This is a genomic window from Citricoccus sp. (genome assembly GCF_035445025.1).
GTDB lineage: Bacteria > Actinomycetota > Actinomycetes > Actinomycetales > Micrococcaceae > Citricoccus.
Genome location: NZ_DAOMPX010000012.1, coordinates 1 through 57,391, shown reverse-complemented (window position 1 = coordinate 57,391; position 57,391 = coordinate 1). Strand labels below are relative to the sequence as shown.

The 57,391-nt window shown below is 71.2% G+C and carries 52 protein-coding genes (1 of these 52 cut by a window edge); 3 read left to right on the top strand and 49 right to left on the bottom strand.

All coding sequences use genetic code 11. The annotated features are described in order from the left end of the window. Both PLJ28_RS06110 and hflX read right to left on the bottom strand, forming a co-directional pair. Positions 1-264 carry the 5' portion of an ATP-dependent DNA helicase gene (locus PLJ28_RS06110; protein WP_183524371.1) on the bottom strand. It extends 1,827 nt beyond the left edge of the window, so 264 of the gene's 2,091 nt are visible here — the first part of the coding sequence; its start codon is at positions 262-264; the stop codon falls past the left edge of the window. Further along, positions 261-1,823, bottom strand: a complete 1,563-nt coding sequence (gene hflX / locus PLJ28_RS06105) for a GTPase HflX (RefSeq protein ID WP_183524368.1) — start codon at positions 1,821-1,823, stop codon at positions 261-263. The genes PLJ28_RS06110 and hflX overlap by 4 nt, the downstream gene beginning before the upstream one ends. A 355-nt stretch (positions 1,824-2,178) precedes the next feature. Between hflX and PLJ28_RS06100 the strand changes: the two genes are divergently transcribed. Next, the gene (locus PLJ28_RS06100; protein ID WP_183524365.1) at positions 2,179-2,799 is read left to right on the top strand and encodes a class I SAM-dependent methyltransferase; all 621 of its coding nucleotides are present in this window, start codon (positions 2,179-2,181) and stop codon (positions 2,797-2,799) included. A gap of 114 nt (positions 2,800-2,913) precedes the next feature. Here the strand turns inward: PLJ28_RS06100 and PLJ28_RS06095 are convergent, their stop codons facing one another. The 14 genes from PLJ28_RS06095 to dapA form a co-directional block, all read right to left on the bottom strand. Continuing rightward, on the bottom strand, positions 2,914-3,438 hold the full coding sequence (locus tag PLJ28_RS06095; RefSeq protein WP_298043929.1) for a GNAT family N-acetyltransferase: 525 nt from the start codon (positions 3,436-3,438) through the stop codon (positions 2,914-2,916). After that, positions 3,435-4,388: a diaminopimelate epimerase gene (gene dapF, locus PLJ28_RS06090; protein ID WP_298043931.1), complete on the bottom strand. Its 954-nt coding sequence runs from the start codon at positions 4,386-4,388 to the stop codon at positions 3,435-3,437. Before dapF ends, PLJ28_RS06095 begins: the two co-directional genes overlap by 4 nt. Further along, complete coding sequence (gene miaA, locus PLJ28_RS06085) at positions 4,385-5,302, bottom strand: tRNA (adenosine(37)-N6)-dimethylallyltransferase MiaA (protein WP_298043934.1); 918 nt, start codon at positions 5,300-5,302, stop codon at positions 4,385-4,387. The genes dapF and miaA overlap by 4 nt, the downstream gene beginning before the upstream one ends. 8 nt (positions 5,303-5,310) lie before the next feature. Then, a complete protein-coding gene (gene miaB / locus PLJ28_RS06080) occupies positions 5,311-6,822 on the bottom strand; it encodes a tRNA (N6-isopentenyl adenosine(37)-C2)-methylthiotransferase MiaB (RefSeq protein WP_298043936.1) in 1,512 nt (503 codons plus the stop codon). A gap of 9 nt (positions 6,823-6,831) precedes the next feature. Next, complete coding sequence (locus tag PLJ28_RS06075) at positions 6,832-7,404, bottom strand: regulatory protein RecX (RefSeq protein ID WP_221243334.1); 573 nt, start codon at positions 7,402-7,404, stop codon at positions 6,832-6,834. Then, entirely contained in the window at positions 7,401-8,465 is a 1,065-nt protein-coding gene (gene recA, locus PLJ28_RS06070) for a recombinase RecA (RefSeq protein ID WP_010145162.1), read from the bottom strand. The genes PLJ28_RS06075 and recA overlap by 4 nt, the downstream gene beginning before the upstream one ends. A 221-nt stretch (positions 8,466-8,686) precedes the next feature. Then, positions 8,687-8,905: a DUF3046 domain-containing protein gene (locus PLJ28_RS06065; RefSeq protein ID WP_183524349.1), complete on the bottom strand. Its 219-nt coding sequence runs from the start codon at positions 8,903-8,905 to the stop codon at positions 8,687-8,689. A 66-nt stretch (positions 8,906-8,971) separates the two neighbouring features. Next, on the bottom strand, positions 8,972-9,424 hold the full coding sequence (locus PLJ28_RS06060) for a helix-turn-helix domain-containing protein (RefSeq protein ID WP_183524346.1): 453 nt from the start codon (positions 9,422-9,424) through the stop codon (positions 8,972-8,974). 260 nt (positions 9,425-9,684) lie between these two features. Next, a complete protein-coding gene (locus PLJ28_RS06055; RefSeq protein WP_183524343.1) occupies positions 9,685-10,827 on the bottom strand; it encodes a hypothetical protein in 1,143 nt (380 codons plus the stop codon). Beyond that, positions 10,824-11,303: a CinA family protein gene (locus tag PLJ28_RS06050; protein WP_183524340.1), complete on the bottom strand. Its 480-nt coding sequence runs from the start codon at positions 11,301-11,303 to the stop codon at positions 10,824-10,826. The genes PLJ28_RS06055 and PLJ28_RS06050 overlap by 4 nt, the downstream gene beginning before the upstream one ends. Beyond that, positions 11,300-11,890: a CDP-diacylglycerol--glycerol-3-phosphate 3-phosphatidyltransferase gene (gene pgsA, locus PLJ28_RS06045; protein ID WP_183524337.1), complete on the bottom strand. Its 591-nt coding sequence runs from the start codon at positions 11,888-11,890 to the stop codon at positions 11,300-11,302. The genes PLJ28_RS06050 and pgsA overlap by 4 nt, the downstream gene beginning before the upstream one ends. 37 nt (positions 11,891-11,927) lie before the next feature. Further along, positions 11,928-15,014: a DNA translocase FtsK gene (locus tag PLJ28_RS06040; protein ID WP_298043948.1), complete on the bottom strand. Its 3,087-nt coding sequence runs from the start codon at positions 15,012-15,014 to the stop codon at positions 11,928-11,930. A gap of 82 nt (positions 15,015-15,096) precedes the next feature. Next, positions 15,097-16,782: a ribonuclease J gene (locus PLJ28_RS06035; RefSeq protein WP_298043951.1), complete on the bottom strand. Its 1,686-nt coding sequence runs from the start codon at positions 16,780-16,782 to the stop codon at positions 15,097-15,099. Positions 16,783-16,797: 15 nt separating this feature from the next. After that, a complete protein-coding gene (dapA, locus tag PLJ28_RS06030; RefSeq protein WP_298043954.1) occupies positions 16,798-17,709 on the bottom strand; it encodes a 4-hydroxy-tetrahydrodipicolinate synthase in 912 nt (303 codons plus the stop codon). Positions 17,710-17,783: 74 nt separating this feature from the next. Here dapA and PLJ28_RS06025 point away from each other — a divergent pair, with 74 nt between their 5' ends. Then, positions 17,784-19,016: a heparan-alpha-glucosaminide N-acetyltransferase domain-containing protein gene (locus tag PLJ28_RS06025; RefSeq protein WP_298043956.1), complete on the top strand. Its 1,233-nt coding sequence runs from the start codon at positions 17,784-17,786 to the stop codon at positions 19,014-19,016. Positions 19,017-19,021: 5 nt separating this feature from the next. Here the strand turns inward: PLJ28_RS06025 and PLJ28_RS06020 are convergent, their stop codons facing one another. The 33 genes from PLJ28_RS06020 to PLJ28_RS05860 all read right to left on the bottom strand — a co-directional run bounded on the left by PLJ28_RS06020 (position 19,022) and on the right by PLJ28_RS05860 (position 56,677). Next, positions 19,022-19,456, bottom strand: coding sequence for a hypothetical protein (locus PLJ28_RS06020; protein ID WP_298043959.1), 435 nt, complete (start codon positions 19,454-19,456; stop codon positions 19,022-19,024). Between the two features lie 9 nt (positions 19,457-19,465). Further along, positions 19,466-20,224, bottom strand: coding sequence for a 4-hydroxy-tetrahydrodipicolinate reductase (gene dapB / locus PLJ28_RS06015; protein WP_298043962.1), 759 nt, complete (start codon positions 20,222-20,224; stop codon positions 19,466-19,468). Between the two features lie 18 nt (positions 20,225-20,242). Next, the gene (locus PLJ28_RS06010) at positions 20,243-21,487 is read right to left on the bottom strand and encodes an MFS transporter (RefSeq protein ID WP_298043965.1); all 1,245 of its coding nucleotides are present in this window, start codon (positions 21,485-21,487) and stop codon (positions 20,243-20,245) included. Between the two features lie 49 nt (positions 21,488-21,536). After that, positions 21,537-22,328, bottom strand: coding sequence for a respiratory nitrate reductase subunit gamma (narI, locus tag PLJ28_RS06005; protein WP_183524317.1), 792 nt, complete (start codon positions 22,326-22,328; stop codon positions 21,537-21,539). Further along, the gene (gene narJ / locus PLJ28_RS06000; protein WP_183524313.1) at positions 22,315-23,031 is read right to left on the bottom strand and encodes a nitrate reductase molybdenum cofactor assembly chaperone; all 717 of its coding nucleotides are present in this window, start codon (positions 23,029-23,031) and stop codon (positions 22,315-22,317) included. Before narJ ends, narI begins: the two co-directional genes overlap by 14 nt. After that, the gene (gene narH, locus PLJ28_RS05995; protein WP_298043970.1) at positions 23,028-24,758 is read right to left on the bottom strand and encodes a nitrate reductase subunit beta; all 1,731 of its coding nucleotides are present in this window, start codon (positions 24,756-24,758) and stop codon (positions 23,028-23,030) included. Before narH ends, narJ begins: the two co-directional genes overlap by 4 nt. Continuing rightward, positions 24,758-28,480, bottom strand: coding sequence for a nitrate reductase subunit alpha (locus PLJ28_RS05990; protein WP_298043973.1), 3,723 nt, complete (start codon positions 28,478-28,480; stop codon positions 24,758-24,760). The genes narH and PLJ28_RS05990 overlap by 1 nt, the downstream gene beginning before the upstream one ends. A gap of 142 nt (positions 28,481-28,622) precedes the next feature. Next, on the bottom strand, positions 28,623-30,176 hold the full coding sequence (locus PLJ28_RS05985; RefSeq protein ID WP_298043975.1) for an alanine/glycine:cation symporter family protein: 1,554 nt from the start codon (positions 30,174-30,176) through the stop codon (positions 28,623-28,625). Positions 30,177-30,345: 169 nt separating this feature from the next. Next, complete coding sequence (locus tag PLJ28_RS05980; RefSeq protein WP_298043977.1) at positions 30,346-31,671, bottom strand: M16 family metallopeptidase; 1,326 nt, start codon at positions 31,669-31,671, stop codon at positions 30,346-30,348. A gap of 212 nt (positions 31,672-31,883) precedes the next feature. Continuing rightward, entirely contained in the window at positions 31,884-34,151 is a 2,268-nt protein-coding gene (locus PLJ28_RS05975) for a polyribonucleotide nucleotidyltransferase (protein WP_183524297.1), read from the bottom strand. Between the two features lie 230 nt (positions 34,152-34,381). Then, positions 34,382-34,651, bottom strand: coding sequence for a 30S ribosomal protein S15 (rpsO, locus tag PLJ28_RS05970; RefSeq protein WP_010145185.1), 270 nt, complete (start codon positions 34,649-34,651; stop codon positions 34,382-34,384). 80 nt (positions 34,652-34,731) lie between these two features. Then, positions 34,732-35,514, bottom strand: a complete 783-nt coding sequence (locus tag PLJ28_RS05965) for a class I SAM-dependent methyltransferase (protein WP_298043983.1) — start codon at positions 35,512-35,514, stop codon at positions 34,732-34,734. Then, positions 35,511-36,461 (bottom strand): bifunctional riboflavin kinase/FAD synthetase, encoded by a 951-nt coding sequence (locus tag PLJ28_RS05960; RefSeq protein WP_183524291.1) that lies wholly within the window; start codon positions 36,459-36,461, stop codon positions 35,511-35,513. The genes PLJ28_RS05965 and PLJ28_RS05960 overlap by 4 nt, the downstream gene beginning before the upstream one ends. A 58-nt stretch (positions 36,462-36,519) precedes the next feature. Further along, the gene (locus tag PLJ28_RS05955) at positions 36,520-36,975 is read right to left on the bottom strand and encodes a hypothetical protein (protein ID WP_183524288.1); all 456 of its coding nucleotides are present in this window, start codon (positions 36,973-36,975) and stop codon (positions 36,520-36,522) included. After that, positions 36,968-37,330: a hypothetical protein gene (locus PLJ28_RS05950; RefSeq protein ID WP_183524285.1), complete on the bottom strand. Its 363-nt coding sequence runs from the start codon at positions 37,328-37,330 to the stop codon at positions 36,968-36,970. The genes PLJ28_RS05955 and PLJ28_RS05950 overlap by 8 nt, the downstream gene beginning before the upstream one ends. Beyond that, the gene (gene truB, locus PLJ28_RS05945; RefSeq protein WP_298043987.1) at positions 37,327-38,256 is read right to left on the bottom strand and encodes a tRNA pseudouridine(55) synthase TruB; all 930 of its coding nucleotides are present in this window, start codon (positions 38,254-38,256) and stop codon (positions 37,327-37,329) included. The genes PLJ28_RS05950 and truB overlap by 4 nt, the downstream gene beginning before the upstream one ends. Then, positions 38,253-38,690: a 30S ribosome-binding factor RbfA gene (rbfA, locus tag PLJ28_RS05940; RefSeq protein ID WP_010145191.1), complete on the bottom strand. Its 438-nt coding sequence runs from the start codon at positions 38,688-38,690 to the stop codon at positions 38,253-38,255. The genes truB and rbfA overlap by 4 nt, the downstream gene beginning before the upstream one ends. Positions 38,691-38,725: 35 nt before the next feature. Next, positions 38,726-41,617: a translation initiation factor IF-2 gene (infB, locus tag PLJ28_RS05935; RefSeq protein WP_324589972.1), complete on the bottom strand. Its 2,892-nt coding sequence runs from the start codon at positions 41,615-41,617 to the stop codon at positions 38,726-38,728. A gap of 135 nt (positions 41,618-41,752) precedes the next feature. Then, a complete protein-coding gene (locus tag PLJ28_RS05930) occupies positions 41,753-42,064 on the bottom strand; it encodes a YlxR family protein (RefSeq protein WP_324589971.1) in 312 nt (103 codons plus the stop codon). 90 nt (positions 42,065-42,154) lie between these two features. After that, positions 42,155-43,123, bottom strand: coding sequence for a transcription termination factor NusA (gene nusA, locus PLJ28_RS05925; protein WP_183524273.1), 969 nt, complete (start codon positions 43,121-43,123; stop codon positions 42,155-42,157). Then, on the bottom strand, positions 43,124-43,687 hold the full coding sequence (gene rimP / locus PLJ28_RS05920; RefSeq protein ID WP_183524270.1) for a ribosome maturation factor RimP: 564 nt from the start codon (positions 43,685-43,687) through the stop codon (positions 43,124-43,126). A gap of 10 nt (positions 43,688-43,697) precedes the next feature. Then, positions 43,698-44,444: a sulfite exporter TauE/SafE family protein gene (locus tag PLJ28_RS05915; RefSeq protein WP_221243473.1), complete on the bottom strand. Its 747-nt coding sequence runs from the start codon at positions 44,442-44,444 to the stop codon at positions 43,698-43,700. Between the two features lie 60 nt (positions 44,445-44,504). Next, entirely contained in the window at positions 44,505-46,325 is a 1,821-nt protein-coding gene (locus PLJ28_RS05910; protein ID WP_324589969.1) for a proline--tRNA ligase, read from the bottom strand. Positions 46,326-46,380: 55 nt separating this feature from the next. Further along, positions 46,381-47,178, bottom strand: coding sequence for a sensor domain-containing protein (locus tag PLJ28_RS05905; RefSeq protein ID WP_324589968.1), 798 nt, complete (start codon positions 47,176-47,178; stop codon positions 46,381-46,383). Between the two features lie 73 nt (positions 47,179-47,251). Continuing rightward, positions 47,252-48,196, bottom strand: a complete 945-nt coding sequence (locus PLJ28_RS05900) for a GNAT family N-acetyltransferase (RefSeq protein WP_183524259.1) — start codon at positions 48,194-48,196, stop codon at positions 47,252-47,254. Next, positions 48,150-49,316 carry a flavodoxin-dependent (E)-4-hydroxy-3-methylbut-2-enyl-diphosphate synthase gene (gene ispG / locus PLJ28_RS05895; RefSeq protein ID WP_040385342.1) on the bottom strand — a complete coding sequence of 389 codons (1,167 nt, stop codon included), beginning with the start codon at positions 49,314-49,316 and terminating at the stop codon, positions 48,150-48,152. Before ispG ends, PLJ28_RS05900 begins: the two co-directional genes overlap by 47 nt. A gap of 61 nt (positions 49,317-49,377) precedes the next feature. Continuing rightward, a complete protein-coding gene (locus PLJ28_RS05890) occupies positions 49,378-50,394 on the bottom strand; it encodes a hypothetical protein (RefSeq protein WP_298043778.1) in 1,017 nt (338 codons plus the stop codon). Next, positions 50,340-50,645 (bottom strand): YciI family protein, encoded by a 306-nt coding sequence (locus tag PLJ28_RS05885; protein WP_183524253.1) that lies wholly within the window; start codon positions 50,643-50,645, stop codon positions 50,340-50,342. Before PLJ28_RS05885 ends, PLJ28_RS05890 begins: the two co-directional genes overlap by 55 nt. A 25-nt stretch (positions 50,646-50,670) precedes the next feature. Further along, the gene (locus PLJ28_RS05880; protein ID WP_183524250.1) at positions 50,671-52,032 is read right to left on the bottom strand and encodes a M50 family metallopeptidase; all 1,362 of its coding nucleotides are present in this window, start codon (positions 52,030-52,032) and stop codon (positions 50,671-50,673) included. Next, a complete protein-coding gene (gene dxr / locus PLJ28_RS05875) occupies positions 52,029-53,258 on the bottom strand; it encodes a 1-deoxy-D-xylulose-5-phosphate reductoisomerase (protein WP_183524247.1) in 1,230 nt (409 codons plus the stop codon). Before dxr ends, PLJ28_RS05880 begins: the two co-directional genes overlap by 4 nt. 116 nt (positions 53,259-53,374) lie before the next feature. After that, positions 53,375-55,000, bottom strand: a complete 1,626-nt coding sequence (locus tag PLJ28_RS05870; protein WP_183524244.1) for a monocarboxylic acid transporter — start codon at positions 54,998-55,000, stop codon at positions 53,375-53,377. Beyond that, on the bottom strand, positions 54,997-55,383 hold the full coding sequence (locus PLJ28_RS05865; protein ID WP_183524243.1) for a DUF485 domain-containing protein: 387 nt from the start codon (positions 55,381-55,383) through the stop codon (positions 54,997-54,999). The genes PLJ28_RS05870 and PLJ28_RS05865 overlap by 4 nt, the downstream gene beginning before the upstream one ends. A 97-nt stretch (positions 55,384-55,480) precedes the next feature. Then, positions 55,481-56,677: an acyl-CoA dehydrogenase family protein gene (locus PLJ28_RS05860; RefSeq protein WP_183524240.1), complete on the bottom strand. Its 1,197-nt coding sequence runs from the start codon at positions 56,675-56,677 to the stop codon at positions 55,481-55,483. A gap of 205 nt (positions 56,678-56,882) precedes the next feature. On the opposite strand from PLJ28_RS05860, the gene PLJ28_RS05855 reads away from it, so the two are divergent. Beyond that, on the top strand, positions 56,883-57,347 hold the full coding sequence (locus PLJ28_RS05855) for a GNAT family N-acetyltransferase (RefSeq protein ID WP_183524236.1): 465 nt from the start codon (positions 56,883-56,885) through the stop codon (positions 57,345-57,347). Positions 57,348-57,391: the final 44 nt, after the last annotated feature.

Below are 57,391 nucleotides of genomic sequence, written 5' to 3'. Positions count from 1 at the left end.
CGGGGCCTCGGCGTCCACCGCGTGCTGCAGTGCCGGCACCAGGTAGGCCAGCGACTTCCCGGTGCCGGTGCCGGCCTGTACGAGCAGGTGGGTCCCGGACTCCAGGGAGCGGGCCACCTCCACGACCATGCGGCGCTGGCCCTCGCGGTGCTGTCCGCCCGTCGCCTCGACGGCCGCGTCCAGCCACTGCAGGGCCTGCCGCTCGGCCTCGGTCCGGGCGAGCACGTCCTGATCCGGAGCGGTGTGCTGTGCCGTGTCCGTCATGCCCCGGCCGGTTCCGGCCGGTCGACGGAGAAACGCCGCAGGTCATCGGCGAGGTCCTCGCGGACCAGCACCCGCAGCCGGGTGCCTCCCGACTCATAGGTCTCGGAGATGATGTCCGCATCCGGGGAGTGCAACCGGGAGACCACGTCCCCGTCCGTGAACGGGATGAGCAGGTCCAGGGCCACGTCCGGACGCGGGATGGCGTCCGCGATGGCCCGCTCGAGCTCGGCGATGCCCTCACCGGTACGTGCGGACACCACCACCGAGCGGGGTTCGCGCTGGCGCAGCCGGGCGATCGCCACCGGGTCCGCGGCGTCGGCCTTGTTCAGCACGATGATCTCGGGGATCCGGCGCGCGTCCACCTCGGCCAGCACGGTGCGGACCGCGGCGATCTGGCCCTCCGGGTCCGGGTGCGAGGCGTCCACGACGTGCAGGATCACGTCCGCGTCCGCGACCTCCTCGAGGGTCGAGCGGAACGCCTCGACCAACTGGGTGGGCAGGGACCGCACGAACCCGACCGTGTCCGAGAGCGTGTAGCCGATCCCGTCCGGGGTGACCGCCTTGCGCACGGTGGGGTCCAGGGTGGCGAACAGGGCGTTCTCCACCAGTACCCCGGCATGGGTCAACCGGTTCAGCAGTGAGGACTTGCCGGCGTTCGTGTATCCGGCGATCGCCACGGACGGCACCCTGTTGCGGCGGCGGTTGGCCCGCTTGGTCTCGCGGGCGGGCTTCATGGCCGCGATCTCCCGGCGCAGCTTGGCCATCCGGGTCCGGATCCGCCGGCGGTCCAGCTCGATCTTCGTCTCACCGGGACCGCGGGAGCCGATGCCCTCGCCGGCGGCCGCCCGGCCACCGGCCTGACGGGACATGGACTCACCCCAGCCGCGCAGTCGCGGCAGCAGGTACTCGAGCTGGGCCAGCTCCACCTGGGCCCGGCCCTCACGGGACTTGGCGTGCTGGGCGAAGATGTCCAGGATCAGGGCGGTGCGGTCGATGACCTTCACCCGGACCACGTCCTCGAGCGCACGCCGCTGGGAGGGCGCCAGCTCCGAGTCCACGACCACGGTGTCCGCGCCGGTCATCGCGACGATGTCCCGCAGTTCCTCGGCCTTGCCCTTACCGAGGAAGGTGGCCGGATCGGGGGTGTGGCGGCGCTGGATGAGGCCGTCGAGCACCTCGGAGCCCGCGGTCTCGGCGAGCGCCGCCAGCTCGCGCAGGGAATTCTCGGCGTCCGCGGCGGTGCCCTCGGACCAGAGCCCGGCCAGCACGACGCGCTCGAGGCGCAACTGCCGGTACTCGACCTCGGACATGTCCTCGAGCTCGGTGGAGAGCCCGGTGACCCGGCGCAGGGCCTGGCGCTCGGCGAGGTCGAACTGCTCACCGTCGGCCTCGGTGTGCCCGTCGTCGCCGTCGGACAGGGCCAGGGCACGGCCCTCGGTGGGCCTGACGCCGTGCTCGACGGAGGCACTGGCCGCATCGGCGGCCAGGATACGTTCGATCACGTCCTGGATCTGGGTCTCGTCCGGCTGGTCGTTCCCGTGCTGGGGGTTCTCGGTCATGGTCTCCTTGGAAGATGCGTGGTATCTAGGGTAGTCGCTCGGACGGACGCCCGAAGGGTCTGGCGTGCCGCTGGGGATGGGGTTGTTCGGGGCCATGGGTGGACCTCCCGGGGAATCGGCCGTCGGCCGCGGCGCTGCGCGGGGCCGAGCGGGTGCACGTCGAACGACGCCGATTCCGCGGCGGGGCGTTCGGGACGGTGCTGGATGGGTGGGTTGCCATCACGGAGCGATCCTCGACCCGTCAGCGCGGGGAGTCATCGGTCCGGAGCCGTGAGCAGTCGCTCACGCCAGCTCAGCGCAGGAAAATCCACATGCCGTCCAGTATATGGCCCCTGTCAAGTAACATCGGGCGGTGATGGACTCCGCACACTACTTCTCCGCCGACCCCGCCACGCCCGAGCGTCGACGCCGGATCACGCTCACCCTGGCCGGCCGGGAGGTCGCGGTGCAGACGGCGAACGGCATCTTCTCGCCGGAGGGCCTGGACAAGGGCACGGCGGCGATGCTCCGCACCGTCCCCGAGCCGCCGCCGTCGGGCCGGTTCCTGGACATCGGCTGCGGCTGGGGACCGCTGGCGCTCACGCTCGGGCTGTCCAGCCCGCAGGCGGAGGTCACCGCCGTGGAGGTCAACGACCGGGCGGCCCATCTGTGCCGGGACAACGCCGCCGCCCTCGGCCTGGACCGCGTCACCGTGTGCCGGCCGGAGGACGTGGCGGAGTCCGCCCGGTTCGACCTGATCTGGTCCAACCCGCCGATCCGCGTGGGCAAGGAGGCCCTGCACGGGATCCTGCTGCAGTGGCTCCCCCGGCTGGCACCCGGAGGCCGGGCCTTCCTCGTGGTCCAGAAGAACCTGGGGGCCGACTCCCTGCTCCCCTGGATCCGGTCCGCCCTGGAGGAACGGCACCCCGGTGAGTTCAGCGTCTCCCGGCACGCCACGGAGAAGGGGTTCCGGATCCTGCTGGTCGAACGCGCCTGAGCCGGCCCGTCCGGCCGGGGCGGGGTGCGGGAACGCGCCGGCCGCGCGGAGGACAGCGGGTCATCCCGGCCGTTGCCCTCGGGCGGTGACCCCCGCCGGTCCACGGATGCGTGCTCAGACCCCGAACGCGGGCGGGTAGGCGATCGGTCCGGAGGGCACCGGTTCGCCGAGCACGAGCGCCATCATCGCCTCGTCCGGCGCCTCGAACGGCGCGCTGATCCCGAGGCCCGACGCCGGCCGGAACCCGAAGCGCGGGTAGTACCCGGCGTGCCCCAGCACGAGGACGAGGCGTTCCCCGGCCTCCCGCGCGGCCGAGAGCACGGCCTCGATCACCGCGGTGCCCGCCCCGCGGCCCTGGTGGTCAGGGAGAACGGAGCAGGGGGCGAGGGCGGCCGCCGGTTCCCCGCCCACGTGGCACCGGGTGATCAGTGCATGTCCCACGGGGCCGGCGTCGGGGTCGCGGGCGTCCGCGACGACCCAGGACAGCCCGGGCAGCCAGGCGCCCGGATCCCTGCGCAGGGCGTCCACGAGGTCGGCCTCGGCCGGCGTCGGGAAGGCGGCCTCCACGACGCGGCGGACGGCCGCCCGGTCCCCTCCTCCGGAGTCCTCGGGCCGCACCGTCCAGCGGACCGGGCTCACAGCACCGTGCCCTCGAAGACCAGCTCGGCCGGACCGGAGAGGATCACGTGCTCGGTGCCGTCGGGCTGGGCGCGGAAATCCACGCCCACGAGGCCACCGGGCACCCCCACCTGCCACCGGGTGGCCGTCTCGTCCCCGGCCCAGAGGCGGACGGCGGCCGCGGCCGCGCAGGCACCGGTACCGCAGGACAGCGTCTCGCCCACGCCGCGTTCGTGCACGCGCAGGTCCACCCGGCCGACGTCGCCGTGGAACAGCGGGTCGGCCGCGACGACGAATTCGACGTTGGTGCCGTTGGGCGGCACCGGGTCCACGGACGGCTGCTGGGTGAGGTCCAGGGCCGCCAGTTCGGCGGGCTCGGCGAGCGCCACGACGGTGTGCGGATTGCCCAGCGAGATGCTCAGGGCGGGCCGCGGGTCCACCAGCCCGGCCGCGAGCACGAGCGAGTCGGAGGCGCTCTCGCGGGCCAGTTCGGGATCGATGAGACTCCACAGCCCCATGTCGATCGCGTAACCGTCCTCCAACCGGGTCACGGTGCGGACCCCGGCGCGGGTCCCGATGGTGAGTTCCTGCCCCGGTGCCAGGTCCACCAGGCCGCGTTCGGCGAGGTAGTGCACGAAGACGCGGACGCCGTTGCCGCACATCTCGGCCACGGAACCGTCCGAGTTGCGGTAGTCCATGAACCAGACGGCCTCCGGGTGGTCCTGCAGCAGGTCGCGTCCCTCGATGAGATGAGAGGACTCCACCACCCGGATCAGCCCGTCACCGCCGACGCCGAAGTGCCGGTCGCACAGGGCGGCCACGTGGTCCGGGGACAGCTCGGTCTCCCCGTCCGGATCGGGCACGAGCACGAAGTCGTTGCCGGTGCCCTGTCCCTTGGCATAGCGCAGGCCGCCCAGTTGGTCGAGGGCGGTCCGCAGGCGGTCGGGGTCCTGGGCGATCGGCAGGGTCATGGAGCCAGTCTAGGCGGGACCTGTCCGCCCAGGTGCGCCAGCACCCGGTCCAGCAGGTGCGGCTCGGTCGGGTCGAACCACGTCACGCGAGGGTCGGCCCGGAACCAGGTCAGCTGCCGGCGGGCGAAGCGGCGCGTGGCGGTCGCGGTGTCCTCGATGGCCCAGTCCAGGTCCGCCTGACCGTCGAGGACCTGCAGGACCTGGGCATAACCGATGGCCCTGGACGCGGTCTTCCCCGTCCGCAGGCCGGCGGCGTCCAGGTCCCGGACCTCGTCGACGAGCCCGGTCTCCACCATGCCCACCACGCGCCCGTACAGGCGGGCATGCAACCGGGCGCGGTCCAGGTCCAGGCCGATCTGGACGGTGGGCCGCAGATAGGTGCGCCGGGGCATGAAGGAGGAGAAGGGCCGGCCGGTGAGCTCATGGACCTCCAGGGCACGGACCACGCGGCGGACGTCGCCCAGCCGCTCCGCGCTGGCCGGGTCGACGTCGCGCAGTCGCTCGCGCATCCCGTCCAGGCCCACCCGCGCGGCCAGCTCCTCGAAGCGGGCCCGGACGACCGCGTCCGTGGGCGGGAACTCGAGCTCGTCGAGGGCGGCCCGCACGTAGAGCCCGGACCCGCCGACGAGGACCGGCCTCAGTCCCCGCCGGGTGATGTCCTCGATCACCTCGCGCGCGGCACCCTGGAACCGTGCCACGGAGGCCTCCTGGGTGACCTCCAGGACGTCCAGGAGGTGGTGCCGGATCCCCCGCCGCTGGGCCGGGGGCAGCTTGGCCGTGCCGATGTCCATGCCGCGGTAGAGCTGCAGGGCGTCCGTGTTGACGATCTCCCCGCCCAGGCGTTCGGCCAGGTCCAGCGCCAGGTCGGACTTCCCGGTCCCGGTGGGCCCGACGACGGCGATCACCTCCTGCATGGACCGGCTCAGGAACCGACGCGCAGGGAGGGCATGCCCAGGCTCACCCCGGCGGTCCCGGCGGCACCGGCCACCCCGCCCGGTGCGGGCACGCCGCAGGACTCGGCCTGGGCACGGTCCCAGGCGTCACCCGAGCGCGACCGGCGCAGGAGGTAGTCCTGGGCCGTGGGGTCGGCGATGAGATGGTAGGGGTGCGACTCGGTGATGGTCACGGTGACGAAGTCCCCGGGGCGCGGCGCCTGCTCCCCCGCCGGGACGCTGAAGTGCACGAGGCGGTTGTCCGGGGCGCGGCCGGCGAGCCGCCCGGTCTCCGCGCCCTTGCTGCCGGGCTGGTTGGTCACCAGCAGTTCCTGGCGGGTGCCGAGCAGCTTCGCCGTCTCCTCCGCGCTGATCCTGTCCTGCAGGGCGGTCAGCCGTTCGAAGCGCTCCTGCACGATGTGCTTGGGCACCTGGTCCTCCATCTCGCCCGCGGGCGTCCCGGGGCGGATGGAGTACTGGAACGTGAAGGCGGAGGAGAACCGGGAGGCCTCCACGACGGCCAGGGTGTCCTGGAAGTCCTCCTCGGTCTCCCCGGGGAAGCCGACGATGATGTCCGTGGTGACGGCGGCGTGCGGGATCCGGTCGCGGACCTTGTCCAGGATGCCGAGGAACCTCTTCGACCGGTAGGACCGGCGCATGTCCTTGAGCACCTTGTCCGAGCCGGACTGCAGGGGCATGTGCAGCTGCGGCATCACGTTCGGGGTCTCGGCCATCGCCTCGATGACGTCATCGGTGAAGGAGGCCGGGTGGGGGCTGGTGAACCGCACCCGCTCCAGGCCCTCGATCCCGCCGCAGGCCCGCAGCAGCTTCGCGAAGGCCCCCCGGTCCCCGAACTCGACGCCATAGGTGTTGACGTTCTGGCCGAGCAGGGTGACCTCCACGGCGCCGGCATCCACCAGCGCCTGCACCTCGGCGAGGATCTCCCCGGGGCGGCGGTCCTTCTCCTTGCCGCGCAGGGCGGGGACGATGCAGAAGGTGCACGTGTTGTTGCAGCCCACCGAGATGGAGACCCACCCCGAGTAGGTGGAATCCCTCTTGGTAGGCAGGGTGGACGGGAAGACCTCGAGCGACTCGAGGATCTCCAGCTCCGCCTGCTGATTGTGCCGGGACCGTTCCAGCAGCACCGGCAGGGAGCCGATGTTGTGGGTGCCGAAGACCACGTCCACCCAGGGCGCCTTCTCCAGGATGGTCTTCTGGTCCTTCTGGGCCAGGCAGCCGCCCACCGCGATCTGCATGCCCGGGTGGTTGTCCTTGACCGAGCGCAGGTTGCCCAGGTTGCCGTAGAGGCGGTTGTCCGCGTTCTCCCGGACGGCACAGGTGTTGAAGACCACGAGGTCCGGCTCCGTGGCCTCGTCTGCCGGGGAGTACCCGGCGGATTCGAGCAGACCGGAGATGCGCTCGGAGTCGTGCACGTTCATCTGGCAGCCGAAGGTGCGGACCTGGTACGTGCGGTCATCGGGGGGCAGGAGGGCAGAAGTCACCGCAGCATTCTAGTCGTCGGGCTCCAGCCCGCCCAGCACGTCCTTGACCACCCCGAGCGCCATGCCGGGTGCGTAGCCCTTGCGGGCGAGCATGCCGGCGAGCCGTCGCACGACCTTGTCCCGCTCCGCCCGGGACTCGGGGTCATCCCCGGAGGGCACCGGGCGTCCGCGGAGTTTCTTCTCCACCAGTTCGATGGCGGCGGCCCGCTCGCTGTCCTCGCTGATCGTCTCCAGGGCGTGCTCGGCGGCCTCACCGGTGACGCCCTTCTGCTGCAGCTCCCGCCGCAGCGCGCCGCGGGCCAGGCCGCGGCTGCGCTGCCGGGAGGCGACGTAGGACTCGGCGTAGGCCTCGTCGTCGACGAGCCGCACCGCCTCCATCCGGTCCAGCACCGCGGACGCCACCTCGGGCGGCACCTGACGCTCTGCCAGCTTCTCCTCGAGCTGCCGGCGGGACTTCGGCGAGGCGGTGAGCTGGCGCAACACGATGGACCGGGCCACCTCCTCGGCGGCCGGTTCCGGATCGTCCGCGAGATGCTCGGGAAGGTCCGGATCCGGCACCACGCGAAGATGGCGGCGGGTCATCGGGCCGGGGACTCCCCGGAGACGGCCCGCAGCTGAGGCTCAGCGGCCGAGTCCTCCTCGGGCGCGACGCCGATCCCGAGCTTCTCCAGGATCCTGGTCTCGATCTCGTCCGCCAGGTCCGGGTTGTCCTTCAGGAACCGACGGGCGTTCTCCTTGCCCTGGCCCAGCTGGTCGCCGTCATAGGTGAACCAGGCGCCGGACTTCTTGACGATGCCCTCCTCGACGCCCATGTCGATGAGCGAGCCCTGGCGGGAGATGCCCTCGCCGTAGATGATGTCGAACTCGGCCTGCTTGAAGGGCGGGGCCATCTTGTTCTTGACGATCTTGGCGCGCGTGCGGTTACCGACCGCGTTGCCCGCCTCCTTGAGCGTCTCGATGCGGCGCACGTCGATGCGGACCGAGGCGTAGAACTTCAGCGCCTTACCACCGGTGGTGGTCTCCGGGCTGCCGAAGAACACGCCGATCTTCTCGCGCAGCTGGTTGATGAAGATGGCCGTGGTCTTGGTCTGTGCCAGCCGGCCGGTGATCTTGCGCAGCGCCTGGGACATCAGGCGGGCCTGCAGGCCGACGTGGCTGTCACCCATCTCGCCCTCGATCTCGGCGCGGGGCACCAGGGCCGCCACGGAGTCGATGACGATGATGTCCAGCGATCCGGAGCCCACGAGCATGTCCATGATCTCCAGGGCCTGTTCTCCGGTGTCCGGCTGGGACACCAGCAGCGCGTCGGTGTCCACGCCGAGCTTCCGGGCGTACTCCGGGTCCAGCGCGTGCTCGGCGTCGATGAACGCCGCGATCCCGCCGTTGCGCTGCGCGTTGGCCACGGCGTGCAGAGCAACGGTGGTCTTACCCGAGGACTCCGGTCCGTAGATCTCCACGACGCGGCCACGCGGCAGGCCGCCGATACCGAGGGCGACGTCCAGGCCCACCGAACCGGTGGGGATCACCTCGATCGGTGCGCGCGCGTCGTCGCCCAGGCGCATCACCGACCCCTTGCCGAACTGCTTGTCGATCTGGGCCAGTGCGGCTTCCAGTGCCTTCTCGCGGTCGTTGGCTGACGCCATGATTCACCCCTGGGTCTGTGTTGGTGACGGGCGGCCGTCGGGGCCGATCCCTTGTGCTGTAGAGAAACCTATCGGCCCGCCCGGACGAGTTAACGGGACAGGACGGTCGCTGTGGATGACATACCCGGGTTCCGGCTCCGGAGAAGTCCTGTGCAGGAGACTACCGTCATTCGAACGTATTTTCGAATAGCCGTCCGGCGTGTCCACCGGTTCCCGGGAGTTCAGTCCCTGGGCGGGATGTCGCGGCCGAGCCGGCGGTCCTCGGGAACACCCTGGAGGTCGCAGACGTCGAGCCAGACGCTGCGGGGATCCCACCCGGCGTCCAAGGCCTGGTCCGCCGTGGTGTCCAGGGTGGGCAGGACCAGCGACGAGGCGATCACCCCGGCGTTGGCCGGGCCGAACTCCTCGTCCATCAGACGACGGAATTCACTCAGTCTCATGGGTTCCCTTCCGCACCGCACACGAACGTGGCCGCAGACCCCGGGGGTCTGCGGCCGCGTCGGTGGTCAGTGGCTGCCGGCCAGCTGGCCGAGATCGTCCGGGACCTCGTCCGGCAGTGCGTCGACGAGGGAGTCCCGGCGGTAGCCGGCCTCGAGGTCCGCCGGTATGTGGTCCGGGATGTGCACGCCCTCCTGAAGGGCGATGCGGTCCGACACCTCACGCAGCATGAGGGACATCGGGACGTTCAGGGCCCCGCAGATCGAGGACAGCAGCTCGGAGGAGGCCTCCTTCTGGCCGCGCTCGACCTCGGACAGGTAACCGAGGGACACGCGGGCGTGGTGCGAGACCTCACGAAGGGTGCGCCCCTGGCGCTGACGCACGTCTCGCAGCACATCTCCGATTTCCTGGCGAAGGACTGGCACGGCGTGCTCCTTGGTCTCTGGAGTGGCTGCTGGAATGTTCTCTCCGGTCGCCAGCCAACGGGTGATTCCGTTGATGGTAACCGGTTGTTTCATCATGTCTACTGGTTTCTCCTGTACGAGTTCTGGGAACGCGCACTCGCCGGTGGTGCGGCGGGCGCCGGGTCAACTGTCCTGTATAACCGGCTCGGCACCGGTTTTTGTTCCCGTGAGCACCCCGGCGACGGCGGGTTCCCAGCGGATTCACAGCCACGACCGCCGGCCCCCGGCCCCGCCGGATCCTCGTGTCCCACACTAGCGACACCCTGGCACCCCGTGACAAGGCCCCACCGGACCGGTCGTGGATCGTGACGCCATCGTCATGGTCCCGTCCCGTGGGCGCGGTGCTCGGGTCTCTCATCCTCCCGTTCCTCGAGCCTCTGGTGCAGGGCCCGTCGTTCGGCCTCCCGCAGGGAGTAGGTGGCGTTGCGGATGGCCTCGTCATCGTCGAAGCTGGACCCGATCGCGCCGGCGATGAGGCCCAGGCTGGCCGCCAGCCAGGACAGCTTGAGGTAGTGCTGGATCCCGGCCTCCACCCCCAGCGTCTCCGTGAGGTAGTGCGGCGGGACCACCACCACGGAGGCCACGAACAGCAACAGGAACAGTCCCGCGTAGATCATCAGCGCGGCGACGGCCACGGTGATGACGGTGGCCAGGTTGTCCATCGCCGCCCACCGCCGGGTGGACCAGTCGCTGCGGCGGGCCCACAGCCCGTTCGTCGCGATCAGCCAGGTCGTCATGCCGATGACGGCCAGCACCGTGACCACCGAGAGGCGGTCCACGCCCATGTCCGCGGCGAGGGTCCAGATGCTGCCGAAGAAGACGCCGTACGCACCCGCCGCGGACGCGGCGGCCGCCGAGGCGGTCATCGCGGCCGGCAGGCGCCCGGGGCGGTTGGACTGGACCATCCCGGTCAGCAGGCGCGGAACGGCCCAGGGACCGGTCGCGTACACCTGCTCGGAGGCCTCCGCGGACTCGGACGTCGTGTCGGACAGCGGCACCAGGGCGTTGAGCGCCTCCGGGTGCTCCGGATCCCGGGTCACGGTCCGGCCCTCCGGCCCGACGTCGACGGCACCCCGGTAGAGGTGCCCCACCAGGCGGGACATCGTCTCCACGACCCGCCGCTCCAGCCGGAAGACTCCGAGCACGGGCAGGAACAGGACGGCGGCGTTGTCCCGCCGTGAGATCTCGGCCACCACGGGACGCCCGTTCTCGTAGCGCGGGAGGTCCGTGATGTAGATGACCATCTCCCAGTCGTGGCGCGCGTCGACCTGCGTCGTCCAGCGGACCAGGTCCACACTGCCGTCGGCGTCGAGGGGGACGATCTCGTCCACCACGTCGATCCGCCACTCCGTGCTGTCGTCCACCCTGTGGGACAGCTCCGCCTGGAGGGCCTCGCGGATCCGGCCGGCCACGATCGCGGGCGTCCCGGGGTCGGCCATCAACCCGATCGCGGTCGTCATGCCCGTGCCTCCCGGTCCAGGCGCCGCAGCACGCTGCGCAGGGCGGCCTCGACCGTCCCGCGGCGGATACCCTCCCGGTCCCCGTCCAGGTGCAGTTCCTCGGCGGCGGGACCGGGCAGTCCGGCGATGCCCAGGTAGACGGTCCCGACGGCCCGGCCCTGGTGCGGCTCGGGCCCGGCCACCCCGGTGGTCGCCACGCCGATGTCCGCGCCCAGCCTCCGGCGGGCCCCCTCCGCCATCTGGGCGGCGACGCCGGCGTCCACGGCCCCGTGGCTGGCGAGGCGTGACGGGTCCACGCCCAGCAGTCGCTCCTTGACCTCGTTCTGGTAGGCCACGACCCCTCCCTGCAGGGTCGCGGAGGCACCGGGCACGTCCGCGATCGTCGCCGCCAGCAGTCCCGCGGTCAGGGACTCGGCGGTCGCGATCCGCAGCCCGCGCCGGATCAGCTCCGTCACGACGTCGGCCGGCAGGCTCATGGGCGTGCCCCGCCGGTCTGCGCGGACCGGCGCATCCGGACCGCCTTGAGGACGTAGTCCGCGCCGGTGACGAGCGTGACGACCAGGGCGGCACCCATCGCGGTCCAGCCGACCCAGGGGTACCAGTCCCCCAGCAGCGGGGTCAGCGGGGCGAGCATCAGCAGCAGCGCCCCGGCCTGCAGCACGGTCTTGAGCTTGCCTCCCCGCGAGGCCGGCATGACCCCGTAGCGCAGCACCACGAAGCGCATCAGGGTGATCCCCCACTCGCGCAGCAGGATCAGGATGGTGACCCACCACCACAGCTCCCCCAGCATCGAGAGCACGATGAAGGCCGCGCCCGTGAGCAGCTTGTCCGCGATGGGGTCGGCGATCTTCCCGAAGCTCGTGACCAGTCCGCGGGCCCGGGCGATGTCGCCGTCGAGCTTGTCCGTGTACATGGCCACGGCGAACACCGCGAAGGCGGCCCACCGCATGCCCGGGGAGTCCTCGCCGGCGGGGCCTCCGGCCACCAGGAACCAGACGAAGAACGGGACCAGCAGGATCCGGACCGTGGTCAGGACGTTGGGCAGGTTCCAGTTCTCGTTCATCCCTGCAGTCTACGGACCCGCCGGTTCCTTCCGCGGCTCACCGGCCGGTGAGCTGCCAGGCGTCCTCCGAGCCCTCGTCCTCCTCCTCGTCGTACCAGTCCTGGGCCGAGCGTCGCCCGGCCAGGTCCTCGGCGACGAGGTCGCGGCCGTAGCCGTCGTCCTCCGGGAGCGAGCCCCGCACCAGTTCCTGGTCGGTGGCACCGCGCACGGGCGGGCGGCCGGCCTCGTGGTCGGAGTGGACCACGTCCTCGGCATAGGCCTCGGGGGCGTCCTCGCTGGGCGCGGCCGCCGGCGGCGTGTCGCCGCGGATGGTGGCGAGCACCCCGGCCAGGTCGTCCGGCTTGACCAGCACGTCCCGGGCCTTGGACCCCTCCGAGGGGCCCACCACGCCGCGGGACTCCATGAGGTCCATGAGCCGCCCGGCCTTCGCGAACCCGACGCGCAGCTTGCGCTGGAGCATCGAGGTCGAGCCGAACTGGGTGGTGACCACGAGCTCGGTGGCCTGCAGCAGCAGGTCCAGGTCGTCACCGATGTCCTCGTCGATGACCTTCTCGACCTTCTCCGGCACCACGTCGTCCCGGTACTGGGCCTGCATCTGGCCCTTGACGTGTTCCACCACGGCGTGGATCTCGGACTCGTTGACCCAGGCGCCCTGCACGCGCATCGGCTTGGACTTGCCCATCGGCAGGAACAGGGCGTCGCCCTGACCGAGCAGCTTCTCGGCACCGGGCTGGTCCAGGACCACGCGGGAGTCGGTGACGGAGGACGTCGCGAACGCCATGCGGGAGGGCACGTTGGCCTTGATCAGGCCGGTGACCACGTCCACGGAGGGCCGCTGGGTGGCCAGCACCAGGTGGATGCCGGCGGCGCGGGCCAGCTGGGTGATGCGCACGATCGCGTCCTCGACGTCGCGGGGGGCGACCATCATCAGGTCGGCGAGCTCGTCCACGATGACCAGCAGGTACGGATACGGCTTGAGGACCCGCTTGGAGTCCGGCGGCAGGGTCACCTTGCCGGCGCGGACGGCCTTGTTGAAGTCGTCCACGTGCTTGTAGCCGAAGGCGGCGAGGTCGTCATAGCGCGTGTCCATCTCGCGCACCACCCACTGCAGCGCCTCCGCGGCCTTCTTCGGGCTCGTGATGATGGGGGTGACCAGGTGGGGCACGCCCTCATAGGCGGTGAGCTCCACGCGCTTGGGGTCCACCATGACCATGCGCACCTCGTCCGGGGTCGAGCGCATGAGGATCGAGACGATCATGGAGTTCACGAAGGAGGACTTGCCGGCACCGGTGGCGCCGGCCACCAGCATGTGCGGCATCTTCGCCAGGTTGGCCATCACGTAGCCGCCCTCGACGTCCTTGCCCACGCCCATCACCATCGGGTGGTCGGTCTTGCGTGCCGCGTTCGAGCGCAGCACGTCGCCCAGGGCGACGACCTCCTTGTCGGCGTTGGGGATCTCGATGCCGATCGCGGACTTGCCGGGGATCGGCGAGAGGATCCGCACGTCCGAGGAGGCCACCGCATAGGAGATGTTCTTGGACAGCGCCGTGACCTTCTCCACCTTGGTGCCCGGCGCGAGCTCGATCTCGTAGCGGGTCACCGTCGGCCCGCGCGAGAAGCCGGTGACCTCGGCGTCCACCTTGAACTGGGTCAGCGTCTCGGTCAGCGCGGCGACCACCTGGTCGTTGGCCTCGGTGCGCTCCTTCGGGGGCGGGCCCGCGGGCAGCATCGTGGAGTCCGGCAGCGTGTAGGTGACGTCCCCGCCCAGGTGCAGCTGCTCCGAGCGGGCGGGCATCGGCGGCAGCTCCGCGGGCCGGGAGACGGGATTCGCCGGCACGGAGGGTGCGACCACGCCGATGGGCTCGGTCGAGGGGCCGGCGTCCTCGGTCTCCTCCGGCTTCGGGATCCTGACCCCGGCCGCCTCCTTGGCGCGGGCGATGGCCAGTTCCCCGGCGGTGGGACGCCGCACGCCCGCCGGGACGGCCGGGGGCTGCTCGGCCACCTCGTCCTGCGGCCGCTCGGCCACCACATCCTGCGGCTTCTCGTCGATGACGGCGGTCTCGTAGGCCTCGGTGCTGGGGGTCCCGGCGTCGTCGAGGACCTCGGTGGGCGTCTCGTCGCGGCCGAACAGCCGGACGCCCTTGCGCTTGCCGGCCTTGCCGTCCTTGCCGGTCTTGCCGCTCTTCGCGGCCTCGCCGGCCTCGAGCTCCGTGCCGGCCGTGCGCTCCTTGCCGGCCGTACGGTCCCTGCCGGCACGGGATCCGCGGCCGGAGGGGCGGTCATGCTCGGTGAGGTAGGACTGGTCGTGTCCCCCACGCGCGCCGTCCCGGGAGCCGGGGGCACCGCCGTCGGGCTGGCCGGTGAGCCAGGCGTAGGCGTCCCGGATCCGCTGCGGGATCTGGCCCACCGGGGTGGCGGTGACGATCAGCACCCCGAACAGGGCCAGCGCCACCATCAGCGCCCACACGGGCCAGGGGGTGACGAGCGAGGCCAGCGGCGTGGTGACGAGGTAGCCGACGATGCCCCCGCCGGCCAGGAGCTCGGCGAAGGAGTCGGCGACGGTGGGCAGGCCCGCGACCAGATGCGCGATACCGGCGACGGCCACCGTCACCACCAGCAGGCCGATGGTGATCCGGCCGTTGTCCCGGTGCTCCTGGGGGGTGCGGAAGTAGCGCACGGCGACGGTCAGCAGCACCGCGGGGAAGATCAGGGCCGCCCAGCCGAGGGTGCCGGCGGCGATGTTGTGGACCACGGTCCCGTAACCGGGGGTCCCGCGCAGGCCCCACCACTCCACGGAACCGATGACCGCGGCCAGGACCACCAGGAAGAACCCGGTGCCGTCACGGCGATCCTCCGGCGCGATCCTCGCGTCGCGGCCGATCTTGCGGACCCCGGCGCCGACGGGCGTGGCCATGGCCATCCAGAATCCGCGCAGCGCACGCAACAGGACCGGCGCCTGCGGCTCTGCGTGCGCCTCGGGCACCGCGGATGCGGTGCGGTTGCGCTGGGTGGAACCGGACGAGCGCGCAGACGACTTGGCGGACTTCGGTTCCGCGCCCTTGCGGGCGGGGGACGTCGAGGACCGGCCGGACTGCGAACGCGTCGGGGAAGTACGGGTCGCCATGCAAGTACGGTACCGCCCGGCGACGGCCCCGGCCCGGACCAACACAGGCTTTCCGGGCCGGAGCGCCCGTCGCCGGGCCCGTCTAGGCCTCCAGGACCACCGGGACGATCATCGGGCGGCGTCGCAGCTTGCGGTTCACCCAGGTGCCGATGACGCGGCGCACGACCTGCTGCAACTGGTGGGTGGTGTGGTCCGCGTTGGACTGCACCGCCTCCTCGAGCGCGCGGGCGATACGCGGCTTGACGTCGTCGAACACGGCATCGTCCTCGGCCACGCCACGCGCGTGGATGTCCGGGCCCGAGACGATCGTGCCGGTCTGGCGGTTGACCACGGAGATCACCGAGATGAACCCCTCCTCGCCGAGGATGCGCCGGTCCTTGAGGTCGGCGTCGGTGATCTCGCCGATCGAGGAGCCGTCCACGTAGACGAAGCCGCACTCGACCTGGCCGCTGACGCGGGCCACCCCGTCCTTGAGGTCCACCACGGAACCGTTCTCCGTCAGCAGGACGTTCTCCCCGGGCACGCCCGTGGCCTCGGCGATCCGGCCGTTGGCGATCAGGTGCCGGGTCTCACCGTGGACCGGCATGACGTGGGTGGGCCTGACGATGTTGTAGCAGTACAGCAGCTCGCCCTGGGAGGCGTGCCCGGAGACGTGCACCTTGGCCATCCCCTTGTGGACGACCTCGGCGCCCAGTTTCATCAGGCCGTTGACCACGCGGAACACCGAGGTCTCGTTGCCGGGGATCAGCGAGGAGGCCAGCACCACCAGGTCTCCGGTGTCCAGCTGGATGCGGTGGTCACCGTTGGCCATCCGGGACAGGGCCGCCATCGGCTCGCCCTGGGAACCGGTGCACATCAGCACCACCTCGTGGTCCGGCAGCCGGTCGACCTCCTTGAGGTCCACCAGGGTCCCCTCCGGGACGTCCAGGTAGCCCAGCTTGGCGGCGATGCCCATGTTGCGCACCATGGACCGGCCGACGAAGCACACCTTGCGCCCGTGCGCGCCGGCGGCGTCCAGGACCTGCTGGATGCGGTGGACGTGGGAGGCGAAGGAGGCGACGATGATGCGCTTGTCCGCCCGCGCGAACAGTCCCTCCAGGACCGGGCCGATCTCCTTCTCCGTGGTGGTGAACCCGGGGACCTCGGCATTGGTGGAGTCGGTCAGGAACAGGTCCACGCCCTCCTCGCCGAGCCGGGCGAAGGCGCGCAGGTCGGTGATGCGCCCGTCCAGGGGCAGCTGGTCCATCTTGAAGTCACCGGTGTGCAGGATGGTGCCGGCCGGTGTCTTGAGGGCCACGGCCAGGGCGTCCGGGATGGAGTGGTTGACGGCCACGAACTCGCACTCGAAGGGACCGAGGTGCTCGGTGTCCCCCTCCCTCACGGTGAGGGTGATCGGCCGGATCCGGTGCTCCTCGAGCTTGGCCTCGATCAGGGCCAGGGTCAGCGTGGACCCGATCAGCGGGATGTCCGGCCTCATCCGCAGCAGGTACGGCACCGCGCCGATGTGGTCCTCGTGGCCGTGGGTCAGGACCACGCCGATCACGTCGTCCAGGCGGTCCCGGATGTACTCGAAGTCCGGCAGGATCACGTCCACGCCGGGCTGGGTCTCCTCCGGGAACAGCACGCCGCAGTCGACGATGAGGATCTTGCCGTCCAGCTCGAAGGTCGTCATGTTCCGGCCGACCTCCCCGATGCCGCCGAGCGGCACCACCCGGCAGGTGCCGGGCTTGAGCTGGGGCGGGGTGGACAGGCGGGGGCCTGGTGCCATGGGATTCGGTCCCTTCTAGAAGGTGAGTCCGGCCTCCGCGAGGTCGGCGCGGATGACGGTCTGCTCGTCCTCGGTGGCCGGCGTCAGCGGCAGGCGGACCGTGGCACTGGGGAGGATGCCCTGCCACTGCAGGATCGTCTTGGTGGACACGGCACCCTGGATGTGGGTCATGACCGCGCGCTGGTACGGGTCCAGTTCGAAGTGCAGGGCGCGCGCGGCCGCCAGGTCCCCGGCGGCCATCGCGTCCACGAGCCGGCGGTAGAGCCGGGGGGCCACGTGGGCGGTCACCGAGACGACACCCACGGCGCCGAGGGCCATCAGCGGCAGGGTCAGCGCGTCCTCACCCGAGTAGATGTGCAGGTCGGTGTTGGCGGCCACCAGGGTGGTGGACTGGAAGTCGCCCTTGGCGTCCTTCAGGGCCACGATGTTCGGGTGCGCGGCCAGGGCGATGATGGTGTCCGGCTCGATCGGCATGACCGAGCGGCCCGGGATGTCGTAGAGCATGACCGGCAGGTCGGTGGACGAGGCGATGGTCTCGAAGTGCGCCCGGATCCCGGCCTGGTTCGGCTTGTTGTAGTAGGGGGTGACGAGCAGCAGGCCGTCGACGCCGGCGCGCTCGGCCAGCAGGGACAGGTGCGCCGAGTGCCCCGTGTCGTTCATGCCGGTGCCGGCGATGACCTTCGCCCGGCCGCCCACGGCCTCGACGACGGCCTCGAACATCGCGATGTTCTCCTCGTCGCGCAGGGTCGAGGTCTCCCCCGTGGTGCCGGTGACGACCAGTCCGTCCGCGCCCTCGTCCACCAGGTGGGCGGCCAGCTTCTGGGCCGAGTCCAGGTCCAGGCTGCCGTCCTCCGTGAACGGCGTCACCATGGCCGGGACCAGGGTGCCGAAGGGCAGTTCGGAGCGTGCGGCAGGGGTGTCGATCATGGCGTCCAGCCTACCTGCGAGAATGTCCTGCGGTGCGTAAGTCACGCACGAGGACCTGATCACAGGAGGGGTGCATGGCGCTGCGCACGGAGGTCTCACGCCGCATCCCCGGCGTGGACGCCGCGCGGGGCATCGCCCTGCTGGGCATGATCGCGACCCACCTGATGGTGCTGGTCTCCGCCGACGGGACGGGACCGACGACGGTGGGGCTGGTGTTCGCGGGGAAGTCCTCGGCCCTGTTCGCCACCCTGGCCGGCGTCGGGCTGGCCCTGCTCACCGGTGGTGCGGGCGCCCGGCGTGCACCCCACCAGCAACCGCGCCTGGGGTGGGACCGGCGCCAGGTGGCCGTCCGCGCGGGCCTGCTGTTCGTCATCGGCCTGGCCTGCGGCTCGCTGGACACGAACGTGGCGGTCATCCTGGCCCACTACGCCCTGTTGTTCCTCGCCGCACTGCCGTTCCTGCACCTGGGGGCCCGGGCGCTGGCCGGCTGGGCCGCCGGGTGGCTCCTGCTCTCCCCCGTGGCGGCGAGCCTGCTCTCCGCGGTCATGCAGTCCGCGGTGGGCGCCACGGCGTACGTGGAGCACTGGCGCATCTGGCACACTCCCGCCCTGCCGGACCTCGTGGTCCAGCCGGGGTTGCTCGCGTGGGACCTGCTGTTCACCGGGTACTACCCCGTGCTGCAGTGGCTCGGCTACGTGCTGTTCGGGCTGTTCCTCGGACGACTGCGCCTGGAGCGCATTCGGGTGTCCGCCGCACTGGCCGCCGGCGGTGCGGCGCTGGCCGCCACGGCGTTCCTGGTCTCCCGGGGCCTGCAGTCGCTGCCGGGGGTGCTGGAGGCGATCGCCGCCGGCACCGGGGTGGGCCCGGCCCGGCTCGAGGCACAGCTGCTGACGGGCGCCGCGATCTCCACGGAGGCGATCCAGGCCCATCCGGTGTGGTTCACCCTGGCCACCCCGCACTCCGGGGCCCCGTTGGACCTGCTGCTGACCTGCGGCACCTCGGCCATGGTGCTGGGGGTCTGCCTCCTGCTGTGCACCGTGGGCCGGGGGGTGCTGGCCTACCCCCTGATGCCCCTGATCGGGGCCGGTTCGATGACCCTGACCCTGTACGTGGGTCACCTCGTGGCGCTGGACGCGTTCGGGTCCGCCACCGCCGGCTGGCCCCGGTCGGGGCTGCTCATCGCCTACTGGGTGGGCTGCCTGGTCGCCGGGACCATATGGCGCGGCTTCGGCTGGAAGGGCCCGCTGGAGTGGGGGGTCTCGACGGTCGCGTCCACCCTGGCGGGGCCCCGGCCCCAGGGGTCCTAGGGGTCCTAGGGGTAGAGCCGGATCGCGTCCCGCATGGCCCGGCGGGCCCGGGTCCGGTCGCCCGAGGCGTCATAGCCCAGGGAGAGCCGGTACCAGGAACGCCAGTCCTCCGGGGCGGCCTCGGCCTCGGCCCGGAAGACCTCGAACTGCGCGTCCGCCACGGTGCGGTCGATCCGCCCGCCGGGTGAGCGCGGCAGGTCGTCGACGGGCAGGCCGCCCTCGGCGGCGAGCGTGCGGCCCAACCGCTCCATCATGATCCCGAAGCGCAGTTCACGCCACAGCGTCCACAATCCGACGGCCACGATCCCCAGGGTGGCCACCCCGAGCACCTTGGCCACCGGCTGCGGCGCCTGCATGAAGCCGACCGCCGAGACCACGGCGAGCACGGCGAACAGCAGCATGAGGGCGACGATCGCGCCCACACCGATCTTGGTCTTCATCAGGTCCCGTCAGTCCAGGTCGAGGTAGCCGTCGAGGCCGTAGGTCAGTCCCGGCCGCGAGGCCACGGTGCGCAGCCCCAGCAGCACCCCGGGCATGTACGCACCGCGGTCGAAGGCGTCGTGGCGGACGACCAGCTGCTCGCCCGGCCCGCCCAGGAGCACCTCCTGGTGGGCCTCCAGCCCGCGCAGCCGCACGGAGTGCACCCGGACGCCGTCCACGAGGGCCCCGCGCGCTCCGTCCGGATCATGGGTGGTGGCGTCCGGGGAGGGCCCGACACCGGCCGCGGCCCGGGACTCGGCGATCAGTCCCGCCGTGCGCACGGCCGTGCCCGAGGGGGCGTCCACCTTGGCCGGGTGGTGCATCTCGATGAGCTCCACCGAGGGGAAGTACTTGGCGGCCTTGGCCGCGAAGGCGCTGGCCAGGACCGAGCCGAGGGCGAAGTTGGGGGCGATGAGGACCCCGACCCCGGGGTGTCCCGCGAGCTGCCCGGCCAGCACCGCCCGCCGTTCACCGGACCAGCCGGAGGTCCCGACGACGGTGTGCAGGCCGTTCTCCACGGCGAAGGCCACGTGATCGGGCGATGCGTCCGGGACCGAGAGGTCCAGGACGTGGGTGGCGCCGGCCTCGAGCACGGACTCCATCCGGTCCTTCGAGCCGAGCCGGGCGACGAGTTCCAGGTCTGCGGCGTCGTCGACCGCCTCGACGGCGTAGTGGCCCATCTTCCCTGAGGCGCCCAGGATGGCGACGCGGATCGAGTCTTGAGTCATGGACTCCAGTCTATGGCGCTACACCGCGGCCGCCGACGCCGCCTGCCGCTCATCGACCCTGCCGCCGTTGCGGACGGTGAAGGTCAGCGCCAGTGCCACGAGCGCGAAGGTGGCCAGCAGCATCAGCCCCACGAAGTAGCTGTTGTGCTCCTCGTTGTAGGTGGCTCCCATCACCAGCGGCGGGAAGTACCCGCCCAGCCCGCCGGCCGCGGCGATGATGCCGCCGATCGTCCCGACGTCACGCGGGTCCGCGGCGCGGCCGACCCAGCCGAACACGCCGCCGGTGCCCAGTCCCAGGAACAGGGCCATGAGCAGGAAGACGGGTCCGTAGACGCGTTCGGCGCCGGGCTGCAGGGCCACGATGACCGCCATGACCGCGGCCCCGGCGAACGAGGTCAGCGTGACGGCCCGCGGGCCGAGCCGGTCGGCGAGGGTGCCACCGACCGGCCGGGCGACCACGGCGGCCAGGGCGAAGCCGGCGGTGCGCCAGCCGGCCTCGGTGGCGGCGTAGTCGTAGATGTTGCCCAGGTAGGTGGGCAGGTAGTTGGAGAAGGCCACGAAGGCACCGAAGACCACGCCGTAGAGGAAGCAGAGCTGCCAGGTGACCAGCTGGGAGAAGGCCCGCCGGAGCTTGGGCAGCGCCGGGGTGGGCGTGGTGCCGGCCCGGGCGGGAGACTCCCGCAGCAGCAGGGCGCAGAGCACCGCGACCACCGCGACGATGACGGCCACGAGGACGTGGGTGGTCAGGTAGCCGATCCCGGCCACCAGTTGCGGGGTGGCGAAGGCGGAGACCGCGGTGCCGACCATGCCCGCCCCGAAGATGCCGGTGGCGAAGCCCTTGCGGTGCGGCGGATACCAGGCGGAGACGAAGGGGATGCCGATCGCGAAGACCGCTCCGGCGATGCCGAGGAAGAACGCCACGACCAGCAGCGGGACGTAGGCACCCAGCGACCCGACCAGGCCGGTGACCAGCACCAGTGGTGCCGTGAGGCCGAGCAGCACGGTGAACATGAGGCGCCCGCCGTAGCGGTCCGTCAGCACCCCGACCGGAACGCGGGCGACCGCGCCGACGAGGATCGGCATGGCCACCAGGACCGCGGTCTGGGTCGGGGCCAGGCCCATCTGCTCGGTGTAGCGGGCGGACAGCGGGCCGATCATCGTCCAGGCCCAGAACCCGACGGTGGAGGCCAGCGTGGCCAGCCACAGGTTCAGGGTCTGGCCCCGCAGGTCGGCGTCGCGGGCGGCGGGTGCGGTGGCGCTCATGGTCTGGCTCCTGGTTCCTGGTCCTGGTTCCTGGTCCTGGCGGCGGGTCCTAGCGGCGGGTCCGGGTACGCTCGCGGTCCGGGGTTCCCACGGGGTCCCAGCCGCGGCGGACGGGGACCGTCCCGCGGCCGGGCCGGCGGCTGTCCCGGGAGCGGTAGACGATGTAGGGACGGAACAGGTAGTGCAGCGGGGCGGTGAAGGCGTGCACCAGCCGGGTGAACGGCCAGACCGCGAACAGGGCGAACGCCCACAGCACGTGGACCTTGAAGCCCAGGGAGGCGGCGGCCATCGCGGCCACGTCCGGCTGCAGGATCCAGATGGAGCGGAACCACGGGGACACGGTGCTGCGGTAGTCCGTCACCGAGTGGTCGAACACGGAGATCGCGGTGACGGCCAGTCCCGCCAGGATCGCCCCCACCAGCAGCACGTACATGAACTTGTCGTTCTTGGTGGTGGCCATGAAGACGGGTCCCGTGGTGCGGCGGCGGTAGACGAGCAGCACGATCCCCACGAGGGTGCCGATGCCGGCGATCGAGCCGATGCCCAGGGCCATCACGTGGTACATGTCCTCCGTGACCCCCAGCGCGTCCGTCCAGGCCCGCGGGATCACCAGTCCCACGATGTGGCCGACCAGCACGGCCAGGATGCCGAAGTGGAACAGCGGGGACGCCCAGCGCAGCAGCCGCGACTCGTACAGCTGGGAGGACCGGGTGGTCCAGCCGAACTGGTCGTAGCGGTAGCGCCAGACGGTGCCCCCGATGAAGAAGGCCAGGACGATGTAGGGCAGCACGCCCCAGAGCAGTACGTCCCAGATGCCGACGGGGGCCTCAGCGCCGTCCATGTCCTGATCCTTCCGAGGTGGGGGTGAAGGGGAGCAACCGCGGGTCGGAGGCGTCCAGCCCGACCGTCTCGGCGGGCGGGCCGTACCCGGCCATGGCCTGCACGGCGCTCTTGTCCGCGGGCGAGGGGCCGGGCAGGGTGGAGCAGACCAGGGCGACGATCCCCTGCTGGGGCAGCGCGTCGTCCCGCAGGGCCAGGCGCAGCAGTTCCAGGGAGGGCCGGTAGCGCTGGAGCAGCTCGTAGCCGGCGTCCGGACTCACCCGGGCGGCGAACTCGAGCACCAGCGGGAGGTAGTCCGGCAGCTCGGCGTCGTCCGGTGCGCAGCCGTGGGAACGGTAGACCTCCTTGAACGCGGCCAGCGCCTCGCCCCGGCGGCGCGTGTCCCCGTCCGTCCAGTAGGTCAGGTGCAGGCTGTGCCGCCGGGACAGGTCGTACTCCCGGACGTAGTCGGACTGGACCTCGTGCAGGGGCCGGGCGGTGAGCCAGTCGACCAGTGGCTGGGTCAGGGCCGGTTCCACGCCGACCTCGGCGAGCGCCGCGCGCACCGGCTCGATCCGCTCCAGCAGCTCCTCGTCCGGATAGGACAGCAGCACCGCCGCCGCCTGCCGCACGACCGCGCTGCGGACCGGGTCGGGGTCCGTGAAGTCCTCCGGGTCCAGGCTGCCCCTCCCGGGCTTGCCCAGCAGCCGCTCCAGGAGCCTCATGCCGTCTCACCGCTTCGGGTGGTGGTGCCGTCGGCCGGACCGGGCGGTTCCTCCACCTGGCCCACGTCCTCGGCCGTGCGGTGCGGGAACAGGCCCTCGGGCGTGCCGTGGCCGTCCCAGTTGAGCAGGTTCACGCGGCCGGCCAGCTGGGTGTTGCCGGTCGGGTCGTCGGCGGTCTGCCGGGCCTGCAGGGCCATGAACGTCTCCTGGGCCACCGGGACCGGCCGCCCGGAGGCCTCCCCGAACCCGCCCATCTGGCCCATGCCGGGGCCACCGTCCACGTCCAGCGAGCAGCCCAGCTCCTCGAGGTTGTGGGCGTCCTCCACGTGGGCCGAGGGGATGACGTAGCGCTCGCCGTACTTGGCGATCGCCATCAGCCGGTACATCTCCTGGACCTGGGCCCCGGTCATGCCGACGGCCCGGGCGATGGACTCGTCCGCCTCCCGGCCCAGGGTGATGTCGCGCATGTAGGAGCGCATGGCGGCGAGCCTGCGCAGCACGTCCGTGACCAGCCGGGTGTCACCGGCGGTGAACAGCTCGGCCAGGTACTCCACCGGGATCCGCAGCGACTCGATGGCCCCGAACAGGTTCTCGGCGTCCTCGCCGTCGTGGCCCTGGTCCTTGAGCAGGTCGACCACCGGGGACAGCGGCGGGACGTACCAGACCATCGGCATGGTCCGGTACTCCGGATGCAGCGGCAGGGCCACCCGCATCTCCTTGGCCAGCTTGTACACCGGCGAGCGCCGGGCCGCGTCGAGCCAGTCCTCGGGGATGCCCTCGGCCCGCGCCGCCTCGATCACGACCGGGTCGTGCGGGTCCATCATGAGGTCGAGCTGGGCCTCGTACAGGTCCTGCTCGTCCGGGACCGAGGCGGCCTCGGTGACCCGGTCGGCGTCGTACAGGAAGATGCCGATGTACCGCAGCCGGCCCACGCAGGTCTCCGCGCACACCGTGGGGATGCCCACCTCCACGCGGGGGTAGCAGAACGTGCACTTCTCGGCCTTGCCGGACTTGTGGTTGTAGTAGATCTTCTTGTACGGGCAGCCGGTCACGCACTGGCGCCAACCGCGGCAGCGGTCCTGGTCCACCAGCACGATTCCGTCCTCGGCGCGCTTGTAGATGGCCCCGGAGGGACAGGAGGCCATGCAGGAGGGGTTCAGGCAGTGCTCGCAGATCCGCGGCAGGTAGAACATGAAGGTCTGCTCGAACTCGAACCTGACCTTGTCCTCCGACTCCCTCCGGACCTTCTCCACGATCGGGTCCAGGTGGCCGGACCCGGCGGTGCCACCCAGGTTGTCGTCCCAGTTCGCCGACCAGGAGATCCTGGTGTCCTTCCCCGTGATCAGTGACTTGGGTCTGGCCACCGGGAAGTCGTCCCCGGCCGGGGCGTTGATGAGGTTCTCGTAGTCGTAGGTCCACGGCTCGTAGTAGTCCTTGAGCTCGGGCTGCACCGGCGAGGCGAAGATCCCGAACATCTTGGCCAGGCGACCCCCGGACTTGAGCCTGAGGTTCCCCCGCCGGTTCAGCTCCCAGCCGCCCCGCCACTTCTCCTGGTCCTCGTACCGGCGCGGATAGCCCTGACCGGGGCGGGTCTCCACGTTGTTGAACCACACGTACTCGGTGCCGGCACGGTTGGTCCAGGCCTGCTTGCACGTCACGGAGCAGGTGTGGCAGCCGATGCATTTGTCCAGTGCCATCACCATGGCGGTCTGGGCCATGATCCTCATCAGTACTGCACCTCCTGGGAGCGCTTGCGGACCACCGAGATGATGTCCCGCTGGTTGCCGGTGGGGCCGAGGTAGTTGAACGCCCAGGACAGGTGCGCGTAGCCGCCGATCATGTGCGTGGGCTTGACCAGGATCCTGGTCACCGAGTTGTGGATGCCCCCGCGCCGTCCCGTGGCCTCGGACTTCGGCACGTCGATGGTGCGTTCCTGGGCGTGGTGGACGTACACGACTCCCTCGGGCATCCGGTGGGAGACGATCGCCCGGCCCACGAACACCCCGTTGTTGTTGACGCACTCCACCCAGTCGTTGTCCGTCACCTCGATGAGCGCGGCGTCCTGGGCGCTCATCCACACGGAGGTGCCGCCGCGGGAGAGCGAGAGCATGAACAGGTTGTCCTGGTACTCCGAGTGGATGGACCACTTGTTGTGCGGGGTCAGGTAGCGCAGCGAGATCGACAGCTCCCCGCGCTCGCCCAGCTTCGGCTCGCCGAACAGGCGGTGCATGTCCAGCGGCGGCCGGTACAGCGGCAGCATCTCCCCCATGTCCTTCATCCAGTCGTGGTCCAGGAAGAAGTGCATGCGCCCGGTCAGGGTGTGGAAGGGCTTGAGGCGCTCGATGTTGACCGTGAACGGGGCGTACCGCCGCCCACCCGTCTCCGAACCGGACCACTCCGGGGAGGTGATCACGGGCACCGGCGCGGCCTGGGTGTCCGCGAAGGTGATCCGCTTCTCCTGGCTGCCGGCGGCCAGGTCCGCCAGCGGCACCCCGGTGCGCTTCTCCAGGGTCTCGAATCCCTGCACGGCCAGTTCCCCGTTGGTGGTCCCGGAGAACATCAGGATGGCCTCGGCCATCCGCGCGTCGGTGTCCACGGCCGGGCGGCCGGCGGCGGCACCGGAGTCGAACACCCCGTGCAGCCGGCCGAGCAGCTCGACCTGCTCGGTGACGTCGTACGTGATGTGCTTGGTCGTGAAGCCCAGCGTCTCCGCCAGCGGCCCGACGGCGGTGAATTTGTCCCCGATGGCCGTGTAGTCCCGCTCCACGATCTTCAGGTTCGGCAGGTTCCTCCCGGGCACGGCCGGCAGGTCGGTGCCCTTCCACTCCGGGACGATGCCCCCGGGCTGGGCGATCTCGCCCGGGGTGTCGTGCGTCAGTGCCGTGGCGACGACGTCCCGGCGCACCCCCAGGTGGGTCCTGGACTGGCGCGAGATCTCCTCGGCGAGCAGCCGGAACAGGTCGTAGTCGGTCTTGGCCTCCCACGGCGGGGTGATCGCGGGGGTGAAGGCGTGCACGTAGGGGTGCATGTCCGTGGAGGACAGGTCGTGCTTCTCGTACCAGGTGGCGGCCGGGAACACCACGTCCGAGAGCAGCGTGGAACTGGTCATCCGGAAGTCCGCGGAGACCAGCAGGTCCAGCTTCCCCTCGGGGGCCTCCTCGTGCCAGCGGACGTCGCGCGGCCGGGACTCGCCGTGGTCCCCGCCCAGCACGTTGTGGTGGGTGCCCAGCAGGTGCTTGAGGAAGTACTCCTCCCCCTTGGCCGAGGACCCGAGGAGGTTCGAGCGCCACAGCACCAGGGTGCGCGGCCAGTTGGCCTCGGCGTCCGGGTCCTCCACCGCCATCTGCAGGGACTCGTCCTTGAGCCGGGCGGCGATCCACTCGGCCTCGGTGGCGGCCTCGCCGTTCCCGACGGCGGCCGCGGCCCGGTCCGCGACGTCCAGCGGGTTCTGGGTGAACTGCGGGTAGAACGGCATCCAGCCCAGGCGGGTGGACTGGGCTATCACGTCCGCGGTGTGCTTGCCCGTCAGGTGGCCCTCGGCCAGCGGGGACTGCAGTGAGTCCGTGGAGTAGCCGTCCGAGCGGAACTGGTCCGTGTGCATGTACCAGAAGGCGGTGCCGATCATGAACCGCGGCGGGCGGGTCCAGTCCGAGGCGGCCGCCATGGCGGCCCAGCCGGTGATGGGCCGGGCCTTCTCCTGGCCGACGTAGTGCGCCCAGCCGCCGCCGTTGCGGCCCTGGCAGCCGCACAGCATCAGCAGCGCCAGGATGGCGCGGTACGTGGCGTCCCCGTGGTACCACTGGCAGATGCCGGCGCCGAGGATGATCATGGACCGCCCGCCGGAGTCCTCGGCGTTCTTGGCGAACTCGCGGGCGGTGCGGATGGCGGCCTCGGCGGGCACCGAGGTGATGTCCTCCTGCCAGGCCGGGGTGTAGGGCGTGTGGGGGTCGTCGTAGCCGCCGGCCCACTGGCCCGGCAGGCCGGCGCGGCCGACACCGTACTGGGCGAGCATCAGGTCGAACACCGTGGTGACCTTCCTCCCGGCCACCTCGGTGACCGGGACCCCCCGGCGGATCACCGACCCGGAGCCGTCCGCGGCGGTGAAGGCGGGCAGGTCCACCACGGAGGCGCCGCCGTCGTACCCCGCGGTGTCCGCCACCGACAACGAGGGCCGCACGCCCTGCAGGTCCAGGTTCCAGCGCCCCTCGTCCCGCTCGTTGTACCGGAAGCCCACGGAGCCCTGCGGCACCACCGGGGTGCCGGCATCCCGGTCCATCAGCACCGTCTTGAAGTGCGGGTCCGCCGCGTCGGCCTCGGCCCCGCCGAGGTCGGCGGCCGTGAGGAACTTGCCGGGCACCACGGTGCCGTCCGCGCGCTCGTCGAGGGTGACGAGGAAGGGCAGGTCCGTGTACTGCAGCACGTAGTCCTCGAAGAACGGCACGCGGCGGTCCACGAAGTTCTCGCGGAGCACCACGTGCCCCATGGACATCGCCAGGGCGGCGTCCGTGCCGGCCTGGGCCGGCAGCCACTCGTCCGCGAACTTGGTGTTGTCCGCGTAGTCCGGGCTGACGGAGACGACCTTGGTGCCGCGGTAGCGCACCTCCGCCATCCAGTGGGCGTCCGGGGTGCGGGTGACGGGGACGTTGGAGCCCCACATCATCAGGTAGGTGGCGTCCCACCAGTCACCGGACTCGGGCACGTCGGTCTGGTCGCCGAACACCTGGGGGCTGGCCACCGGGAGGTCCGCGTACCAGTCGTAGAAGCTGTTCATCACCCCGCCGATGAGGTTGATGAACCGCGCGCCGGCGGCGTGGGAGACCATGGACATGGCCGGGATGGGCGAGAAGCCGGTGCAGCGGTCCGGGCCGTAGGTCCTGATGGTGTGCACGTGGGCGGCCGCGGAGAGCTCGATCGCCTCCTGCCAGCTGGCCCGCACGAGACCGCCCTTGCCGCGGGCCCGCTGGTAGGTGCGGCGCCTGTCCGGGTCCTCGACGATGGACCGCCAGGCCGTCACCGGATCGCCCCCGGTGGCCTTCTTGGCGTCACGGTACATCTGCAGCAGCGTGCCGCGGACGTAGGGGTAGCGCACGCGGGTGGGCGAGTACGTGTACCAGGAGAACGCGGCGCCGCGGGGACAGCCGCGCGGCTCGTACTCGGGGCTGTCCGGGCCGACCGAGGGGTAGTCTGTCTCCTGGGCCTCCCACGTGATGATCCCGTCCTTGACGTACACCTTCCAGGAACAGGACCCGGTGCAGTTCACCCCGTGGGTGGAGCGGACCACCTTGTCGTGACTCCACCGGTTCCGGTAGAACGCGTCACCGTCCCGGCCCCCCTCCCGGAAGACCGCTCGGCCGTCCTCCGTCTCGTCCCACCGGGTGAAGAACCGACCGATGCTGAGCAGTGCCTGAGTTGCCGGACCATCCATTCCGGGCTTGACCGGGGTCACCATGGGGCCACTGTAAGCATGACGAGGCCCCCAGCGGCAGACCCCAGTCATGGGATCGGCCTCCGGAGGCCTCGTGAGGGGCGATTGTTCACCGGTCGGTCACCTGACCGGGTCGTACAGCCCGGTCAGGCCCGTGCGCGTGCCCTCATCGCGCCCGGTCGTGGTCCGCGGGTCCGGGCCCGGCGTCGCCCTCCCGGATGCGCTCCGGGTTGAGCGAGCGGCCGGTGTGCGTGCGGGAGGAGCCGACGACGTTCCCGGACTTCCAGTCCGCCCAGCCCGGACGATCGACCATGAAGTCCTCGATCTCGGCGGCGGAGGCCACGAGCTTCGGGTCGTGCTTGAGGTAGTGACGGGTCTCCCGGGCGATCAGGCCGGACAGGATGAGCAGGCCGATGAGGTTCGGCAGGGCCATCAGGCCGTTCATGATGTCGGAGAAGTTCCAGACGACCGCCAGCGGCACGGTGCAGCCGATGAAGACCACGAGCGAGAACACGACGCGGTACGGCATCACCAGCCGCTGGCCGAAGAGGCGCTCGACGTTGCGCTCGCCGTAGTAGGACCAACCCAGGATGGTGGAGAAGGCGAACATCACCAGGCCGAGGGTGACGATCCAGTGGCCCCACTGGCCCGGCAGGCCGGTGGAGAACGCCTCGCCGGTCATCAGGGCCGCGGAGACCTGTTCGCCGGTCTCCTCGTCGACGCGGTTCCAGGCGCCGGTGGTGATGATGACCAGGCCCGTGCAGCTCACGACGATGATGGTGTCGATGAACGTCTGGGTCATCGAGACCAGGCCCTGGCGGACCGGGTGCGTGGTCTGCGCGGCAGCGGCCGCGATCGCGGCAGAGCCCATGCCGGACTCGTTCGAGAACATGCCGCGGGCCACACCGTACTGGATCGCGATGATCAGGATCGATCCGGTGAACCCGCCGACGGCGGCGGTGCCGGTGAAGGCATCGGTGAAGATCAGGGCGAGGGCGGCCGGGATGTCCACGACGTTGGCGATGAGGATGTACAGCGACGCCGCCACGTAGAAGACGATCATGACCGGCACGAACCCGGCGGTGACCCGGCCGATGGACTTGATGCCGCCCACCAGCACGAGCAGGGTCATCACGGTCAGGATGATGCCGGTGATCCAGGGCAGCAGGCCGAAGGACTCCTCGACGTTGGCCGCGATGGAGTTGGCCTGGGTCATGTTGCCGATGCCGAAGGAGGCCAGGAAGGCGAAGACGGCGAAGGACAGCGCCAGGATCTTCCCGAGCGGGCCCTTGATGGCCTTCTGCAGGTAGTACTGCGGCCCGCCGGACTTGTCCCCGGCCTCGTCGGTGGTCCGGAACCGGACGGCCAGATAGGCCTCCGAGTACTTCGAGGCCATGCCCACCAGGCCGGTCACCCACATCCAGAACAGGGCGCCCGGCCCGCCGATGCCGATGGCGGTGGCCACGCCGACGATGTTGCCGGTGCCCACGGTGGCCGCCAGGGCGGTGGTGAGGGCCTGGAACTGCGAGATGTCACCCTCCTCGGAGTCATCCCGGCGCCGGATGATCCCGAGGTTCAGAGCGGGGAAGAGCTTGTGGAATTGCAGGAACCCCAGCCGGATGGTCAGGTACAGGCCCGTGCCGAGCAGCAGCGGGATGAGGAAGAAGGGCCCCCAGACGAAGGACCCGATGTCTCCCAGGACTTTTTCCAGTTGTTCCATGACGATGGACCGGTCTTTCTCTCACAGGGTGCGATGCCCGTCCCCCACGGGCCTGAACCGGCCACCGCAGCGGCCGGAACGTCCAGAATGTGTCATGCACCACGGCCAGTCAAGCGACGTGCCGACGAATGCGGGAACCTGAACATGATGGACATGTTCAACCGTTCCGTCAGGAGTCGCGGGGCCCGTCCGGCCCGACCACGATCGTGGCCCGCGGCGACTCCGCCAGGCGCCGGGCCACCGCGCGAACCTGCTCGGACGTGACCTGGCGCCACCGGTCCAGGGCGCCGTCCAGGTCCACGAACTCACCGGTCACGAGCTCTGCGCGTCCCAGCCGGGACATCCGGGACCCGGTGTCCTCCAGGCCCAGGACCGTGCCCCCGGACAGCTGTCCGCGGGCGCGGTCGAGCTCCTCGTCGGTGATGCCGTGCTCGGCCAGGCGTTCCAGTTCCCGCACCATCAGCCCGGCCACGGAGTCCGCCCGGGCCGGGGAGCAGCCGGCGTACAGCCCGAAGTAGCCCACGTCCGAGTAGGAGGCCGAGAACGAGTACGTGTTGTAGGCCAGTCCGCGCTTCTCCCGGACCTCCTGGAACAGCCGGGAGCTCATGCCGCCGCCCAGGGCCGAGTTCATCACGGCCAGGGCGAACCGGTCCGGATCCAGGGTGTGCACGGAGCGGCCTCCGACGAGGACCGAGGCCTGCTCCACCGGGCGTGCCACCCGGTGCACGCCCTCGGTGATCCCGGCCCCGGTGTAGACGTGGCTGCGCCGCGGGGCCGGTGCGGCGCCCTCGGGCAGGTCCCAGCCGGAGCGCTGCAGGGCCTGCAGGACCAGCCGGCACACCTCCTCGTGGTCCAGCCCCCCGGCCGCGGTCACCACCAGCTCGTCCGGCCGGTACCACTGCCGGTAGTGGTCCACCACGCGGTCGCGGGAGATCACCCGGATGGCGTCCGGGGTGCCACCGATCGGGCGGCCGAGCGGGTGCCCGTCCAGCAGCCTGATGGCCAGCTCCTCGTGGGCTGTGTCGACGGGGTCGTCGGCGTCCATGGCGAGTTCCTCGAGGATGACGCCCCGCTCGGTCTCCAGTTCCACCGGGTCGATCAGCGCCGAGGTCACCATGTCGGTGATGACCTCGATGGCCATCGGCAGGTCGGTGTCCAGCACCCGTGCGTGGTAGCAGGTGGACTCCTTCGCGGTCGAGGCGTTGGACTCCCCGCCCACGCGGTCGAACGCGGTGGCGATGTCCATCGCGGACCGGTGCGGGGTGCCCTTGAAGAGCAGGTGCTCCAGGAAGTGCGTCGAGCCGAAGCCCCCCTCGGCCTCGTCGCGCGATCCCACGGCGATCCAGAAGCCGATCGTCACCGACCGCTGCTCCGGCATCGACTCCGTGAGCACCCGGACGCCCCCGGGCAGCACGGACCGGCGCACCACGGAGCCGTGCCCGGCGTCCTGGATGGTGCCGGTGAAGTCTGCGGGGATCGGGATGGTGGGAGTCATGTGCCTGAAACTACCAGCGCGCGCCCACGGTTCCGGCCACCGCGCCTGCTCCCGGGTACGCGACAGGCCGGTGGGCCGCACTCTCGTGCGGCCCACCGGCCTGTCAGGACGCGTTCACCCCTCCTCCCGCGGTCCCCGCCCCAGGCGCGGCACCGGCCGGAGCCGGGCTGCGCCGTCGTCGGGACGTCCGGGAGGACCGGCGGGAGGGAGCGTCAGCCCTCCTGGTCCGCGCCCTCGGACTCCTCGGAACCGGACCCGCCCTCGGACGAGGCGCCGTCCTCGACCACGGGGGCCAGGGAGAGCTTGCCGCGGTCGTCGATCTTGGTGATCTCCACCTGGATCTTCTGGCCGACCTCGACGACGTCCTCGACGTCCTCGACGCGCTTGCCCTCGTTGATCTTGCGCAGCTCGGAGATGTGCAGCAGCCCGTCCTTGCCCGGGGTCAGGGACACGAAGGCGCCGAAGGTGGTCAGCTTCACCACGGTGCCGAGGTAGCGCTCACCAACCTCGGGGACCTGCGGGTTGGCGATGGCGTTGACCGCCGACCGGGCGGCCTCGGCCTGCGAGCCCTCGGTGGCGCCGATCAGCACGGTGCCGTCGTCCTCGATGGAGATGTCCGCGCCGGTGTCGTCCTGGATCTGGTTGATCATGGCGCCCTTGGGGCCGATGACCGCACCGATCTTGTCCACCGGGATCTTGATGGCGATGATCCGCGGCGCGTACTGGCTCATCTCGTCCGGTGCGTCGATCGCGGCGTTCAGGACGCCCAGGATGTGCAGCCGGGCCTCACGGGCCTGGGTCAGGGCGGCCGCCAGCACGGAGGCCGGGATGCCGTCCAGCTTGGTGTCCAGCTGGATCGCGGTGACGAACTCGGAGGTGCCGGCCACCTTGAAATCCATGTCACCGAAGGCATCCTCGGCGCCGAGGATGTCGGTCAGGGCCGCGTACCGCGTCTGGCCGTCCACGGTGTCCGAGACGAGGCCCATGGCGATGCCGGCCACGGGGGCCTTCAGCGGCACGCCGGCGTTGAGCATCGACAGGGTCGAGGCGCAGACCGAGCCCATGGAGGTGGAGCCGTTGGAGCTCAGGGCCTCGGAGACCTGGCGGATGGCGTAGGGGAACTCCTCGCGGGAGGGCAGCACGGGCACGATGGCCCGCTCGGCCAGTGCGCCGTGGCCGATCTCGCGGCGCTTCGGGGAACCCACGCGGCCGGTCTCGCCGGTGGAGTACGGCGGGAAGTTGTAGTGGTGGATGTAGCGCTTGGAGGTCTCCGGGGCCAGCGAGTCGATCTGCTGTTCCATCTTGAGCATGTTCAGCGTGGTGACACCCATGATCTGGGTCTCCCCGCGCTCGAAGATGGCGGAGCCGTGCACGCGCGGCAGGACCTCGACCTCGGCGGTCAGCTTGCGGATGTCCGTCAGGCCACGGCCGTCGATGCGGACCTGGTCCTTGAGGATGCGCTGGCGCACGACCTGCTTGGTGACGGCACCGTAGGCCTTGGCGACCTCCTGGCGGCGCTCGGCGAAGGCCGCGCCCTCACCGGTCAGTGCCTCGATGACCTCGAGGTGGTAGGCGTCGGAGGCGTTCTGGCGCTCCTGCTTGTCACCGATCGAGTAGATCTCGGTCAGCCGGGCGGCGGCGAACTCCTCCACCGCGGCGTAGGCGTCGTCCTCGTAGTCCTTGAAGACGGGGACGTCCACCGGGGCCTTGGCCGCGCGGGCGGCCAGGTCGGCCTGGGCCTCGCACAGGGCCTTGATGAACGGCTTGGCGGCCTCGAGGCCCTCGGCCACGATCTCCTCGGTGGGGGCGGTGGCGCCCTGGTCCTTGACCAGGCTCCAGACGCCGGGGGTGGCCTCTGCCTCGACCATCATCACGGCGATGTCGTCACCGGCCACGCGGCCGGCCACGGCCATGTTGAACACGGCGTTCTCCAGCTGCGAGTGCTTCGGGAAGGCGACCCACTGGCGGTTGCCGGCGCCGTCGTCGATCAGGGCGACGCGCACGCCGCCGATCGGGCCGGAGAACGGCAGGCCCGAGAGCTGGGTGGACATGGACGCGGCGTTGATGGCCACGGTGTCGTAGATCTCGTCCGGGGCGATCGAGGTGACGGTCACGACGACCTGCACCTCGTTGCGGATGCCCTTGGTGAAGGCCGGGCGCAGCGGACGGTCGATCAGGCGGCAGGTGAGGATGGCGTCCGTGGTCGGACGGCCCTCACGCCGGAAGAACGAGCCGGGGATGCGGCCGGCGGCGTACATCCGCTCCTCCACGTCCACGGTGAGCGGGAAGAAGTCGAAGCCCTCGCGCGGGGACTTGCCGACGGTGGTGGCGGACAGCATCGACGTCTCCTCGTCGATGTAGACCATGGCCGCACCGGCGGCCTGCTGGGCCAGGCGGCCCGTCTCGAAGCGCACGACGCGCTGGCCGTAGGAGCCGTTGTCGATGACGGCTTCGGCGAACTGGATCTCGGGACCCTCCATGGGTGGGTGTCCTTTCGTAGCGGCCCGCCGCGTCACCACCCGGTCTTCGATCGAAGCCCCCGGACGCTTGGGTTCCGGAGGCCACTGTCGAGGACCGCGAACGGCGACTCGTGAGCGGGCATGGATAGAGATGGTGGGAGCCGTGCGCTCGGCGCGGTCCCCCGGATAAGACTAGAGGCGGCGACCCGCTGGGGGGAAACCCCCACGCGGACCGCCGCCCCTACGTCACGTCACTTACGCAGGCCCAGACGCTCGATCAGGGCGCGGTAGCGCGCGATGTCGGTCTTCTCGAGGTAGCCGAGCATGCGACGACGGCGACCGACCAGGGCCATCAGGCCGCGGCGGGTGTGGTGGTCGTGCTTGTGCGACTTCAGGTGCTCCGTCAGGTCCTTGATGCGCCGGGACAGCACGGCGATCTGGACCTCGGGGGAACCGGTGTCACCCTCGTGGGTGGCGTATTCCTTGATGATGGACGTCTTGACGGCGGGGTCGAGTGCCACGCGAACTCCTCATGAGTTGTGCCGCGATCAGAGAGGACGGTCCCGCCACCGCGGACTGCAGCGGGCGCCAGCCGTCCATCCTAGCAGAGGGGCCGGACCTCGCAACGCCACGCGCTCGTGACGTACGGCAGCTCCAGCAGCTCCCCGGGCGCGTGTCCCAGGTGCTCGAGGAGGTACCAGTCCAGGTTGGCGCGCATCCGGTCACGCACGGCGTCCGTGGCGCGCAGGTGGTAGGACCGGGTGGCCATCAGGTCGTGGAGCCCCTCCGGGGTGATCGGCTGGGTCCAGTGCCACCACCGGCCCTCGGGTGCCGTGAACCGCTCCCCCACGGCCGGAGGCTGCCGCGGCGGGTGCACGTCACCGGCGTGCATGATCCGGCTGAGCCGGTGGACCCAGGGCACCGAGGTGTCCAGCTGGTTGGAGACGATGCCCAGCACGCCGCGCCCGAGCAGCCGTGCGGCCTCCCCGGCCCCGGCCTCGGGATCGATCCAGTGCCAGGCCTGGGCGGCGGTCACCACGTCCGCGCAGCCGTCCGGCAGCCCGGTCCGCTCGCCCTCGGCCTGCACGGTGCGCACGCGGGGCAGTGCGGCCCGCAGGACCTCGAGCATCGCCGCGGAGGGATCGACGGCGCTCACCTCCAGTCCGTGGGCGTCCAGCAGGGCGGTGAACAGTCCCGTGCCGGCCCCGAGGTCCACGGCGGTCCGGGCGCCGGCGGGGACCAGGAAGTCCACCACGCCGGCCGGATAGGACGGCCGGATCGCGTCGTAGCGCCGGCCGGTGGCGAGGAACGCCTCGCCCTGGTGAAGCCGGGCGGCCTCCGTCAGCCGGGGGGCGGCCGTCGGGCGCGGGGGGACGGGACTCACGAGGGGACGGCCAGGACCTGACGGGTGCGGTCGACGTCGTCGGTCATCTGCTCGATCAGCTTCGGGATGCCCTCGAAGGCGACCATGCCGCGCAGCCGCTCGACGAACTCGACCGCGACCTGCTGGCCGTACAGGTCGAAGTCCTCCACGGCCTCGTCCGGCCGGTCGATCACGTGGGCCTCGACCACGCGGGAGACCCCGTCGAAGGTCGGGTTGGAACCCACGGAGATCGCCGCCGGCCAGCGGCGGCCGGATTCCTCGTGCAGCCAGCCCGCGTACACGCCGTCGGCCGGGATCATCCCCTGGACCTCGTCCGAGAGGTTGGCGGTGGGGAAGCCCAGTTCCCGGCCGCGGGCGAACCCGTGCACGACCTCGCCGTGGACGCGGTGGTTCCGGCCGAGCACCCCGGCGGCCTCGGAGACGTCCCCGGCGCGCAGCGCGTCCCGGATCCAGGTGGAGGAGCACCGGCGGTCCTCGCCGTAGTCGGCCACCGGCACCACGTCGAAGTGGTACTTCTGGCCCAGGGCGCACATCGTGTCGAAGTCGCCGGCGTTGCGGTACCCGAAGCGGACGTCGCGGCCGACCACCACGGTGCGGGCATGCAGGGCGTTGACGATGACGTTGCGCACGAACTCCTCGGGGCTCTGCTGGGCGAACTCGAGGGTGTAGTGGATGACGACCAGGCCGTCCAGGCCCACCTGGGACAGCAGGCGGGACTTCTCCTGCAGGTCCGTGATGGACTCCTGCGGCTCGTTGGGCCGGTGCACCACGCGCGGGTGCGGGTCGAAGGTGATCGCGATCGCGCACTGCCCGGCGGAGCGGGCCGTGGAGACCACGTGCTCGAGCACCTGCCGGTGTCCTCGGTGCACGCCGTCGAAGTTCCCGATGGTGACGACGGACGGCTCGAGTCCCGGGGGCACCTCGGCCAGCCCGTCCCAGTAGTGCACTACGGTCCTTCCGCCTCGTCGGTCCTTCAGGTCCACGGGATTCCGGGGACCCTGAACATTATCCACCCGCTCCGGTGCGGCCTGCGACCTCGTCACGGTGCGTGAGCAGCCAGGCCAGGCCGAGGAGGGGCAGGACGAGCGGGATGTAGCCGTAACCGGCGCCGAAACGGCTCCACACGGTGTCGTCCGCGAACAGCTCCGGGTCCAGCACGGTCCACAGGCCCACGCCGAGCACCCCGGCCAGTTCCACCAGGACGGCGACCAGGGAGACGTACCAGGCGGTGCGCCCCGTGCGGGCCAGGGACAGCGTGGCCACGATGTAGACGGCGGCGGCGAAGGCGGAGAGCAGGTAGGCCAGCGGGGCGGCGGAGAACTCCGTGGCGAGCTGGTACAGCGACCGGGCGAAGGAGGACAGGGCGAAGACGGCGTAGACCATCACCAGGATGCGGCCCAGCCCCTGGTTGCGCTTCGGCCGGGCGGGCGCACCCCCGGACTCGAGGACCTTCTCAGCCAAACCAGATCACCTGCATCCTGTACAACATCACGAAGACGGTGGGGCCGACGGCGGCCATCACCAGGTTGGACCAACGGGTCTTGTCCGTCACGGCCCACACGAAGGCCACCAGGGGCACCACCAGCGCGGTGAGGACGTACCCCCAGAACTCCCAGAGGGCTCCGCTGACCGCCTCACCCCCGGACATCCGGAACGCCGCCCCGGTGCCGTAGACGAGCAGGAATAGCTCGACGGCGGCGATCGAGAGGATCGAGGCGTCCGCCGGGAAGCGGCGCAGCACCGTCATGACGACGCAGATGAGCAGGGAGAGGGCACACACCACCGTCCCCGCCCAGAACCAGGCATCGAGGATCACGGGGCACCGTCCGACGCGGCCGGCGCGAACACGATCTCCGGCTTGGCCCTGCCGTCCCGGTCGCTGAGGAGCGCGACGACGGCTCCGTCCGGGGCCTGCCCCGCCACGGTGCCCTCACGACCGGTCGCGGTGATCCGCCGGCCGAAGGACAGCTCCACCGCCTCGTCCGGGGTCAGCCGGCGGACGGGGAACAATCCGGCGGCGGCCTCGGACAGGTCCGTCGCGGTGAACCGCTCCCCCAGCTGCTCGATGGTCACGGCGTCGGCCACCGAGAACGGCCCGACGGCGGTGCGGCGCAGCGCTGTCAGGTGCCCGCCGGTGTCCAGCGCCTCGCCGAGGTCCCGGGCCAGGGCCCGGATGTAGGAACCGGAGGAGCAGTCGACCTCCACGTCCAGGTCCACGATGCGCCCGCCGTCCAGGCGCCGGAACCCGGTCAGCTCGAAACGGCGGACGGTGACCGGCCGGGCCTCGAGGGTGACGTCCTCACCGGAGCGGACCCGGTCGTAGGCGCGCCGGCCGTCCACCTTGATGGCGGACACGGCCGAGGGCACCTGCTGGATCGCGCCGGTCAGCGGGAGCATCGCCGCACGCACCCGGTCCTCGGTGACGGCGTTGGCGAGCCTGGTCTGCACGACCTCGCCCTCGGCGTCGTCGGTGACCGTGCTCTGGCCGAGCCGCACGGTGGCCAGGTAGGTCTTGTCGGACCCGGTGATGGCGGTGAGCAGCCGGGTGGCCTTGTTGAAGCCGACCACGAGCAGGCCCGTGGCCATCGGGTCGAGGGTGCCGGCGTGGCCGACCTTCCGGGTGCCGGCCAGCCGGCGGACCTTCCCGACGACGTCGTGGGAGGTCCAGCCGGCCGGCTTGTCCACCAGCACCAGCCCGGAGGCGGAGGTGCCCGGAGCGCCCTCGGGCAGCTCCCGGCTCACCGGGGGCTGTCCTCGTCCCCGTCCGTGCGGTAGGGGTCGGCCTCTCCCGCGAAGGAGGCGTTCTGCCGCTGGCGGGCCAGCTCGGCGTCACGCTCCTTCGCCTGCTGGAGGACCTGTTCGAGGTGTGCCGCCGCCTCGGGGACGTCGTCGGCCACGAACTCCAGGGTCGGCACCAGCCGGATGGTCAGCTGGCGGCCGACCTCGTGCCGGATGGCGCCCCGGTGGGTCTCGAGGACCTCCCGGACACCCTCGGCGGCCGTGCCGTCACCGAGCACCGTGTAGTACACGGTGGCGTGCTGCAGGTCGTTGGTGACCCGCACCTCGGTGATCGTGATCGACTCCGTCCGGTCGTCCTTGACCCGCTTGCGCAGGGCCTCGGCGACCAGCACCTTGATGCGTTGGGCCAGTCGGCCCGCGCGTGCCGGATCGGCCATGGGACTTCAGTCCTTTCTTCCGTGTCGGACGCGCATCAGGCGCGCGGCTTCTCCTGCATCTCGAAGGTCTCGATGACGTCGCCTTCCTTGATGTCGTTGAAGCCGCCCAGGCCGATACCGCACTCGTAGCCCTCGCGGACCTCGGTGGCGTCGTCCTTGAACCGGCGCAGGGACTCGATCTTGAGGTTCCCGGCCACCACGGCGCCGTCCCGCACGAGGCGGGCCGCGGCGTTGCGGCGGATGAGGCCGGACCGGACCAGCGAACCGGCGATGCTGCCCCACTTGGAGGAGCGGAAGACCTCGCGGACCTCCGCGCTGCCCAGCTGGACCTCCTCGTACTCCGGCTTGAGCATGCCCTTGAGCGCTGCCTCGATGTCGTCGATCGCGTCGTAGATCACCGAGTAGAAGCGCATGTCCACGCCCTCCTTGTCGGCGAGGTCGGCGACGCGCTCGGCCGGGCGGACGTTGAAGCCGATGATGATGGCGTTGTCCACCGTGGCCAGGTTGACGTCGTTCTGGGTGATCGCACCCACACCGCGGTGGATGACGCGCAGCTGCACGTCGTCCCCGACCTCGATCTCCAGCAGGGAGTCCTCGAGCGCCTCGACGGCACCGGAGGCATCGCCCTTGATGATGAGGTTGAGGGTGTCGATCTTGCCCTCGGCCACGGCCTGGTCGAAGTTCTCCAGGGAGATCCGCTTGCGGCGCTTGGCCAACATGGCGTTGCGGTCCGCCGCCTCGCGCTTCTCGGCGATCTGGCGGGCGGTGCGGTCGTCCTCGGTGACCAGGAAGGTGTCACCGGCCCGGGGCACGGAGGACAGGCCCAGCACCTGGACCGGACGGGAGGGCAGCGCCTCCGTGACGGTCTCGCCGTTGTCGTCGAACATCGCCCGGACGCGGCCGTGGGCGTTGCCCACCACCATGTTGTCCCCGACGTGCAGGGTTCCGGACTGCACCAGGACGGTGACCACGGAACCGCGGCCCTTGTCCAGGTTGGCCTCGATGGCCACGCCACGAGCGCCCTTGTTCGGGTTCGCGGTCAGGTCCAGCGCCGCATCCGCGGTGAGCAGGACGGCGGAGAGCAGGTCCTCGATGTTGAGGTTGTTCTTCGCCGAGACGTCCACGAACATCGTGTCGCCGCCGTACTCCTCCGGCACCAGCCCGTACTCGGTGAGCTGGCCGCGGATCTTGTCCGGTGAGGCCTCCGGCTTGTCAATCTTGTTGACCGCCACCACGATCGGCACACCGGCCGCCTTGGCGTGGTTCAGGGCCTCGACGGTCTGCGGCATGACGCCGTCGTCCGCGGCGACCACGAGCACGGCGATGTCCGTGACCTTGGCACCACGGGCACGCATGGCGGTGAACGCCTCGTGGCCCGGGGTGTCGATGAAGGTCAGCTGGCGCGGCGTGCCGTCGTGCTCGAAGTCCACCTGGTAGGCGCCGATGTGCTGGGTGATGCCGCCGGCCTCGCCCTCGATCACCTTGGTGGAGCGGATGGCATCCAGCAGGCGCGTCTTGCCGTGGTCCACGTGGCCCATGACGGTGACGACGGCCGGACGGCGCTCGAGGTCCTCCTCGGTCTCGGCGGCCTCCTCGGCCTCGAGATCGATGTCGAAGGTCTCCAGCAGCTCCTTGTCCTCGTCCTCGGGGGACACGATCTCGATCGTGTAGCCGAGTTCGCCGGCGAGCACCGCGAAGGTGTCCTCGTCCAGGGACTGGTTGGCGTTGGCCATCTCACCGAGCTGGAACAGCACCTTCACCAGCGCCGCCGAATCGGCATTGATCTTCTCGGCCAGGTCGGCCAGCGAGGAACCACGGCGCAGGCGGATGGTCTCGCCACTGCCGCGGGGGACCTTGACGCCGCCGATCTCGCGAGTCTGCTGCTCCAGCTCCTGACGCTTCGCGCGCTTCGACTTGCGCTGCTTGCCCCGCGGACCGCCACCGCGGCCGAAGGCACCCTGGGTGCCGCCACGGGCCGTGCGGCCGCCGCGCGGACCGCCACCGGCGGGCCCGCCGCCGGTGCCGCCACCGGGACGGCCACGGCCGCCCGGACGGGCCGAGGCGGGAGCGGGCTTGTTGATGTGGCCGGGCATCATGTTCGGGCTCGGGCGTGGGCCGCCCGGACGCGGAGCCGCGGGAGTGCCGGCACCGGCGCCCGCACGGGGGGCACCCGCCGGACGGGGACCACCCGGACGCGGACCGCCGGAGCGCTCCTCCGGACGACCGGACCGCATGCCCTGCTTGGGTGCGAACGGGTTGTTGCCCGGACGCGGGCCACCGGGACGGGGACCGCCCGGACGCGGGGCGCCGGCACGGGCACCGGAGTCCTTGGAGGTGAACGGGTTGTTCCCGGGACGGGCCCCACCCGGCTTGGGCGCGCCGGCGCGTGCCGGCTGGGCCGGACGCGGGGCTCCGGGCTTGGCGGCCGGGGACTTCGGTGCGACCGGGCCCGGGGTGGGGGCGGCGCTGTCCGGGGCCGGGGCCTGGTCGACGACGGGCGGCTGGGGGGCCTGGGCCGCCGGCTTCTCGGCCGGGGCCTGAGCGGCAGGCGCCTGGACGGCAGGGGTCTCCACGACCGGGGCCGGTGCTGCCGGGGCCTGGGCGGCCGGTGCGGGCGCCGGTGCTGCCGGGGCCTGGGGGGCCGCCGAACCGGGCTTGGGCGCGGCCGAACCGGGCTTGGGCGCGGCGGAACCGGGCTTCGCGGCGGTGGCGGGCTTGGCGGCAGGGGCCTTCGCGGCCGGGGCCGGGGCACCCGAGGACTTGGGAGCGGCGTCCGCATAGGCGGAGCGCAGCTTCTTGACCACCGGGGGTTCGATGGTCGAGGAGGCGGAGCGGACGAATTCGCCCATGTCCTGAAGCTTGTTCAGGGCCTCCTTGGATGAAATTCCGAGCTCCTTGGCGAGCTCGTGGACGCGGACCTTGGCCACGGTTCTCCTGTTCTGGTCCGCGCCGTGGCCTGTGGGTGGAGCCGGGGGCTCCTCCTAGACCGCGTCAGACGGACCGATGTACGTCAAAGGTGTTCATCGTTGGGCACTCATCGCTTGGTGCTCATCGGGTTTCCATCAGATCTCTGACCCGCTCTCGTCGTTCGTTCTCAGTGCCGGTGCATCCAGGTGCCCGGCGAGCAGCCCGGCCAGGGCGGTCGCGTCGACCGGGCCACGGAAGGCCCGGTTGAATGCGCCTCGCTTCAGGGCGGTCTGCAGGCAAGCGGGGTCCGGGTGGAGCCAGGCCCCTCGGCCCGGCATGCGGCGGCGTGGGTCGGGCACCACGGATCGGGAACCCGTGACACCGTCCAGCACCAGTCGCACCAGCTTGGTGTGGTCCTCCCTGCCTCGGCATCCGACGCAGGTCCGCACCGGGGTGTGTGCCTGCATCGGGAGTCGTTCTGCCTTCGGAAGGGAATTGGACCTGAACCAGTCTACCCCAGTCGTCGTTCCCGCGCCCCCACCGGGGTCGCCCGGGGCTCAGGTGCGGTCTTCGCCGGCGATGTCGATGCGCCAACCGGTCAGCTTGGCGGCCAGGCGTGCGTTCTGGCCCTCCTTGCCGATGGCCAGGGACAGCACGTCCCTCGGCACCACCACCCGGGCGGAGCGGGTGGCGGCGTCCACCACCGTGACGGAGCTCACGCGGGCGGGGGACAGCGCGCTGGCGATGAACCGTTCCGGGTCCTCGCTGTAGTCGACGATGTCGATCTTCTCGTCGTTCAGCTCGCTCATCACGGCACGGACCCGCGAACCCATCTCACCGATGCACGCTCCCTTGGCGTTGACACCGGGCCGGGTGGACTTCACGGCCATCTTCGTGCGGTGCCCGGCCTCGCGGGCCAGGGCCAGGATCTCGACCGAACCGTCCGCGATCTCCGGGACCTCCAGCTCGAACAGCTTCCGGACCAGTCCGGGATGCGAGCGGGACAGGGTGATGGAGGGGCCCTTCAGGCCGCGGTGGACGTCCACCACGTAGGCCCGCAGGCGCGTGCCGTGGGAGTAGTCCTCGCCGGGGACCTGCTCCGGCGGAGGCAGGACGGCCTCGACGGACCCGAGGCTGACCTGGATCATGTGGGGATTGGTGCCCTGCTGGATGAGCCCGGAGATCAGCTCACCCTCCCGGCCCTTGAACTCGCCCAGGATCTGGTCGTCCTCGGCGTCGCGCAACCGCTGCAGGATGATCTGCCGGGCCGTGGACGCGGCGATCCGGCCGAAGCCCTGGGGAGTGTCGTCGAACTCCCCGACGGCCGTACCGTCCTCATCGAGCTCGGTGGCCCAGATGGTCACGTGACCGGTCTTGCGGTCCAGCTCGGCGCGGGCCTGCTGCAACGCGCCGGGAGACTTGTGGTAGGCGACCAGGAGGGCCTGCTCGATCGTGGGCACGAGCTTGTCCAGCGGGATCTCGCGCTCCTTCTCCAGCAGCCGCAGCGCGCTCATGTCGATGTCCACTCAGACCTCCGTGTCCAGTTGTTCGCGGGAGGCATCGCCGCCACCGCTGGACAACTCTACCTGCACCCGCCCCGGGCCGAGGCGGTCGTAGTCGTGGCGTTCGGGCTCCCCCACCTTGGCGGGCATCCCCTTCTTGGCCCCGGCACGCACGGGGACGAGCACCACGCCGGACTCGTCCGCCTCCCGGATGCGGGCCGTGACCTCCTGTCCCCCGAGCGAGACGGTCACCATGCGCCCCACGTTGCGGCGCCAGTGACGCGGCTCCGTCAGCGGACGCGAGACGCCCGGCGAGGAGACCTCGAGCTGATAGGGCTCGCTGCCCAGTTCCGGCAGGTGGTCCCCGGCGGCGTCCAGCGCCTCGGACACCGCGGTGGCCACGGCGGCCACGTCGTCCAGGTCCAGCCCGGCGGTGCCCTCGGGGCGGTCGACGACGACCTGCAGGCTGCGGTGCCCGGGATCGCCCGCCACGGTGACGGACTCGAAGTACATCCCGGCGGCCTCGACGGCGGGGGCCACCAGCTCGGCGAGCGAGCCCGGCTGACGGGCTGTGGGGTTCTCAGTCATTCGCCCTAGGTTACCGGCCCAGCAACAGGTCGTATCCCAGCCGCGCGATCAGCACGAACACCACGATGAGGAAGACCACGCGGATGAACCCGGCACCGCGTTGCACCGCCATGCGGGCACCGACGTAACCGCCCACCATGTTGGCCGCACCCAGGATGAGCCCCAGCCCGAGCAGGACATGGCCCGAGGGCAGGAAGAACGCGATGGCCCCGAGGTTGGTGGCCAGGTTGACGATCTTGGCCTTGGCCGAGCCCTGCAGGAAGTCGTAGCCGAGGATCGCCACCAGCGCGATGACCAGGAAGGTCCCGGTCCCGGGACCGAGCAGGCCGTCGTAGAAGCCGATGACCAGGCCGATGACGATCGCGACGGCCAGGTGCCGCCGGCCCTCGTACCGCAGCCCGGTGTCCCGGCCCAGCTGGGGCCGGGCCGCGGTGAACACGGCCACCCCGACCAGTGCCAGCACGATGACGGGCTTGATCACCTCGGCCGGCAGCAGCGTGGCCACGATCGCCCCGCAGAAGCTGCCCACCAGGGCGACCCCGGCCATCGGCAACGCGGTCCGCAGGTCCGGGTGCACGCGCCGGTAGTACGTGACGGCGCTCGTCGTGGTGCCGAAGACGGAGCCCATCTTGTTGGTGGCCAGCGCCTGGACGGGCGAGATGCCGGGCACCATCAGCAGGACGGGCAGCTGGAGCAGGCCGCCCCCGCCCACGACGGCATCGATCCAGCCGGCGGCCAGGCCCGCCAGCACGATCATGACCACCGTGGCAACGGTGATGTCCTCCAGCCCCGTCAGCACGGTCCCCTCCCGCCCGGATCAGCCGGCCACGAGCGTGGCGATGACGTCGGCGGCCGTGGCCACCTCCACCTCCCGGGCCTCCCCGGTCGCACGGTCCTTGACCTCCACGACGCCGTGGGCGAGCCCGCGGCCCACCACCACGGAGGTGGGGATGCCGATGAGTTCCACGTCGGAGAACTTCACGCCGGCGGAGACCTTCTTCCGGTCGTCGTAGAGCACCGTCAGTCCGCGTTCCTCCAGGCCCGCGACCAGTTCCTCGGCGGCGGCGAAGATCTCCTCGCCCTTGCCGGTGGCCACCACGTGGACGTCGGCCGGGGCCACCGCCCGCGGCCACACCAGGCCCTTCTCGTCGTGGTTGGACTCGGCCAGGGCGGCGATGGCCCGGGTGACGCCGATGCCATAGGAGCCCATGGTGACGACGACCTGCTTGCCGTTCTCGTCGAGCACCTTCAGGTCCAGTGCCTCGGCATAGCGGCGGCCGAGCTGGAAGATGTGGCCCATCTCGATGCCGCGACGGGTCCGCAGGGGCCCCGAGCCGTCCGGGGCCGGGTCGCCGTCGCGCACCGCGGTGGCCTCGACGACGCCGTCCCAGGTGAAGTCGCGCCCGGCCACGAGGCCGAAGACGTGCTGCTGGGACGCGTTGGCCCCGGTGATCCAGGGGGTGCCGGGGGCGATCCGCGGGTCCACGAAGAAGGGCACGCCGGATTCGGCCTCGCCGCCCAGGAACTGGGTCGACGCACCGTCCGCCGCGACGCGGGCCGGGCCGATGTACCCCTTGACGAAGGAGGGCACCTTCCCCAGGTCCTCCTCGGTGGCCGCCTCGAGGGTCGGTTCGCCCGTGGCGCCGAGCAGTTCCCCGACGCCGGACTCCAGCCGCTTGAGGTCGACGTCCCGGTCCCCGGGCACGGCGACGACGAAGGGCCGCCGCTGCTCGCCGTCGAGCACGGCGGTGACCACGACGCACTTGAGCGTGTCCGCGGCGGTCCACTCGCCCTGCGCACGCGGGGCGAGCTGGTTCGACACCTCCACCAGGGCCGCGATCGTCGTCGAGTCCGGGGTGTCCTTCACCTCGGCCGCCGGGGCGCCCGCGAGCGCCGCCTCGTCCAGCGGTGCGGGTGCCACGGTGGTGACCGCCTCGACGTTGGCGCGGTAGCCGCCGTCGGACTCCACGAAGGTGTCCTCGCCGATCGGCGAGGGGTGCAGGAACTCCTCCGAGGCGGAGCCGCCCATCGCGCCGGCCGTGGCCTGCACCGGCACGACCTCCAGGCCCAGCCGGGCGAAGATGCGCAGGTAGGCGGCCCGATGGTCCTGATAGGCACGCTCGAGGCCGGCGTCGTCCACGGTGAAGGAATAGGAGTCCTTCATGATGAACTCCCGCACCCGCAACAGGCCCGCCCGCGGCCGGGCCTCGTCCCGGTACTTGGTCTGGATCTGGTACAGGTACGCCGGCAGGTCCTTGTAGGAGGAGTAGTGGTCCTTGACCAGGAGGGTGAACATCTCCTCGTGGGTGGGCGCGAGCAGGAAGTCGGCGCCCTTGCGGTCCTTGACGCGGAAGATGCCGTCGCCGTAGTCCTCCCAGCGCCCGGAGACCTCGTAGGGCTCCTTGGGCAGCAGGGCCGGGAACTGGACCTCCTGGCCGCCGATCGCGTCCATCTCCCCGCGCACGATCTGCTCGACCCGGTTCTTCACCCGCATGCCCAGCGGCAGCCAGGTGAAGGCGCCCGGGCCGGCTCGGCGGATGTAGCCGGCGCGCACGAGCAGCCGGTGGCTGGCGACCTCGGCGTCGGCCGGGTCATCACGCAGGGTGCGGAGGAACAGGGTGGACATGCGCAGGGGCACTTCGGCTCCGATCGGTGGGTACGGTGTTGCGGTCTGGGAAAGCGGGGGACGGTGTTCAGCCGTCGAGTTCGGCGCGCAGGGACTCGACCTTCTCCAGGCCCTCCTCGACGGGGACGGTCCGGTCCCCGACGCGGGAACCCGCGTAGGTGACCAGTCTCTCGCCGTCCTGGACGTAGAGGGTGGTGGAGGTGGAGGACTCGGTGCCCTCGGGCAGGTCGACGTCCTCGATCGCCACGGACGTGCCGATCGTCATGGCCAGCGCGGCGTCGGCCTCCACGTCGGCGAGTTCCAGGGTGGCCTCTGCGGTCATCCCCTCCCCCATCCCGATCGTGTAGGACGAGCACGTCCGGGCGAACTCCTCGTAGTCGGCCAGGGCCGCAGTGGCCGCGGCGGCGTCCGGGAACAGGGTGACGCTGAGCATGTCAGACGCCGGGGAGGCCGGGTCCTCGGCGTCGACCACGATCCCCCCGACCAGCTCGGTGCCCTCCGGCAACCGGCCCGTCTGCGCTGCCAGTCCCTGCTGGCCGCACTCCTCGGGGGTGACCGTCATCTCCGCGGTCATGCCCTGGGCGCTCTCGGTCAGCTGCTGGAGCCTGTCCCCGCTGACGATCTGCGCCTGCTCCCCCAGGACGGCCTTGAGGGCGGCCTCGATGCCGGAGACGGCCCCGTCCTGGGTCGTCGAGGCGCTCGGGGTGGCCTCCGTGGCCGACCCGGTGGCCGACCCCGTGGGCGGGGCCGGGGTGGTCTCCCCCTCCGTGCCGGACCCGCCGCAGGCGGTGAGGGCCAGGGCCAGCACGCCGGCGCCCAGGACGGCCCGCAGCGCGGGGGCGGGGCGGAAGGGGTGAGGATTCATGGCCAGGCTGTGCTTTCTGGACGCCGGTGGTGATGACTAGGAAAGCATAGGTCACCCGCGTGCCGTGGACCGGCTAGAGCAGCACGGTGGCGAACGTGCCGACCTGTTCGAACCCGACGGTCCGGTAGGTCCGCAGGGCCGCCGTGTTGAAGCTGTTGACGTAGAGGCTCACGTGCTCCGTGATGGTGTGGGCGTAGGCCGCGACCGCCGCCATCGAGGGTGCCGCCAGCCCGCGGCCGCGCAGCGAGGGGTCCACCCACACCCCCTGGATCTGGGAGCACCGGGCCGAGACCACCCCGAGGTCGGCCTTGAACCGGACCCGGCCGGCGTCGTCCAGGTCCACGAGGCAGTGACCGTTGCGGATGAGGTCCTCCACGCGCAGCCGGTACTGCACGGCACCGTTGGCCAGCGGCGAGAACCCGAGTTCCTCCTCGAACATCGCCACGCAGGCCGGCAGCACGGTGTGGAACTCCTTCGGCCGGGCCGGCCGCACCCGGGGCGAGGGCTCGACGGCGGGCGCGCCGGGCAGGACCATCAGCGGTTGCTCGTCGCGCACCTGGCGGGCGCGCTGGGGCCCCCGGCCCAGTTCCTGCCAGATCGAGAGCACGGCGTCGCGAGGGCCGTAGACGGAGGCGTAGCGGCGCCGCAGTGCCAGCAGTGCGCGGCCGAACAGGGCGCCGGCCTCGGGGGAGGCGCCGACCGGGACGATGTTGGCACCCACCCAGCAGGCGGCCTCCAGCCCGGGGCCGCGTCTCGGGGCCCGGCCGGGGGCCGGGGGCGCTGCGGCGGCGTCGATGCCCAGGAACAGGGACCCGCCGGAGCGGGTGCTGCCGGCGTGCCGGCCGTTCTCGAGGACGGACTCGACGAAGCAGTTGGCCACCGGGTCCGCGGCGGCCAGCGCGGCCAGGGCCGCGGTGTCCGCGGGCGTCAGGACGCGGACGACTCCGCCGGTGGCCCGGCGGACGGCGTCGTCAGCTGACGGTGACCACGGGCGAGCCCTGGACAGGATCCCGGCCATCAGTCCCTTCCCCGCTGCCGTCCTCGATGCCGGACTCGGCCGCGATGCGACGCGCCTCCGCCAGCAGGGTCTCGACGATCTGGTCCTCGGGGACGGTCTTGATGACCTCGCCCTTGATGAAGATCTGGCCCTTGCCGTTGCCGGAGGCCACCCCCAGGTCGGCCTCGCGGGCCTCGCCCGGGCCGTTGACGACGCAGCCCATGACGGCCACGCGCAGGGGCACGGTCAGGTCCTTGAGCCCCTCGGTGACCTCCTCGGCCAGCGAGTAGACGTCCACCTGGGCGCGTCCGCAGGACGGGCAGGAGACGATGTCCAGCTTGCGCTCGCGCAGGTTCAGGGACTGCAGGATCTGCAGGCCGACCTTGATCTCCTCGACCGGCGGCGCGGACAGCGAGACGCGGATGGTGTCCCCGATCCCCTGGCCCAGCAGGTAACCGAAGGCGGTGGCCGACTTGATGGTCCCCTGGAAGGCCGGTCCGGCCTCGGTCACGCCCAGGTGCAGCGGCCAGTCGCCGCGCGCGGCCAGCAGTTCGTAGGCGCGGGCCATGACCACCGGGTCGTTGTGCTTGACCGAGATCTTGAAGTCCCGGAAGCCGTGCTCCTCGAACAGGGAGGCCTCCCAGACCGCGGACTCCACGAGGGCCTCCGGGGTGGCCCTGCCGTACTTCTCCAGCAGGCGCTTGTCCAGGGAGCCGGCGTTGACGCCGATCCGGATGGAGGTGCCGGCCTCGGAGGCGGCCTGGGCGATCTCCTTGACCTGGTCGTCGAAGCGCTTGATGTTGCCCGGGTTCACCCGGACGGCGCCGCAGCCGGCCTCGATCGCCGCGAAGACGTACTTGGGCTGGAAGTGGATGTCCGCGATGACCGGGATGGTGGACTGCTGGGCGATCACCTTCAGGGCGGCGGCGTCCTTGTCCGTGGGGCACGCCACGCGCACGATGTCACAGCCGGCGGCGGTGAGCTCGGCGATCTGCTGCAGGGTCGCCCCGATGTCATGGGTCTTCGTGGTGGTCATCGACTGCACGGAGACCGGGTGGTCCGAGCCGACGCCGACCCTGCCCACGGAGATCTGCCTCGTCTTGCGGCGCGGGGCCAGGACGGGCGGCGGGGCGGCGGGCATGCCGAGGCTGACGGGCACGGAGGGACTCCTGGTTCACTGACGGTTAGGATTCGAGCCCAGTCTACTGGTAGGAGACGAACCACGGCTGGGGAGTGACCATGGTCATGGTCTGCTCCGGCGTGAACGTCGGGTGGTCCTCGTCGACGAAGTTCTTCCAGCCCAGGCGCATCCCGGCCGGCAGGTCCTGCTTCAGGGCCCGCCAGGTCTCCTGCTTCTGGTCCGGGGTCCCGTGGCCGTCCGCGTGGACCATCAGCACCAGTCCGTCGCGGGACTCCACGTCCCGGCGGTCCGGGATCATCCGCACCTGGAACTGGTGCAGGATCACCAGCTTCTCCGGCAGCCGGTGCGCGGTCACGAGTCCGGCCAGCCAGGCGGTGACCTCGTTGACCTCGGCGGCGGAGACCTGGCCGACCTGCCGCATGTGCCGCTGCCCCGGCCGCAACCGCCACTCGGGGTCCAGGGCGAGACCCACGTGGGGCCGTGCCAGCAGGTCCTCGAACATCCGGGCCTGGCTGAGGAAGTCCGCGGTCCCCGGCTGCAGGTCCAGCACCACGTAGGTGTCCGCCTCGCCGGCCGCCTCGACCCAGGCGCGCAACCGGTCGGGGTCCACCGGGGTGCTGTAGTGCCCGGTGGGGCCGGGGGCGGCGGTGGCCACGGTGGAGATGATCTCGAACGCCGGGATGACCGGCTCCCGGCTGTGCTCCTGGTACTCGGCGGCCAGCTCCGCGGCCCGGGCGATCGCCTCGTCCACGTCCTGCTCGCCGAGCATCCCGAGCGCACCGGTTCCGGGAGTCCCGTAGAGCGCGACCATCCGCCGGCCCGGGAACAACCGGGTGCCGCCCCCGGGCAGCTCCGGGGCCGTCGTCGGGGCGGGGGCCGGGGACGCTGTCCGGGTGGGGGCCGGGGACGACGCCGGCGCCCCGGTCCCGCCCGGAGTGCCGTCGGAGGAGGTGCAGGCGGTGAGGAACGCGGCGGTACCGGTGCCGGTGAGCCCGGCCAGCAGTGCCCGGCGGCTCGGGCGGATCAGGAGTGCCCGCCCCGGATCACCGCGGCCTGCTCCCCCACGGCGCAGCTCCACTCGTGGACGTCGGTGGAGTGGATCAGGCCCTGCTTCTTGAACGGGTCGCCGTCGAGCAGGTCCCGGACGGCCTCATCGGAGTCCGCGCGGACCAGCAGCAGGGCGGCCGAGGGGTCGTCGACGAAGGCCCCGGCGGCCACCATGGCCGGCCCCAGGGAGGTCAGGAACTCGCGGTGCGCGGCACGGTGGGCATCACGCTCCTCCCCGAGCCCGGCGACGTAGGTGTACTGGACGGCGAAGATCTTCTCCATGCCCCCACCCTAGGTCAGGGGCGGGTCAGAACAAGCGGACGGGTTCCACGATGTCCGCCACGATGAGCAGCAGCCCCATGCCCAGCAGGGCGATGCCCACCACGTAGGTCAGCGGCAGGAGCCGGGCGATGTCGAACGGGCCGGGGTCCTGGCGCCGGGTGATCCTGGCCCAGCCGCGGCGGATCGCCTCCCACAGCGCCCCGGCCACGTGTCCGCCGTCCAGGGGCAGCAGCGGGATGAGGTTGAACACCATCAGGGCCACGTTGACGCCGGCCACCAGGGACAGCAGCATCGAGGCCTTGTCCGCCAGGGGCACCTCCGGCAGGGCGGCCGCCTCACCGGCGATCCGGCCGACGCCGACCACGGACATCGGCCCGTTGGGGTCCCGCTCCTCGGGGCCGAACACCGCCTCCGCGGTCTCCCAGAGCTTCACGGGCAGCACCACCACTACCTCGGCGGTGGCCTGCAGCTGCCGGCCCATCACCGGGAACGCCTCCGTCACCGGGGCGGGGACGTTCTCGACCTGAGACCCCATGCCCACGAAGCCGACCTGTTCGGTGCGGGGGCTGCCGTCGGGGTCCTCCTGGACCCTGCCCAGCTCATCCGTGACGGGCCGTTCGGTGAGCCGCGGGGTGATGGTGCCGACCTGCTCCACGCCGTCCCGTTCCCAGGTCACGGCGGTGGGCCGGCCGGCCCGGTCCCGGATGGCGCCGGAGAGCTCGTCCCAGGTCCGCACGGGCGTGCCGTCGAACGCGGTGATGGTGTCCCCGGGCTGCAGGCCGGCCGCGTAGGCCGGGGCCTCCGGGTCCCCGGGCTGGCAGTCCTCCTGGCCGGCGGCGGCCCGCTCCTGCTGGACGGCGGCGGGCACCACGCACCGGAAGACCTCCGAGACGGTGGTGGAGGGGGTGGCGACCCCGGTGGTGGTGACGAGGACGGCCGTGAGCACGAAGGCGATGACGAGGTTCATGAAGGGGCCGCCGAGCATGATGACGATCCGCTTCCAGACCGGCAGGGCGATGAACATCCTCTTCTCGTCCCCGGGGCGCAGCTCCTCGGCGGACATCTGCCGGGCGTCCGTGGCCATCTGCTGGAACATGCCGGTGCTGGCATTGCGCGGACGTTCCCCCGCCTCCGGGTGCACGGGCGGGTACATGCCGATCATGGACACGTAACCGCCCAGCGGGATGGCCTTCACGCCGTACTCGGTCTCCCCCCTGCGGCGGGAGAACAGCGTGGGACCGAACCCGATCATGTACTGGGTGACCCGCACGCCGAAGAGCTTGGCGGGGACGAGGTGCCCGACCTCGTGCAACGCGATGGACACGGCGATCCCGAGTGCCACGGCGAGCACCCCGATGATGAACCAGAGCACCTCCACGCCCGTCACCGCCCGTCCCAGCGTGACCGCGCCGCGGTGCGGGCCCACCGCTCGGCGGCCGCCAGGGACTCGACCGTCAGCCCCTGGCCCTCGAGCACGGCGTCCGGGTCGTACTCCCCCACCACGGCGCGCACGGTGTCCTCGATGTCCAGGAAGCCGATGGCCCCGTCGTGGAAGGCCTCCACGGCCTCCTCGTTGGCGGCGTTGAAGACGGCCATGTGGGTGGGCGAGGCCGCGGCGGCCTGCTTGGCCAGGGCCACGGCGCCGAACGCCTCCTCGTCCAGGGGTTCGAAGGTCCACGTGGCCGCCTGCGTCCAGTCGCAGCCCGGTGCCGCGCCGGGCACCCGATGCGGCCAGCCGATCCCCAGCGCGATGGGCAGGCGCATGTCCGGCGGTGAGGCCTGCGCGATGGTGGAGCCGTCCGTGAACTCGACCATGGAGTGGACCACGGACTGGGGGTGGACCACCACGTCGATCCGGTCCAGGGGGACGTCGAAGAGCAGGTGGGCCTCGATCACCTCGAGGGCCTTGTTGACCATGGTGGCCGAGTTGGTGGTGACCACCCTGCCCATGTCCCAGGTGGGGTGCGCGAGGGCCTCGGCCGGGGTGACGGTGGCCAGCTGGGACCGGTTGCGGCCACGGAAGGGCCCGCCGGAGGCGGTGAGGACCAGCCGGCGGACCTCGTGGGCGGACCCGGAGCGCAGGGCCTGGGCCAGCGCGGAGTGCTCGGAGTCCACCGGGACCAGCTGTCCGGGGGCCGCGGCGGCCCGGACGAGGGCCCCGCCGACGATCAGGGACTCCTTGTTGGCCAGGGCCAGCAGGTGTCCGGCCTGCAGGGCGGCGAGGGTGGGCCCCAGACCGATGGAGCCGGTGATGCCGTTGAGCACGACGTCGGCGTCCTCCCACGCGGCCACCTCGGCCGCCGCGGTGGGCCCGGTGAACAGGGCCTGCGACGGCACCGGGACGCCCGCCTCGGCGGCGGCGGCGGCGATCGCCCGGGCCAGTTCGTCCGTGGTGGCGGTGGCGCTGCCCACGGCCTGGGCCCCGGTGGCGACCGCCTGCCGGGCCAGCAGCGTGGTGTTGGCACCGCCGGCGAGCCCGGCCACGGTGAAGCGCTCGGGGGCCTGGGCGATGACGTCCAGCCCCTGGGTGCCGATCGACCCGGTGGACCCGATCAGGGTGACCCGTCGGCGTTCGGGGGTGGCGGTGGCGGGGACGGTCTGGGCGGAGGTCACCGGTCCATTATGGCCGGGTCCGCTGGGAGGTGCCTGCACCGGCCGCGGCGGCAGGACAGCGCGACGGCCCCGGACCGAGGTGGTCCGAGGCCGTCGCCGTCGGGGCGGTCAGCCGGTCAGTGGTCGACCGCCTTCTCGGCACCGACACCGGTGAGGGAACGGACCTCCATCTCCGCCTGCTTGGCGGGGTCCTCGGCACGCTTCTCCGTGACCGAGCCCAGCCAGCCGAGGAAGAACGCGAGCGGGATCGAGATGATGCCCGGGTTCTTCAGCGGGAAGAAGGCGAAGTCGGCACCCGGGATCATCGAGGTCTCGGTGCCCGACATGACCGGGGAGAAGACGATCAGGAGGATCGCCGCGGCCAGTCCGCCGTACATCGACCACTGCGCGCCCCGGGTGGTGAAGCCCTTCCAGAACAGCGAGTAGAGGATGGTGGGCAGGTTGGCCGAGGCGGCCACCGCGAATGCGAGCGCCACGAGGAAGGCGACGTTCTGGCCCTGCGCACCGATACCGCCCACGATGGCCAGGATGCCGATGACCACGACGGTGCGGCGGGCGATCTTGACCTCCTTCTCCGGGCTCGGCTTGTGCTTGGCCAGCACGGAGGCGTAGACGTCGTGAGCGAAGGAGGCGGCCGCCGTGATCGTCAGTCCGGCCACGACCGCCAGGATGGTCGCGAACGCGACGGCGGAGATCAGGCCCAGCAGCAGCGGTCCGCCCAGCTCGAAGGCCAGGTAGGGGGCCGCGGAGTTGACTCCGCCCGGGGCGCTGAGGATCCGCTCAGGGCCGATCAGCGCGCCGGCCCCATAACCCAGCACCAGGGTGAACAGGTAGAAGGCGCCGATGAGCACGATCGCCCACACCACGGACTTGCGGGCCTCCTTGGCCGTGGGCACCGTGTAGAAGCGCATCAGCACGTGCGGCAGGCCGGCGGTGCCCAGGACGAGGGCCAGACCGAGGGACAGGAAGTCGAGCTTGGCGACCTCGCTGACGCCGTACTGCAGGCCCGGGGCGAGGATGGCCTCGCCATGGGGGCTGAGCGCGACGGCCTGACCGAGCAGGGCCGAGAAATTGAAACCGAACAGGGCCAGCACCCAGACGGTCATGATGAAGGCGCCGGCGATCAGCAGGCAGGCCTTGATGATCTGCACCCAGGTGGTGCCCTTCATGCCGCCGACCAGCACGTAGAGGATCATCAGCGCCCCGACGATGGCGATGACGAGGGACTGCCCGAGCCGGTCGTCGATGCCCAGCAGCAGGGACACCAGGGCGCCCGCACCGGCCATCTGCGCCAGCAGGTAGAACACGCAGACCATCAGGGTGCTCAGCGCAGCGGCGATGCGCACGGGCTTCTGCTGCAGTCGGAAGGACAGCACGTCCGCCATCGTGAACTTGCCGGTGTTGCGCAGCAGCTCGGCCACCAGGAGCAGGGCGACGAGCCAGGCGACGAGGAAGCCGATCGAGTACAGGAAGCCGTCGTAACCGTTGATCGCGATCGCGCCCACGATGCCGAGGAACGAGGCCGCCGACAGGTAGTCGCCGGCGATGGCGGTGCCGTTCTGGGTGCCCGTGAAGGAGCGGCCGCCGGCGTAGTAGTCGGCTGCGGTCTTGGTGTTCTTCGAGGCCCTGAGCACGATGACCAGGGTGATGGCGACGAAGATGCCGAAGATCAGGATGTTGAGCCAGGGCTCGCCGACGTTGGTCCCCTCGGCGGCGGTGGTGAGGACGGGGGCGATGTTCACTTGTTTCCTCCCTCAGCGAGGCTCTGGTTGGCGATGGAGGGATCGAGAGCCTCGAGTTCCTCGCGGATGGCGGTGGCCTTCGGGTCCAGCCTGCGGTTCGCGAAGGACACGTACAGGCCGGTGATCACGAAGGTGGAGACGAACTGCAGCAGCCCGATGACGATGCCGAGGTTGATGTTGCCGAGCACCTTGATCGCCATGAACTCGGGGAAGTACGCCGCGAGGATGACGTAGAGGAAGTACCAGACCAGGAACACCACGGTCCACGGGAAGACGAAGCTCCGGTGGGTGCGGCGCAGCTCCTGGAATTGCGGTGTGGACTGTACGGCCCGGAAGTCGACGTGACCGTTGTCAGCCAGGTCGGGGTGTGGTGTTGAAGACACGAAGCCCCCTTGTCAGGACGGCATCACGAGGATGCCTGTGAGAGTTATGACGTGGTTATCCTAGACAGAAAGTGAAGTCCATCACAGGGTTGGTCGATCAGAGCCCCAGCGAACGGGCGATCAGCATCAGCTGCACCTCGGTGGTGCCCTCGCCGATCTCCAGGATCTTGGAGTCGCGGTAGTGGCGGGTCACCAGCGACTCATTCATGAACCCGTAGCCGCCGAACACCTGGGTGGCGTCCCGGGCGTTGTCCATGGCGGCCTCGCCGGCGACCAGCTTGGCGATGGCGGCCTCGGTCTTGAACGGCTTGCCGGCCAGCATCTTGGCCGCCGCCTCGTAGTACGCCAGCCGGGCGGTGTGGGCGCGCGCCTGCATCCGGGCGATCTTGAAGGAGACGGCCTGGTTCCTGCCGATCGGCTGCCCGAAGGCCAGGCGGGTGTTCGCGTAGGCCACGCACTCGTCCACGCAGCCCTGGGCGGCCCCCGTGGCCAGGGCGGCGATCGCGATGCGCCCCTCGTCGAGGATGGACAGGAAGTTGGCGTAACCGCGCCCCCGCTCCCCCAGGAGGTTGGCCTCGGGCACCCGCACGTCGTCGAAGAACAGGGGATGGGTGTCCGAGGAGTTCCAGCCGGCCTTGTCATAGGCCTGGCCGACCGTGAAGCCGGGCGTCCCGGAGGGCACGAGGATGGTCGAGATCTCCTTGCCCGGCTTCCCGTCCCGGCCCGCGGTGGTCCCGGTGACCGCCGTGACGGTGACCAGGCTGGTGATGTCGGTCCCGGAGTTCGTGATGAACTCCTTGGCGCCGTTGACGGTCCAGGTGCCGTCGGCCAGGCTGGCCGTGGTCTGCGTCCCGCCGGCGTCCGAGCCGCCGTTCGGCTCGGTCAGGCCGAATCCGGCCAGGCGCCGGGCCGTGACCAGTTCCGGCAGCCACTGCTGCCGCTGGTCCTCGGTGCCGAACCGGTAGACCGGCATGGCCCCCAGGGACACCCCGGCCTCCAGGGTGATCGCGACCGACTGGTTGACCCGGCCCAGCTCCTCCAGGGCCAGGGCCAGGGCGAAGTAGTCCCCGCCCATGCCGCCGTACTCCTCCGGGAACGGCAACCCGAACAGGCCCAGCTCGCCCATCTGGCGCACGATGTCGTACGGGAACTCGTGCCGGGCGTCGAGCTCGGCGGACACCGGGGCGACGACCTCGTTGGCGAACTCCCGGACCATGGCCACGAGGTCGCGGTAGTCCTCGTCGAGTTCCGGCCCGGCGACGGCGCCTCGGGTGGACTGGGGGGCAGTGGTCATGACGGTGGCCTTCCTGGCGACTGGGTTTCGGTGAATGGTTAGTAACCGAATCTGATGGAGATCGTAGTCACCGGTACCGCGGGCTGTCGAGACCCGGGGCCCGTTCGATCGCCACCACGCACGGATCCGGCCCCGATTGCGCGTACAGTGGGTCCGAGCCCGCGCCGGATCCGGCGGCTACCCGTGACGAGGAGGTCACTGTCCCGTGCAACTTCGTGAAGTCCGATCCGAGGACCTGGACCGCTTCTTCGAGCACCAGCAGGATCCCGAGGCCAACCAGATGGCCGCCTTCGCCCCGCGCAACCCGCAGGACCGGGGCGTCTTCGACTACCACTGGTCGGGACTGCTCAACGACGCGGACACCCAGGTCTGGACCATCGAGCAGGACGGCGCGGTGGCCGGCGCCCTGATCGTGTCCGGCATCCGCTCCGTTCCCGAGCTCTCCTTCTGGACCGCCCGCGAGTACTGGGGTCAGGGCATCACCACCTCGGCCGTGGACGCGTTCCTCGCCTCCTTCACGGACCGTCCCATCCGCGCCCACGTCCCCGCGGACAACGTCGGGCCCCAGAAGATCCTCGCCCGCCGTGGCTTCGCGGTGGTGGGCGAGGACAAGACGTTCTCCAACGCCCGCTCCGAGGTGGTGACCGAGCTGATCATGCAGCTCGACTGATATGTAGTGGACGTCTGTCAAGTGGCAGGGTGAGGCGCCCGTCC

Bases quoted from the DNA above. Each gene is read 5' to 3' on its own strand.
- PLJ28_RS06075 (WP_221243334.1), bottom strand. From the start codon at position 7,404: ATGACCCGCCGCCATCTTCGCGTGGTGCCGGATCCGGACCTTCCCGAG.
- PLJ28_RS06020 (WP_298043959.1), bottom strand. From the start codon at position 19,456: ATGAAGACCAAGATCGGTGTGGGCGCGATCGTCGCCCTCATGCTGCTG.
- PLJ28_RS05885 (WP_183524253.1), bottom strand. From the start codon at position 50,645: ATGGAGAAGATCTTCGCCGTCCAGTACACCTACGTCGCCGGGCTCGGG.
- PLJ28_RS05985 (WP_298043975.1), bottom strand. From the start codon at position 30,176: ATGGAACAACTGGAAAAAGTCCTGGGAGACATCGGGTCCTTCGTCTGG.
- narH (WP_298043970.1), bottom strand. From the start codon at position 24,758: ATGAGGATCATGGCCCAGACCGCCATGGTGATGGCACTGGACAAATGC.
- PLJ28_RS06035 (WP_298043951.1), bottom strand. From the start codon at position 16,782: ATGGCACCAGGCCCCCGCCTGTCCACCCCGCCCCAGCTCAAGCCCGGC.
- narJ (WP_183524313.1), bottom strand. From the start codon at position 23,031: ATGAGGCTCCTGGAGCGGCTGCTGGGCAAGCCCGGGAGGGGCAGCCTG.
- dapF (WP_298043931.1), bottom strand. From the start codon at position 4,388: ATGACCCTGCCGATCGCCCAGGACCCCGACCGCCTGCGGACCGCCCTC.
- PLJ28_RS06065 (WP_183524349.1), bottom strand. From the start codon at position 8,905: ATGAGACTGAGTGAATTCCGTCGTCTGATGGACGAGGAGTTCGGCCCG.
- narI (WP_183524317.1), bottom strand. From the start codon at position 22,328: ATGGACGGCGCTGAGGCCCCCGTCGGCATCTGGGACGTACTGCTCTGG.
- PLJ28_RS05900 (WP_183524259.1), bottom strand. From the start codon at position 48,196: ATGGCCGGGATCCTGTCCAGGGCTCGCCCGTGGTCACCGTCAGCTGAC.
- pgsA (WP_183524337.1), bottom strand. From the start codon at position 11,890: ATGAACGAGAACTGGAACCTGCCCAACGTCCTGACCACGGTCCGGATC.
- dapA (WP_298043954.1), bottom strand. From the start codon at position 17,709: ATGATCGACACCCCTGCCGCACGCTCCGAACTGCCCTTCGGCACCCTG.
- PLJ28_RS05905 (WP_324589968.1), bottom strand. From the start codon at position 47,178: ATGAATCCTCACCCCTTCCGCCCCGCCCCCGCGCTGCGGGCCGTCCTG.
- ispG (WP_040385342.1), bottom strand. From the start codon at position 49,316: ATGCCCGCCGCCCCGCCGCCCGTCCTGGCCCCGCGCCGCAAGACGAGG.
- rbfA (WP_010145191.1), bottom strand. From the start codon at position 38,690: ATGGCCGATCCGGCACGCGCGGGCCGACTGGCCCAACGCATCAAGGTG.
- PLJ28_RS05980 (WP_298043977.1), bottom strand. From the start codon at position 31,671: ATGACTCCCACCATCCCGATCCCCGCAGACTTCACCGGCACCATCCAG.
- PLJ28_RS05915 (WP_221243473.1), bottom strand. From the start codon at position 44,444: ATGATCGTGCTGGCGGGCCTGGCCGCCGGCTGGATCGATGCCGTCGTG.
- PLJ28_RS05930 (WP_324589971.1), bottom strand. From the start codon at position 42,064: ATGCAGGCACACACCCCGGTGCGGACCTGCGTCGGATGCCGAGGCAGG.
- hflX (WP_183524368.1), bottom strand. From the start codon at position 1,823: ATGACCGAGAACCCCCAGCACGGGAACGACCAGCCGGACGAGACCCAG.
- PLJ28_RS06100 (WP_183524365.1), top strand. From the start codon at position 2,179: ATGGACTCCGCACACTACTTCTCCGCCGACCCCGCCACGCCCGAGCGT.
- PLJ28_RS06055 (WP_183524343.1), bottom strand. From the start codon at position 10,827: ATGACGACCGCGATCGGGTTGATGGCCGACCCCGGGACGCCCGCGATC.
- PLJ28_RS05860 (WP_183524240.1), bottom strand. From the start codon at position 56,677: ATGACCACTGCCCCCCAGTCCACCCGAGGCGCCGTCGCCGGGCCGGAA.
- recA (WP_010145162.1), bottom strand. From the start codon at position 8,465: ATGGCGTCAGCCAACGACCGCGAGAAGGCACTGGAAGCCGCACTGGCC.
- PLJ28_RS06040 (WP_298043948.1), bottom strand. From the start codon at position 15,014: ATGGCGACCCGTACTTCCCCGACGCGTTCGCAGTCCGGCCGGTCCTCG.
- PLJ28_RS06060 (WP_183524346.1), bottom strand. From the start codon at position 9,424: ATGATGAAACAACCGGTTACCATCAACGGAATCACCCGTTGGCTGGCG.
- PLJ28_RS06010 (WP_298043965.1), bottom strand. From the start codon at position 21,487: ATGAGCGCCACCGCACCCGCCGCCCGCGACGCCGACCTGCGGGGCCAG.
- miaA (WP_298043934.1), bottom strand. From the start codon at position 5,302: ATGCAGGAGGTGATCGCCGTCGTCGGGCCCACCGGGACCGGGAAGTCC.
- PLJ28_RS06025 (WP_298043956.1), top strand. From the start codon at position 17,784: ATGGCGCTGCGCACGGAGGTCTCACGCCGCATCCCCGGCGTGGACGCC.
- PLJ28_RS05975 (WP_183524297.1), bottom strand. From the start codon at position 34,151: ATGGAGGGTCCCGAGATCCAGTTCGCCGAAGCCGTCATCGACAACGGC.
- rimP (WP_183524270.1), bottom strand. From the start codon at position 43,687: ATGACTGAGAACCCCACAGCCCGTCAGCCGGGCTCGCTCGCCGAGCTG.
- PLJ28_RS05990 (WP_298043973.1), bottom strand. From the start codon at position 28,480: ATGGTGACCCCGGTCAAGCCCGGAATGGATGGTCCGGCAACTCAGGCA.
- PLJ28_RS06050 (WP_183524340.1), bottom strand. From the start codon at position 11,303: ATGAGCCTGCCGGCCGACGTCGTGACGGAGCTGATCCGGCGCGGGCTG.
- dapB (WP_298043962.1), bottom strand. From the start codon at position 20,224: ATGACTCAAGACTCGATCCGCGTCGCCATCCTGGGCGCCTCAGGGAAG.